Annotated in this window: 48 protein-coding genes, 2 tRNA genes and 4 pseudogenes (2 of these 54 cut by a window edge); 31 read left to right on the top strand and 23 right to left on the bottom strand. The window is 36.9% G+C overall.

All coding sequences use genetic code 11. The annotated features are described in order from the left end of the window. A protein-coding gene (gene rsmI / locus MKL62_RS13090; RefSeq protein WP_001275992.1) for a 16S rRNA (cytidine(1402)-2'-O)-methyltransferase crosses the window boundary here: on the bottom strand, positions 1 to 735 show its 5' portion. Its footprint begins 102 nt before the window's first position; the window shows 735 of its 837 coding nt (coding positions 1-735); it begins with the start codon at positions 733 to 735; its stop codon lies off the left edge, out of view. A gap of 193 nt (positions 736 to 928) precedes the next feature. On the opposite strand from rsmI, the gene MKL62_RS13085 reads away from it, so the two are divergent. The 3 genes from MKL62_RS13085 (at position 929) to MKL62_RS13075 (ending at position 2985) form a co-directional block, all read left to right on the top strand. Further along, positions 929 to 1330, top strand: a complete 402-nt coding sequence (locus MKL62_RS13085; protein WP_000959396.1) for a YraN family protein — start codon at positions 929 to 931, stop codon at positions 1328 to 1330. 80 nt (positions 1331 to 1410) lie between these two features. After that, on the top strand, positions 1411 to 2118 hold the full coding sequence (locus MKL62_RS13080; RefSeq protein ID WP_000919363.1) for a BON domain-containing protein: 708 nt from the start codon (positions 1411 to 1413) through the stop codon (positions 2116 to 2118). A gap of 3 nt (positions 2119 to 2121) precedes the next feature. Continuing rightward, on the top strand, positions 2122 to 2985 hold the full coding sequence (locus tag MKL62_RS13075) for an alpha/beta hydrolase (RefSeq protein WP_001048902.1): 864 nt from the start codon (positions 2122 to 2124) through the stop codon (positions 2983 to 2985). Between the two features lie 22 nt (positions 2986 to 3007). On the opposite strand, the gene nudC is transcribed toward MKL62_RS13075, so the two are convergent. From nudC to dnaQ, 3 genes are all read right to left on the bottom strand, one after another. Next, positions 3008 to 3751, bottom strand: coding sequence for an NAD(+) diphosphatase (gene nudC / locus MKL62_RS13070; protein WP_001292948.1), 744 nt, complete (start codon positions 3749 to 3751; stop codon positions 3008 to 3010). After that, complete coding sequence (locus tag MKL62_RS13065) at positions 3751 to 5394, bottom strand: hypothetical protein (protein WP_005129286.1); 1644 nt, start codon at positions 5392 to 5394, stop codon at positions 3751 to 3753. Before MKL62_RS13065 ends, nudC begins: the two co-directional genes overlap by 1 nt. 134 nt (positions 5395 to 5528) lie before the next feature. Then, positions 5529 to 6908, bottom strand: coding sequence for a DNA polymerase III subunit epsilon (gene dnaQ, locus MKL62_RS13060; RefSeq protein ID WP_005129285.1), 1380 nt, complete (start codon positions 6906 to 6908; stop codon positions 5529 to 5531). 232 nt (positions 6909 to 7140) lie between these two features. Between dnaQ and MKL62_RS13055 the strand changes: the two genes are divergently transcribed. The 6 genes from MKL62_RS13055 (at position 7141) to MKL62_RS13030 (ending at position 17296) form a co-directional block, all read left to right on the top strand. After that, complete coding sequence (locus MKL62_RS13055; RefSeq protein ID WP_005129283.1) at positions 7141 to 10356, top strand: lytic transglycosylase; 3216 nt, start codon at positions 7141 to 7143, stop codon at positions 10354 to 10356. 15 nt (positions 10357 to 10371) lie between these two features. After that, entirely contained in the window at positions 10372 to 12207 is a 1836-nt protein-coding gene (locus tag MKL62_RS13050) for an extracellular solute-binding protein (protein WP_005129281.1), read from the top strand. 29 nt (positions 12208 to 12236) lie between these two features. Continuing rightward, entirely contained in the window at positions 12237 to 13289 is a 1053-nt protein-coding gene (gene yejB / locus MKL62_RS13045; protein ID WP_005129279.1) for a microcin C ABC transporter permease YejB, read from the top strand. Continuing rightward, positions 13289 to 14299 carry an ABC transporter permease gene (locus tag MKL62_RS13040; RefSeq protein ID WP_000008513.1) on the top strand — a complete coding sequence of 337 codons (1011 nt, stop codon included), beginning with the start codon at positions 13289 to 13291 and terminating at the stop codon, positions 14297 to 14299. The genes yejB and MKL62_RS13040 overlap by 1 nt, the downstream gene beginning before the upstream one ends. Next, positions 14277 to 15866 (top strand): ABC transporter ATP-binding protein, encoded by a 1590-nt coding sequence (locus MKL62_RS13035; protein ID WP_030423633.1) that lies wholly within the window; start codon positions 14277 to 14279, stop codon positions 15864 to 15866. Before MKL62_RS13040 ends, MKL62_RS13035 begins: the two co-directional genes overlap by 23 nt. Positions 15867 to 16051: 185 nt before the next feature. Then, positions 16052 to 17296, top strand: coding sequence for an NADH:flavin oxidoreductase/NADH oxidase family protein (locus MKL62_RS13030; protein ID WP_005129274.1), 1245 nt, complete (start codon positions 16052 to 16054; stop codon positions 17294 to 17296). 58 nt (positions 17297 to 17354) lie between these two features. Here MKL62_RS13030 and MKL62_RS13025 read toward each other — a convergent pair whose 3' ends face one another. The 4 genes from MKL62_RS13025 to pyrC form a co-directional block, all read right to left on the bottom strand. Then, the gene (locus tag MKL62_RS13025; RefSeq protein WP_005129272.1) at positions 17355 to 19469 is read right to left on the bottom strand and encodes a TonB-dependent siderophore receptor; all 2115 of its coding nucleotides are present in this window, start codon (positions 19467 to 19469) and stop codon (positions 17355 to 17357) included. Between the two features lie 184 nt (positions 19470 to 19653). Continuing rightward, positions 19654 to 19729, bottom strand: a tRNA-Glu gene (locus MKL62_RS13020). A gap of 18 nt (positions 19730 to 19747) precedes the next feature. Beyond that, entirely contained in the window at positions 19748 to 20410 is a 663-nt protein-coding gene (gene rnt / locus MKL62_RS13015) for a ribonuclease T (protein ID WP_001982681.1), read from the bottom strand. After that, positions 20395 to 21429: a dihydroorotase gene (gene pyrC, locus MKL62_RS13010; protein WP_005129269.1), complete on the bottom strand. Its 1035-nt coding sequence runs from the start codon at positions 21427 to 21429 to the stop codon at positions 20395 to 20397. Before pyrC ends, rnt begins: the two co-directional genes overlap by 16 nt. 149 nt (positions 21430 to 21578) lie before the next feature. On the opposite strand from pyrC, the gene MKL62_RS13005 reads away from it, so the two are divergent. Beyond that, the gene (locus tag MKL62_RS13005; protein ID WP_002132531.1) at positions 21579 to 22841 is read left to right on the top strand and encodes a GGDEF domain-containing protein; all 1263 of its coding nucleotides are present in this window, start codon (positions 21579 to 21581) and stop codon (positions 22839 to 22841) included. Between the two features lie 59 nt (positions 22842 to 22900). Here MKL62_RS13005 and argG read toward each other — a convergent pair whose 3' ends face one another. Then, positions 22901 to 24259 (bottom strand): argininosuccinate synthase, encoded by a 1359-nt coding sequence (argG, locus tag MKL62_RS13000; protein WP_001986427.1) that lies wholly within the window; start codon positions 24257 to 24259, stop codon positions 22901 to 22903. 297 nt (positions 24260 to 24556) lie between these two features. Between argG and MKL62_RS12995 the strand changes: the two genes are divergently transcribed. The 4 genes from MKL62_RS12995 to MKL62_RS12980 all read left to right on the top strand — a co-directional run bounded on the left by MKL62_RS12995 (position 24557) and on the right by MKL62_RS12980 (position 30140). After that, positions 24557 to 26587 carry an NADPH-dependent 2,4-dienoyl-CoA reductase gene (locus MKL62_RS12995; RefSeq protein WP_005129266.1) on the top strand — a complete coding sequence of 677 codons (2031 nt, stop codon included), beginning with the start codon at positions 24557 to 24559 and terminating at the stop codon, positions 26585 to 26587. A gap of 85 nt (positions 26588 to 26672) precedes the next feature. Next, positions 26673 to 26762: transfer RNA gene (locus tag MKL62_RS12990), tRNA-Ser, on the top strand. A gap of 941 nt (positions 26763 to 27703) precedes the next feature. Further along, the gene (locus MKL62_RS12985; RefSeq protein WP_005129265.1) at positions 27704 to 28861 is read left to right on the top strand and encodes a tetratricopeptide repeat protein; all 1158 of its coding nucleotides are present in this window, start codon (positions 27704 to 27706) and stop codon (positions 28859 to 28861) included. A 724-nt stretch (positions 28862 to 29585) separates the two neighbouring features. Then, positions 29586 to 30140, top strand: a complete 555-nt coding sequence (locus tag MKL62_RS12980) for a hypothetical protein (RefSeq protein WP_001220175.1) — start codon at positions 29586 to 29588, stop codon at positions 30138 to 30140. Positions 30141 to 30384: 244 nt separating this feature from the next. Here the strand turns inward: MKL62_RS12980 and MKL62_RS12975 are convergent, their stop codons facing one another. From MKL62_RS12975 to MKL62_RS12965, 3 genes are all read right to left on the bottom strand, one after another. Further along, the gene (locus MKL62_RS12975; RefSeq protein ID WP_000017629.1) at positions 30385 to 30744 is read right to left on the bottom strand and encodes a RidA family protein; all 360 of its coding nucleotides are present in this window, start codon (positions 30742 to 30744) and stop codon (positions 30385 to 30387) included. Between the two features lies 1 nt (position 30745). Further along, positions 30746 to 31987: a D-amino acid dehydrogenase gene (locus MKL62_RS12970; RefSeq protein WP_005129260.1), complete on the bottom strand. Its 1242-nt coding sequence runs from the start codon at positions 31985 to 31987 to the stop codon at positions 30746 to 30748. Between the two features lie 80 nt (positions 31988 to 32067). Further along, entirely contained in the window at positions 32068 to 32946 is an 879-nt protein-coding gene (locus MKL62_RS12965) for a LysR family transcriptional regulator (protein ID WP_005129257.1), read from the bottom strand. 115 nt (positions 32947 to 33061) lie between these two features. On the opposite strand from MKL62_RS12965, the gene MKL62_RS12960 reads away from it, so the two are divergent. From MKL62_RS12960 to MKL62_RS12885, 15 genes and pseudogenes are all read left to right on the top strand, one after another. Beyond that, the gene (locus MKL62_RS12960; protein ID WP_000110177.1) at positions 33062 to 34489 is read left to right on the top strand and encodes a Na+/H+ antiporter NhaC family protein; all 1428 of its coding nucleotides are present in this window, start codon (positions 33062 to 33064) and stop codon (positions 34487 to 34489) included. 680 nt (positions 34490 to 35169) lie between these two features. Next, complete coding sequence (locus MKL62_RS12955) at positions 35170 to 36048, top strand: MetQ/NlpA family ABC transporter substrate-binding protein (protein ID WP_000732871.1); 879 nt, start codon at positions 35170 to 35172, stop codon at positions 36046 to 36048. A gap of 407 nt (positions 36049 to 36455) precedes the next feature. Next, complete coding sequence (locus tag MKL62_RS12950) at positions 36456 to 36908, top strand: hypothetical protein (protein ID WP_005129235.1); 453 nt, start codon at positions 36456 to 36458, stop codon at positions 36906 to 36908. A gap of 48 nt (positions 36909 to 36956) precedes the next feature. Then, positions 36957 to 37922 (top strand): RDD family protein, encoded by a 966-nt coding sequence (locus MKL62_RS12945; RefSeq protein ID WP_005129234.1) that lies wholly within the window; start codon positions 36957 to 36959, stop codon positions 37920 to 37922. Between the two features lie 280 nt (positions 37923 to 38202). Next, a pseudogene (locus MKL62_RS12940) lies at positions 38203 to 38450 on the top strand (MetQ/NlpA family ABC transporter substrate-binding protein); the annotation flags it as partial. A 446-nt stretch (positions 38451 to 38896) separates the two neighbouring features. Then, positions 38897 to 39016 (top strand): annotated as a pseudogene (locus MKL62_RS12935) (RHS repeat-associated core domain-containing protein); the annotation flags it as partial. Positions 39017 to 39053: 37 nt separating this feature from the next. Further along, positions 39054 to 39374 carry a hypothetical protein gene (locus tag MKL62_RS12930; RefSeq protein WP_227503467.1) on the top strand — a complete coding sequence of 107 codons (321 nt, stop codon included), beginning with the start codon at positions 39054 to 39056 and terminating at the stop codon, positions 39372 to 39374. A 145-nt stretch (positions 39375 to 39519) separates the two neighbouring features. Next, positions 39520 to 39663: a hypothetical protein gene (locus MKL62_RS12925; protein ID WP_002041943.1), complete on the top strand. Its 144-nt coding sequence runs from the start codon at positions 39520 to 39522 to the stop codon at positions 39661 to 39663. A 12-nt stretch (positions 39664 to 39675) separates the two neighbouring features. Then, the gene (locus tag MKL62_RS12920) at positions 39676 to 39936 is read left to right on the top strand and encodes a hypothetical protein (RefSeq protein WP_005111690.1); all 261 of its coding nucleotides are present in this window, start codon (positions 39676 to 39678) and stop codon (positions 39934 to 39936) included. A 58-nt stretch (positions 39937 to 39994) separates the two neighbouring features. Next, positions 39995 to 40294 carry a hypothetical protein gene (locus MKL62_RS12915; RefSeq protein ID WP_005129219.1) on the top strand — a complete coding sequence of 100 codons (300 nt, stop codon included), beginning with the start codon at positions 39995 to 39997 and terminating at the stop codon, positions 40292 to 40294. A gap of 117 nt (positions 40295 to 40411) precedes the next feature. Continuing rightward, complete coding sequence (locus MKL62_RS12910) at positions 40412 to 41137, top strand: tetratricopeptide repeat protein (RefSeq protein ID WP_005129218.1); 726 nt, start codon at positions 40412 to 40414, stop codon at positions 41135 to 41137. Positions 41138 to 41307: 170 nt separating this feature from the next. Continuing rightward, positions 41308 to 41787 (top strand): tetratricopeptide repeat protein, encoded by a 480-nt coding sequence (locus MKL62_RS12905; RefSeq protein ID WP_030423677.1) that lies wholly within the window; start codon positions 41308 to 41310, stop codon positions 41785 to 41787. Between the two features lie 472 nt (positions 41788 to 42259). Next, positions 42260 to 42523: a hypothetical protein gene (locus MKL62_RS12900; protein ID WP_005129214.1), complete on the top strand. Its 264-nt coding sequence runs from the start codon at positions 42260 to 42262 to the stop codon at positions 42521 to 42523. A 505-nt stretch (positions 42524 to 43028) separates the two neighbouring features. After that, positions 43029 to 43493 (top strand): annotated as a pseudogene (locus tag MKL62_RS19610) (tetratricopeptide repeat protein); the annotation flags it as partial. Between the two features lie 160 nt (positions 43494 to 43653). Continuing rightward, positions 43654 to 44357, top strand: a pseudogene (locus MKL62_RS12885) (tetratricopeptide repeat protein). A 140-nt stretch (positions 44358 to 44497) separates the two neighbouring features. Here MKL62_RS12885 and MKL62_RS12880 read toward each other — a convergent pair. The 11 genes from MKL62_RS12880 to MKL62_RS12830 form a co-directional block, all read right to left on the bottom strand. Next, a complete protein-coding gene (locus MKL62_RS12880; RefSeq protein ID WP_005129202.1) occupies positions 44498 to 45364 on the bottom strand; it encodes a tetratricopeptide repeat protein in 867 nt (288 codons plus the stop codon). A gap of 57 nt (positions 45365 to 45421) precedes the next feature. Further along, positions 45422 to 45892 carry a hypothetical protein gene (locus tag MKL62_RS12875; RefSeq protein ID WP_005129199.1) on the bottom strand — a complete coding sequence of 157 codons (471 nt, stop codon included), beginning with the start codon at positions 45890 to 45892 and terminating at the stop codon, positions 45422 to 45424. 238 nt (positions 45893 to 46130) lie between these two features. Further along, the gene (locus MKL62_RS12870; protein WP_000416092.1) at positions 46131 to 46490 is read right to left on the bottom strand and encodes a hypothetical protein; all 360 of its coding nucleotides are present in this window, start codon (positions 46488 to 46490) and stop codon (positions 46131 to 46133) included. A gap of 381 nt (positions 46491 to 46871) precedes the next feature. Next, positions 46872 to 48230 carry an amino acid permease gene (locus MKL62_RS12865; protein WP_079270567.1) on the bottom strand — a complete coding sequence of 453 codons (1359 nt, stop codon included), beginning with the start codon at positions 48228 to 48230 and terminating at the stop codon, positions 46872 to 46874. A 146-nt stretch (positions 48231 to 48376) separates the two neighbouring features. Then, entirely contained in the window at positions 48377 to 49822 is a 1446-nt protein-coding gene (locus MKL62_RS12860) for an NAD(P)/FAD-dependent oxidoreductase (RefSeq protein ID WP_005129185.1), read from the bottom strand. A 19-nt stretch (positions 49823 to 49841) separates the two neighbouring features. Continuing rightward, entirely contained in the window at positions 49842 to 51173 is a 1332-nt protein-coding gene (locus MKL62_RS12855) for an APC family permease (protein ID WP_000428073.1), read from the bottom strand. Between the two features lie 194 nt (positions 51174 to 51367). Further along, positions 51368 to 52075, bottom strand: a complete 708-nt coding sequence (locus MKL62_RS12850) for a cache domain-containing protein (RefSeq protein WP_000191921.1) — start codon at positions 52073 to 52075, stop codon at positions 51368 to 51370. Between the two features lie 65 nt (positions 52076 to 52140). Next, on the bottom strand, positions 52141 to 52860 hold the full coding sequence (locus MKL62_RS12845; protein ID WP_001277431.1) for a FadR/GntR family transcriptional regulator: 720 nt from the start codon (positions 52858 to 52860) through the stop codon (positions 52141 to 52143). 59 nt (positions 52861 to 52919) lie between these two features. Next, positions 52920 to 53690 (bottom strand): nuclear transport factor 2 family protein, encoded by a 771-nt coding sequence (locus tag MKL62_RS12840; protein ID WP_001041177.1) that lies wholly within the window; start codon positions 53688 to 53690, stop codon positions 52920 to 52922. A 28-nt stretch (positions 53691 to 53718) separates the two neighbouring features. Then, positions 53719 to 55149 (bottom strand): gamma-aminobutyraldehyde dehydrogenase, encoded by a 1431-nt coding sequence (locus MKL62_RS12835; protein WP_005129183.1) that lies wholly within the window; start codon positions 55147 to 55149, stop codon positions 53719 to 53721. Positions 55150 to 55468: 319 nt separating this feature from the next. After that, positions 55469 to 55891, bottom strand: a complete 423-nt coding sequence (locus MKL62_RS12830; protein WP_002001056.1) for an Lrp/AsnC family transcriptional regulator — start codon at positions 55889 to 55891, stop codon at positions 55469 to 55471. A 135-nt stretch (positions 55892 to 56026) separates the two neighbouring features. On the opposite strand from MKL62_RS12830, the gene MKL62_RS12825 reads away from it, so the two are divergent. Both MKL62_RS12825 and astA read left to right on the top strand, forming a co-directional pair. Further along, on the top strand, positions 56027 to 57262 hold the full coding sequence (locus MKL62_RS12825) for an aspartate aminotransferase family protein (protein WP_005129181.1): 1236 nt from the start codon (positions 56027 to 56029) through the stop codon (positions 57260 to 57262). Continuing rightward, a protein-coding gene (astA, locus tag MKL62_RS12820) for an arginine N-succinyltransferase (RefSeq protein ID WP_005129179.1) crosses the window boundary here: on the top strand, positions 57259 to 57671 show its 5' portion. It continues 682 nt past the right edge of the window; 413 of the gene's 1095 nt are visible here — the first part of the coding sequence; the start codon lies at positions 57259 to 57261; the stop codon falls past the right edge of the window. Before MKL62_RS12825 ends, astA begins: the two co-directional genes overlap by 4 nt.

The raw sequence follows: 57671 nt of genomic DNA, 5'->3' as shown, positions 1-57671 counted from the left end.
AAGTAAGCGCTTTAAAAGTTCATCTAGTTTTTCTTGTTCCAGATCGGTTTTTTCTGGTGCACCGCCAACTACAAGAACAATTTCACCTTTTTCTTGGTTATGGTCATTTTCAATAAAACTAACCAAATCTTTTAAGGTCATTTTTTTGATTGTTTCAAATGTTTTGGTAATTTCACGCGCGAAGCCTACAGGGCGGTTTTCACCAAATACTTCAGCCATATTTTTTACGCATTCTAAAATACGATGTGGCGCTTCATAGAAAATTAAGGTTTGAGTTTCATTTTTAAGCTTTTCGAGTTGCGAAATACGTTGAGAAGCCTTTGATGGTAAAAAGCCTTCAAAACTAAAACGGTCACTTGGTAGACCTACAGCACTTAAAGCAGCAATTGCAGCACATGCACCCGGTACAGGTACAACCCTAATACCATTTTCTTGAGCAGCACGAACCAGTTTAAACCCAGGGTCACTAATAAGTGGTGTGCCTGCATCACTAATCAAAGCAATATTTTCACCAGCAAGTAGCTTTTGAACTAACTGCTCAATTTTGTTGCTTTCATTATGGTCGTGGCATGCGGTAAGTGGGGTAGATATATTATAGTGTTTGAATAATTGAGCTGATTGGCGTGTATCTTCGGCAGCAACAACAGAAACTGATTTTAAGATATCAATTGCACGGAAAGTCATATCATCTAAGTGCCCGATTGGGGTGGCTACAACAAATAACTGAGCACTCATTTGGTTTTTACTCCGTACAGATAAACAATTTTAATGGGTTAGTGTACCCGAAATTATGTTTTTGGCGTGAACAATGTCAGTAGGCTTTTTATTTTTCGAAACATCTGCTTTTGATTTGTTCAATTCAAAAATAAAAAGGTATAGAACCGGCATTAACAGTATTTACATTTTTAATTGGGGAAACAAAAAAATTATGTTAGTTGCACAGCAGTTGGGCCAATGGGCGGAACAAACAGCACTAAAACTTTTAAAAGAACAAAATTATGAATGGGTCGCCAGTAATTATCATTCACGCCGTGGAGAGGTCGATCTGATTGTAAAACGCGGTAACGAATTGATTTTTGTTGAGGTAAAAGCGCGAGGGCAGGGAAATTATGGTCAAGCTTGTGAAATGGTGACCTTGAGTAAACAGAAAAAAATAATTAAGACGGCGATGAGGTTTTTACAGCGCTACCCATCTTATCAGGATTTTTATTGTCGTTTTGATGTGATTTGTTTTGATTTTCCACAGAAAATTGCAAAAACAGTACAGCAAGACTTTTCGAAATTCCATTATGATCTGCAATGGATCGAAAATGCATTTACTTTGGATTAAGAGTTCATTACTCTTTTGAGCAAATTAAAGACCGATGTTTTATGATCAAGCCAAGAAGAGATTGATAGGAGTCTGGTGGAGTGTTGAAACGTATTGCTGTAACAGCGCTTTGTGTCGCAAGTTTGTCAGGTTGCGCAAGTTTTATTTCTGGTGGAACAGGTACAGCTCCAGTTGGAACAGATAGTGGTGTACGTAGCTTAGGCCAAGTATTTATTGATTCTTCAATTAAGCGTACAGCGAATATTAACCTCTATAAGCTTGATCAGCGTTTTAAACAATCTCGTATTAACATCGAAAGCTTCCATAGCACAGTATTGTTAACTGGACAGGTGCCGGACCCATACTTAAAACAGTTGGCAGAAGACAACGTTAAGGCCATGAGTGATGTGAAAGCCGTACATAACTATATTACGGTGGGTAACAAAGTAAGCTATAACACGATTATGCAAGATGCTGGGGTAACTGCAAATACACGTGCTTTATTAATGAAAGCGCCAGTAGTATCGGACAGTAAAGTACTGGTCCATACCGAAGATGGTGTTTTATATGTGATGGGTCGTTTAAACACAGCTGAAATTAATGACTTAAACAATGTGCTTCAAAATGTCGGTAACGTGACTAAGATTGTAACGCTCATTGATAATATTGATTTAGCGCCTGCTCCGGCAGCGAGTACTGCCAGTGCAACAACTACACCAGTAATTAATAACGTTCTTGCTCAACCAACAGTTCAAACTCCTGTTGCAATTGATCCGGACCAAACAGATCCAGCATCTTCTGCACAATAAAATATGAACCTGATTGAACAATTACAAAGCAAAATTGAGCAGGCGAGAACTCTTTATAAAGAGTTCCGTCTGTATGATTTGGGGAGCTTTGCTTTAAACCGTTTTACACCAAAAGATGGTTTTGAGCAGGTTTTAAATGTGCGTTATGGCTTAAAGCCTCGCCATCGTCTAGATATTTATCGTTCTACTAAGCGCTTAGCTCATCGACCACTCATTGTTTTTGTACATGGTGGTGCTTGGCAACATGGTAATAAACGAGACTATTTATTTATAGGTGAAGCGTTTACGAAAGAAGGTTATGACGTTGCTGTCATTAACTATCAGCTCGCACCAAAGAATATTTTTCCAAGTTATGTCGATGACTTAACACAAGCGTTAAACTATTTACACCAGAACCAAGAAAAATTGGAAATCTCGACAGAGAATATTGTGCTTATGGGACATTCGGCAGGTGCATTTAATGTGATGTCTGCTGTTTATCACCCAAAACCAAATACAATTCAGTGTTTAGGTAATATTAAAGCAATTTTTGGTTTGGCAGGTCCTTATCATTTTGATTATAAAGGTGATCCGCTTGCCGAAGATGCTTTTGATCAAAGCATTTCTTATAAAGAAGTGATGCCATATTATTTTGTAAATCAAAATCATATTAAGCATTATCTGCTCATGGCTGAAAATGATCAGCTTGTAAAAAAAGAAAATACCTTTGATCTTGATCAGGCACTTAGACAAAGCGGAAATCACAGTCATATCGCTGTGATTCCTAAAACAGGTCATATTACAATTTTGGCTAGTTTATCGAGTTTTGTAAGTCATTACTTCCGAACTAAACGGACCATTTTGCACTTTCTGGATGAAGTATTTTAAAACATCAGTTCGAGAGCGCAGATTACTTCGCTTGAGTAATCTGCGTAATCATTGCATGTGCAATACTGCCTTTAAATGGAATTTCAGGTAACTGATCAAATTTAAAGAATTGTGCATCGGCAATTTCATCTTCTTGCAAAGAAATTTCACCTGACTCATATTCAGCTCTAAATGCAATCATGAGATTGCTTGGAAAAGGCCAAGGTTGGCTTGACATATATTGGATATTTTTGAGTTTAAGTCCCACTTCTTCTAAAGCTTCGCGCTGAACAGCTTCCTCAAGCGTTTCCCCAACTTCTACAAATCCTGCGATCAAGCCATACATATTGGTTTTATTGTGAATAGATTTTGCCAATAAAATTTCATCATCGCCTTTAGTAATGATGGTGATAATACATGGGTTTACACGCGGATATTGGTGGTAGCGACAAGAAGGGCATACCATAGCATATTCTGTAGGGTGTACTTCGGTAGCATGCCCACAGTGACTACAAAACTTGTGATTACGTCGCCATTCGAGCAACTGTACAGCACGACTTGCCTGTAAAAATTGTTCTTTTGACCAGTTGGAAATAAGTTGACGAATTGGAACGAGTTGCAGTCCTTCCGGAATGGCTTCTTCACTCAACAGGTCACGTGCAATGACCTGTTCATCATGAGTGAAAAGCAGATCACTTGCTAACTTTTCGACTTTAGGTAATTGAAGGTTTTGGTCAACCAATAATTGTTGATGATGAAAAATATAAGCAAGTGATAACTCAGACATTAAGCTGCCTTTTTTTGAAGTTGTTGACTACTTAGCAATGCTACATCAAACATGGATTGTAGAACAGGCTGTTTATTTTTTAAATTGTCAACTAACATATCTAGCCCAGCTAAAACATTAAAAATACAGTGAACCTGATCATGATTGAAAGGCTGATTTTGATCGATTTGCTGTTGTACAAACTTGGCAGTTTCAAGTAAAGCATTTTGTTGAACTGTACTTCCTAAAAATTCAGCCGCGCCAGCCAACTCTTTTAAAGAGCCTGCAATTGCTTCAATATTTTGAGTTTGATCGTTGGCATAGAGAGTCAAACTTTGGCATACAAAATCGATTAAATTTTTGGTCTCATTCAATAATGTCTGATGTGCTTCATCTAAACGATCTAGAGAGATATTGGTATTGTTCACACGAATTTGTAGACGGTTAGATGAATAATGGCGCACCAAAATACCAATGGCATTCATGGCAGATAAAATGCTTTTCATCAACTGCTGAGCATAGTTTTCATTACTCAATATATTGATTTGGCTTAAACTGCTGGCTTGTTGAGAAAGCTCTGAAGCAGCCTCGTTTAAGTTGAGTAATTTAAAAGTATGAGCAAGCTGCATAAGATTGCTTTGTAGTTGATGAGCTTTTTCTGGTGACATGTTTTGGTAGTTATATTCAATATCATTACGAACTTTGTTCATTTCGCTTAAGATTAATTGACTTACCGTTTGCATGGTATCAAAGTCTGGACCATACAAGTGTTGGCTCAGCGCTTTGAGTTGAGTGTCGGTAAGGAACTCATGACCAATGTTTAACTGACTACGGATTTGCTGCGCAAGTTGGTCTTCTTGTCCAATCACGATACTCATGATATCTGCTAGAGTAGTTAAGTTTGCTTCAAAGCCTTCAGGTGAGGCTAAAAATAAACTTATGGCATTTTCAAGGTTAATGAACACACGTAGGCGAGCATCATTTAAAACAAGTTCATCAATATGACTAAAGGCAGAGTTCACCAATTGCCAGTATTGCTGGCTTGGTTGACCTTGAGCCATGCTCACTAAATAACTGCCAATCAGTTTAAATGCTTGAAAGTCTCGAGCACTTTCAGTTTTATTTAAAAATTGATGTAGTGATAATTTATAAAGCTGATGGATAAACTGAGTTCTTTCATTAATAAGCACTTCGGGTAACGGTAACTCAAGTGAAACTGTTGAAAGCTTTGACGCAATCTGTTGTCCAGAAGAGGTTAGTGGCTTATTTAAAGCTTTTTCTAAATTATTTAAGGTGTCTAAAAGAAACTGAGGTACTTCGACTTCACGTAAACAGATGAATTCAATATAACGTTTAACCATGGTTGTGCCTTCACTTAAAGCAACAACGTCATCGGTATTGATGCGCTCTGGATTCGCCATAATCTTTTGCATCAACTCGGTTGAATATTGAGTGATTTTTGCCAAATATGGAATATCAATGAGACGTAAGACTTGAGTACATTGTTTAAATTGTTCTAATGCATCATCAATACCAAAAGGGAGAGCCTGTTCTTCAATTAAGGTACTTACAGCGCCTTCCACCAGTTTTATTGAATTATCAATTTCATTTTTAATGATGAGTAACGCTGTTGGATCAAATTGAATCGAATTATGCTCAGACATAAAAAATTCCCCTTTGCAAAAAAAATCAATTGTTATATTCGTCATGGCTCAATAGTTTGAGCTAAAAATCTATACGACTAATATAACTTAACTTGCAAAAGGGGAAACTAAAAAAACATTAGAGAATCAAAAATTTATTTTGCAAAAAGGCAAGGTTCTCCATGTTTTTTCTCAAATTCTTTGACCCAAGTCTCATGTATGTTTAGCTCTTCATCTGAAGGGTAAATAACAGGTAATTCAATTTGAACTCTAGCTTTAGTCGTTTTTTGCTGGTCACTTTCACTTTGTGATAGGGCATCCATATCAAAGGAAACTTGACCACCTGTCATTGCCAAGTAAACATCAGAAAGAATTTCAGCATCGAGTAATGCGCCGTGGAAAGTACGGTCACGCGCTGGAATTTCATAACGTCTAACTAAGGCATCAAGTGAGTTTTTCTGCCCAGGATGCTTATTTTTCGCTAAAGCTAAAGTATCGGTAACTTCACAAACTTCTGAAAGAGCAGGTAACCCAACACGTTTAAACTCCATATCTAAGAAGTTCATATCGAAGGTTGCGTTATGGGCAATAATTTCTGCGCCTTTTAGGTATTCAAATAAGGTATCTGCAATTTCTGCATATTTTGGTTTGTCGACCAAAAACTCATCAGTAATACCGTGGACTTGAACAGAGTCACCCACTGGTTTTTCAGGATTAATATAAATGTGAATCGAACTGCCCGTAAGCTTACGGTTAATCATTTCGATGGCACCGACTTCAATAATGCGGTCACCATCTTGGAAATAGAAACCGGTTGTTTCCGTATCGAGTATGAGTTGTCTTGGGCCTTGTAATTTAAGCTTGGCTTCAGTCATCACAATTTGTGAATGAATATTGGTATTTTGCTGTTGTTCTTCTTGTTCTACAGCCTCAACTACTTTCATTTCTTCATCCACAACAATCATCTCAACTTCTTGTGTCTGCTCTAAAGTGACCGTTTCATCTTCGGTTGTTTCAACCAGATCGAATCCGAAAGGATCGTCTAGTAACCAGTCTTGTTCAGGCTTTTTTATATCTTGCGATACAGTGGCTGACTGTGGTTGCTTAAGTTCTTGAGCAGTTTTGTCTGCACCTAAATTCGCAAGTTGGTCAGCCATTTCATTACCTGCATGTCCTGCATGGCCTTTAATCCAGTTCCATTCAATATTTCTACCCGCACAAACGGCATCGAGTTTTTGCCATAGGTCAGGATTTTTAACATCTTTCCAGTTTTTCTTTTTCCAACCATGAATCCATTCTGTAATACCTTGCTTCACATAATTTGAGTCTGTCCAGACAATTAATTGAGCATCAGGAGGGCAAAAAGAAATTCCTTCAATAGCCGCAGTAAGTTCCATACGGTTATTTGTTGTGTCGGGTTCACCGCCAAATAATTTATGTTCACCCTGTTCGGTAATGACATATGCACCCCAACCGCCTAAACCCGGATTGCCACGACATGCACCATCAACATACAGTGTGATTGTTTGAGACATAAATCGAAACCTAAACTGAAAGAAAAAGAGCTGAATTTGGTGTATTGTATACGCAAAAAGTTCGGTTCCATCGTTACAAAGCAAGCTTTTTTTAATTTCTTGTAACATTTCCATGCAAATGACATTAAATTATTGCCTTGTCTATCTTGCATGCTTTACTACAATGGCATCGAAGACCTAGGGTTTGTGGGCAGACCCCAAGAAATATTACGCGAGTTGTTTGGAAGTTTTTATGTATAAACCAACCACATTTGTGTGGCAGCCATCTGCAGCATCATTATTCAAAATTACAGTCCTTAGCTCTGCTTTAGCTGCGTTGGGTATTACAACAGGCTGTTCTTCGACTCCGCAATCTGCAAAAACCTCGAAAACAAAACAGGTGAGTGGAGCAGGCTATCTTGATGCAAGCAGTCTGGACTCTTTAGAAGACTTACTTTCAGCAACAGATATGCGTGCTGTAGAGGGCGACCGTTTACTTATTTTAAAACACGGTGATGTCTGGAAGCGTATGGCTGTAGGCTTCAAAATGGACCTCAATCATTGGGATCCACGTATTGAAGCGCAGCGTAGTTGGTTTATCTCACGTCAGCCCTACCTTGACCGCTTAAGTGCTCGCGCAAGTCGTTATTTATATCATACTGTTAAAGAAGCAGAACGCCGTGGTCTTCCAACCGAACTTGCGTTATTACCAGTGATTGAAAGTTCATATGACCCAGCTGCAACAAGTAGTGCGGCGGCGGCGGGTTTATGGCAATTTATTCCTAGTACTGGTCGTATTTATGGTTTACAACAAACGGGTATGTACGACGGACGCCGTGATGTTGTGGAATCTACTCGTGCTGCCTATGAGTTTTTAGGAAGCTTATATAACCAGTTCGGTTCATGGGAATTAGCTTTGGCTGCTTATAACGCTGGTCCGGGTCGTATTCAACAAGCGATTAACCGAAATCAGGCTGCTGGTTTGCCAACAGACTATTGGTCACTAAAATTACCGCAAGAAACCATGAACTATGTTCCGCGTTTCTTGGCTGTCGCTCAAATTATTAAAAACCCACGCGCTTATGGGGTTTCGTTACCGCCGATTGCAAATAGGCCCCATTTCCGTGAAGTTACCTTATCTGCACCATTATCTTTAAATGAAATCGCGTCGGTGACGGGTCTTAGCCGTGCTGAGTTATATGCATTAAACCCAGGCTATCGTGGTGAAACAGTAGACCCTGCAAGTCCAATGCGTATTTTGATTCCAGCTGATATAAGTCCTTCAGTGGATAACAAGTTAAAAGGAATGAAAGCAGGTGGAAGTTCAGGCTGGTGGGCAAGTGTTACTTCGCCGTCTAAACCGACCACAACGACTTCAACTTCAGTCACAGTTAGAACTACTCCATCAACTCCAGCTCAGCCAGTAAGACCATCGACACCTGCTAAAACAAGTAGCAGCTCGGTAACGGTAAAAACTGCAACACCTCGTGGTTCTGATGCGCTAGCTGCTTTTGCAGCGTCAGCTGATGTACCAAGTGCACCACGTATTCCTGTTGCTGTCACTCCGGCTGCAAATATCAAACCTGTGAGAACGGAACCACCAATTTCAGCAACTGAACGCGAGAAAATTTTAGCGGCAGTGCGTGCTGAAGGGGAAAAGGAAACAGTTGATCAAGCTTTAGAGCCTCAAGCTACTCAAGCTGAAAAAGACCAAGTTGTTGCCGAGTTAAAAGCACTTGCTCCTCAGGGTACAGAAATTGTCGATCCGTATGATGGCAAAATTAAGTTAACCGCAATTCAGACCAGCCAATCTGTTGCTGAGCAGCAAGGTAAAGAAGTAAGTAAAGGTTTTGCTTATCCAAAAACTTTAGCTGAAGATGCAACTCTTGCAAACTCTGAAGATGCTCAGCGCAATAAAGATAAGCCTTATATTAAGACTGATACAGATGTTGTGGTTGTACAACCTAAAGGTAAGCGTAGTACTTATACAGTACAGCCTGGCGATACTTTAGCAGTTATTGCCATGAAGAATGGTGTGAACTGGCGTGATGTAGCTAAATGGAACCAGATTGACCCAGAAAAGACTTTATTTGTAGGAACCAGTCTATATCTCTATGATGCTAAGCCTCAAGAGGTGGAAACTACGGCAAAATCGGCAGCTAAACCTGATGTCTATGTTGTTCAAGCAAATGACAGTTTAACAGGAGTGGCAAATCAATTTAATTTGTCAGTGAAACAGCTAGCTGAATATAACGATTTGTCTGTAACAGATGGCTTGTTTGTAGGGCAAAAATTACAGTTAAAAGAACCTAAAGGTAATCGTGCTGCTAAAGTAGAGCCAAAGGCAATTCAAGCAAGTACACGTCGTATTGCAACAAAGAGTTATACGGTTAAACGCGGCGAATATTTGAAATTAATTGCAGACCGTTATGCATTATCTAATCAAGAGTTGGCTGACCTAACACCGGGGTTATCAGCTGGTAGTAATTTAATTGTAGGCCAAAAAATTAATGTACCTGCAAAAGAAATCACTGTTGATGAAGTTGATGTCAGCAAGGCTTCTGGTAAATATGAAAAGCTTGCAGCAGGTCCATCATATAAAACTGAAAGTTATAAAGTGCAGCGTGGCGATACATTATCAAGCATTGCGACCAAATCTAAAATTAGCCTAGCTGAGCTTGCTGAACTGAACAACTTAAAAGCCAACAGTCATGTCCAACTGGGACAAACTCTAAAAGTTCCGGCTGGTGCATCAGTTCCTGACCAATATGTTGTGCAGTCAGGCGATAGCTTAAATGCAATTGCAGCTAAATATAACTTACAAACCAGTTATTTGGCGGATTTGAATGGCTTGTCACGTACTGCAGGCCTTCGTGCTGGTCAGCGTTTAAAATTAACTGGTGAAGTTGAAACAACTAGCAAAGTTTCGGCTAAAAATACCAAAGAAGAAACGCCAGAGACCTACACAGTTAAATCTGGTGATAGCTTAGGAAATATCGCCAATCGCTATCATTTACAGTTAGATTACCTTGCTGCATTGAACGGTTTGTCTCGCAACAGTAATGTTCGTGTTGGTCAACGCTTAAAATTAACAGGTGATTTACCAACAGTAGAAACAGCTAAAACGGATACGGCAAAATCGTCTCCAAAAGCTGTAGTTGCAGGAAAAAATACTGAAAAGTACACGGTTAAAGCTGGTGAGTCGTTAAATGCTATTGCGAGTCGTGCGGGTATTTCAGTTCGTGAACTTGCTGAAATGAATGCATTAAAAGCAAATGCCAATTTACAGCGTGGACAAAATATTGTGATTCCAAAAACTGTAGTGGAATACAAAGTCAAACGTGGTGATACCTTAATTGGTCTTGCGAGTAAATATGGTTTAGAAACCACTTTACTGGCGGAACTCAACAACCTAACACCGTCGACTCAATTGCGTATTGGCGATATCATTAAAGTGCCTAATTTATAGAATAATTAGTACTTTATGCAAAAGTTATATTCTCAACTGAGCCTGCTAGTCGGGCTCAGTGTTTTTTCGCAAGTTATATTCTCTGCTCAGCAAACCACGCCGTATATCGCAATTCATTCTAAGCCTAAATATCTGGCAATGGCTGCTATGCCTTATGCCAACCCGAATGCACCTAAAGGCGGAGTATTGAGTCAGGCTGCGCAAGGGACATTTGATAACTTAAACAGTATGAATGGTAAGGGAAATGCGACAGAAGGGGTAAATTATCTTTTTGATACCTTAATGACCCAGTCACTTGATGAAGTGGGCGTGTTATATCCACTTCTGGCAGAAAAAGTTTCGTATGATCCTATAAAAACCCAGTCAGTTACTTTTTATTTAAACCCAAAAGCTCGATTTAGTAATGGACTGCCCGTAACAGCTGAAGATGTGAAATTTAGCTTTGATACCTATCAAACCAAATCTAATTTTGGTCTACAAATGTATCTTGCAGACTTAGCGAAAACAGAAGTGATAAACCCACATCAAGTTAAATTCACTTTTAAGTCCAGCCATAATACTAAAATGCCATTTGTTGTGGCGAGTTTACCGATTTACTCAAAAGTAGATTGGCAGAAACGCGATTTTACCCGTATTAGCTTGCAACCGATTATAGGTTCAGGGCCTTACGTTGTTGAGAAAATTGATGCAGGTCGGAGTATTAGTTATAAACGTAATCCAAATTATTGGGCAAAAGACTTACCTATTAATAAAGGGCGCTATAACTTCGATCATTTAAAGTATGTTTATTACCGAAATTGGGATATTGCATTCGAAGGTTTTAAATCTGGGCAATATACCTTGCATGAAGAAACTAATCCTAAAAAATGGGTCACTGACTATCATTTTCCGGCTGTAAAAGCAGGTTTGGTAACGCAATATAAATTTAGACATCATAACCCCATTGCAACCGAGAGTTATGTTTTTAACACACGGCGCAAACCTTTCAATGACATCCGTTTTAGACAAGCTTTGACTTATGCCTATGATTTTGAATGGCAAAATAAAGCTTTGTTTTACGGACAATATCAAAGACTACAAAGTTATTTTGAAAATAGTGATTTGGCAGCGACAGGTCGACCTTCAAATAATGAGCTGGCCATATTAAAGCCTCTTTTGCCAAAGCTTTCTCCAATCATGCAAAAAGCTGTTTTGGCTGATTGGAAATATCCAGCCTCAGATGCCAGTGGTTTTAACCGGCAAAATTTATTAATTGCTAGACAGTTGTTGATTCAAGCGGGTTATAAAATTAAAGAAGGGCAGTTATATACGCCCGAAGGCAAACCTGTACAAATTGAGTTTCTCATTCAGCAAGATGGCAAACAAAGAACACTGATGCCATTTGTAAGAAATTTAAAAAAATTAGGAATTAATATTAATTTACGGCAGGTTGATGCGCCGCAATATTTAGAACGTACACGCCGTTATGACTTTGACATGACTACGATGAATTTGCCGCAATCTTTAAACCCGGGCAATGAACAGGCTCAGTTCTGGGGAAGTGCAGCAGCAGTTCAAAATGGCAACTATAACTACGCTGGTATTCGTAATCCCGTAATTGATGAGGTGATTTCAAAACTGGTCACTGCCAAAGACCGTGAACAGCAAATCACTTATACTCATGTTCTTGACCGATTGCTTCGTGCAGGATATTACCAGATCCCGACTTATGGAAAAGGGGATTATTGGTATGCGTACTGGAATATGTATCAGCAGCCTAAAGTGAAACCTGTGCTCTCTGCCGGTATAGAGTATTGGTGGAGTAATGCAAACCAAGCTAAGAAAGTTGCTCAATATTTACATCAACAATAAAAGCACGTACCTAAAGGAAATCCTGTTATATGGGTTCATATATTCTAAAGCGACTTCTTTTAATGATTCCAACGTTGTTCATTATTTTATTGATCAACTTTGTGGTCGTGCAAATTGCACCGGGTGGACCAGTTGAACAGGCAATTCATGAAGTAGAAAGTGGCTTAGGAGCAGGGCGTATATTAGGCACTGAAATGTACTATCAAGGTGCTAAAGGTTTAAGCCCCGAAATGGTCGAGCAAATTAAAGCCCAATACGGGTTTGACCATCCTCCAGTAGAACGTTTTTTACTGATGTTAAAAGGCTATTTGACTTTAGACTTTGGACAAAGCTTTTTTAAAGATAAATCAGTGGTTGAGCTGCTCTGGGAAAAAATGCCTGTGTCAATTTCACTTGGGCTATGGAGCACTTTGCTGATTTATCTTATTTCAATTCCGCTCGGTATTAAAAAAGCCAAACAACAAGGTACATGGTTTGATCGTTCCACTTCTTTATTGCTAGTGGTGGGTTATGCAGTACCCAGCTTTGTCTTTGGTATACTGCTTATTGTCTTTTTTGCTGGCGGTTCATATTTTCAGTGGTTTCCATTACAAAACCTAGTGTCAGATAATTTTTATCAATTGAGTTGGTTCGGAAAAATTACGGACTATTTATGGCACATGACGTTGCCGCTTATTACCATGATCTTAGGTGGTTTTGCGAGCTTAACTTATTTAACCAAATATTCATTTTTAGAAGAACTCAATAAACCTTATGTCTTGGCAGCTTATGCAAAAGGTTTAAATAGCCAGCAAGTCTTATATAAACATGCATTCCGTAATGCCATTCTAGTGGTTCTTGCTGGATTGCCTGAGGCTTTAGCAGGCATTTTCTTTGTGGGAAATCTTTTTATTGAAATTATTTTTCACCTAGACGGTGTAGGATTGTTGGGCTTTGAAGCAATTGTTCAGCGAGACTATCCGGTTATTTTTGGCGTATTGTTTTTCTTCACGCTGTTTAGCCTGCTTTTACGTCTTATTTGCGATGTACTGTATCAATGGATTGATCCGCGTATTCACTTTGACACACAAGGAGGCAAATAATGTCTTTTATTGTGCGGTCACGGCTGCAAAAGTTTAGGCAACATAAATTAGGTTGGGCAAGCTTTGTTTTGTTTAGTCTCATTTTGATGATGTCGTTAGCTGCTGAGCTCATTGCTAACGACAAACCATTGTTGGTGAAATATGAGGACGCTTATTATTTGCCTATCTTTAAAACATATCCCGAAACCACTTTTGGTGGCGTGTTTGAAACAGAAGCAGATTATAAAGATCCCGCTGTACAAGAACTCATTAATCATAAAGGCTGGACTATTTGGCCCCTCATAAGATTTTCTTACCAGACTCCTAATTTAGACTTGGCTGTACCTGTGCCATCGCCACCTTCTAAGCACAACTGGTTAGGGACAGATGACCAAGGGCGAGACGTGCTTGCACGTATTCTCTATGGGCTTAGAGTCTCATTACTTTTTGGGTTGGCTTTAACAGGTTGTGCAGCACTACTTGGCATTTTTGTGGGCGCTATACAAGGCTACTATGGTGGCTGGGTTGATTTGTTGGGGCAGCGACTGGTAGAAGTCTGGAATGGGTTACCCATGCTCTTTATGGTCATGATTTTGGTCAGCATGTTTACCCCAAATGTATATTGGCTATTTTTTATTATGCTGTTCTTTAGCTGGACTGTACTTGTGGGAATTGTCCGTGCCGAATTTTTAAAAGCGCGTCAACTTGACTATGTGCGTGCGGCTCAGGCTTTAGGTGTAACTGATAGAGCAATTATCTTTAAGCACATTTTGCCAAATGCCATAAGTTCTAGCCTATCGCAGTTACCTTTTATTTTGACCACTAATATTATTGCTTTAACCGCACTTGATTTTTTGGGCTATGGCTTACCACCAGATGCAGCTTCTTTAGGTGAATTATTGCTACAAGGTAAAAATAACTTGGATGCACCTTGGTTGGCTTTATCAGGATTTTTTAGCCTTGCTTTTGTGTTGTCATTATTAATTTATATTGGGGAGGCTGCACGCGATGTATTTGACCCAAGAAAATAACTTAAGTGAAGATGCTACCTTGCTAAAAATAGAAAACCTTTCAATCTCTACGCAAGATCAGATTTTATTGGAAGGTCTCAATTTACACTTACAAGCTGGTGATACGCTTGCAATTGTAGGTGAAAGTGGTTCAGGTAAAACAATAAGCTGCTTGGCGATGATGGGATTATTACCAGAAAAATTAAAAACATCTGGTCGTATTATTATTGATTCAAAAAATATTTTAGAAATAGACGAAAAGACTAGAACTTATTTACGTGGCCATCATATTGCCATGATTTTTCAGGAGCCTTCTACAGCTTTAAACCCATTACATCGGGTTGAAAAAATTGTCGGTGAAAATTTTATTTTACAAGGTAGATCAAAATCGAAAGCTCAGCAGCAGGTAATTCAATTATTAAAAGATGTAGGAATCGCTAATCCAGAGTACATTTTAAAACGTTATCCGCATGAGCTTTCAGGTGGACAAAAACAGCGGGTCATGATTGCAGCTGCGCTAGCTCTTCAACCTAAAATTTTAATTGCAGATGAACCAACTACCGCGCTTGATGTGATTTTACAGACGCAAATTTTAGAATTATTAAAATCTTTGCAAAGCAAATATGGTATGGCATTGATTTTAATTAGCCATGATTTAAATTTGGTACGCCGTTATACTGATGAACTGATTGTATTACATAAAGGACAAGTTGTAGAGCAAGGTAAGCTTCAGCAGATCTTTAAAAATCCTGCTTCAATTTATACTCAGCAATTATTAGATCATGATCTTGGTTTCGCTGAGCAACGTTCAACCAGTCATAAAATTTTATCTGTTCAACAACTCAATGTTAAATATCCAATACGACGTGGTTTCTTTAACCGAATTCAGGATTATACCAATGCGGTCGAAAATATAAATTTTGAGCTTGCTCAAGGCGAAGCATTGGGTGTGGTTGGTGAAAGTGGATCCGGAAAATCTTCATTGGCTTTGGCTCTGGTTCGATTAATTAAAAGTGAGGGACAGATTAACTTTCTAGGGCAAGATATAAACCACTTAGAACAAAAAGCTTTACGCAAGATCAGGTCAGACTTACAGATTGTTTTCCAAGATCCATTTGGTAGTCTAAACCCACGTATGACGGTAGGGCAGATTATTGCTGAAGGGTTAAAAGTCAAAGCGATAACTGATAAAGAAATTAAACAGCAAGTTGAATCAGCTTTGATAAAAGTTGAGTTGGCAGAGGGCTTTCAACATCGCTATCCACATGAACTTTCTGGTGGGCAACGACAACGTGTTGCTTTAGCGAGAGCTTTAGTAGTTCGACCTAAACTTTTAATTTTAGATGAACCAACGTCTGCCTTAGACCGATCCACGCAAAAAGCGATGATTCAATTATTACGACGTTTACAACAAACAGAGCACTTGAGCTATATTTTTATTAGCCATGATTTAAATGTGGTCAAAGCACTGTGTCATAAAGTGATGGTATTAAGACATGCAAAAGTTATGGAATATCAGTTGACTGAGCAGTTGTTTAATGCCCCAAAAACTGAATATACCAAGCAATTAATTGCGACAAGTTGTTAAATTTATTTAATAAAATTATGTTTTATAAAGATAAATTTTATTTAAATTTTTAATGCAAAAAGTTGCATTTTTTTATATTTTTTAAATTTGACATGTGCTATTGTCAGTTATCGATTTTCCCTTGACATGACCTATAACTCATCTAAATTAGAGTAATTGCTCTAAAATATTAAAAGAGGTTAACCATGAGCCAGATTGCACAACCAATCACAATTCGAAATACCACATTTAAAAACCGGATTATTAAAGGTGCAATGAGTGAGGCACTTGCAAACTATGAAGGCCAGCCGAATGACTTACATTTAGGCTTGTATAGTGCATGGGCCAAAGGTGGTTTGGGCTGTGCGATTACTGGAAATGTTATGGTCAATGTAGAGGCCAAAAACGAACCTGGGGTAGTGGTGATTGAAACCGAGCGTGACCTAGAGCGTTTAAAAGAATGGGCAGCAGTCGGTAAACAATATGGGATGGTACAACTTATCCAATTGTCTCACCCTGGTCGTCAGTGTCCAAAGGGCCTAAATAAAGAAACAGTTGCACCTTCGGCAGTTCCTTTTAGCCCAGCTTTAGCGACTATGTTTGGTACTCCACGTGCTCTTACGCATGAAGAAATTTTGGATATTATTAAACGTTTTGCGAACGCTGCTCGTATTTGTGAAAAGGCGGGTTTTGAAGGGGTACAGTTACATGGTGCACATGGCTATTTAATTAGCCAGTTTTTATCACCATTAACCAATAAACGTACAGACCAGTGGGGAGGCTCAGTTGAAAACCGTACTCGCTTTTTACTAGAAGTTTATAAAGCGGTACGTGAAGCAACTTCAGAGAATTTTATTATTTCCGTTAAGCTTAACTCTGCTGACTTCCAACGCGGCGGTATTAGCGAAGAAGATGTGATTTCGGTATTTAAAGCAGTTGATGAAGCTGGGATCGATTTAATTGAAATCTCAGGTGGAACTTACGAAGCACCTGCAATGGCTGGTGCCAAAGCTGATAAACGTAAGGCAAGTACTATTGCACGTGAAGCATACTTTCTAGATTTTGCTGAAAAAATCCGTCAGCATGTTAAATGTAAGCTTATGGTGACAGGTGGCTTCCGTACAGTGGAAGGCATGAATGCTGCGCTAGCGAGCGGTGCGTGTGACTTTATTGGTATTGCTCGTCCACTTGCAGTTGAAACAGATTTAACAGACCGTTTAATTGCAGGCCAAGACGTTCGTTATGCAGTAAAACCGATTAAAACAGGTTTACCTTTTGTCGATAAAATGGCGATTATGGAAATCATTTGGTATGCAGCACAATTTAAAGCCATTGGGCAGGGTAAAAAGCCAAATCCTAAACTGTCACCTTTAATTGTGTTTTTAAATTATGCCAAGGGTAATATTAAGGCTGTTGTTCAAGGACGCGTGAATTCACGTAAGTCAGCGTAAAAATTTCTTAAAGTAAAGGTACTATTTCTAAGGATGAAATAGTACCTTTATACTCAATTTAGAACGTATAGCTCATACCTAATTGAACGGTACGTGATTCACCCGGATAAGCATATAAATTGAAAGCACTTTCATCATAAACTTTATCAAAAATGTTCTTCACATCTAAGTTAAGACGAAGTTTTGGTGTCGCCTGATAATAAGAAACCAAATCTGTAACTGCATAACCTTTCATGATATAGGTACTATTGGCTGTCTGACCTGCACGTTTATCAATATATTTTTGATTGATGCCTAGACCTAAGCCTTGTAAAGGACCATCCTGAAATTCATAGATATTTAAAAGATTAAAACTATTCTTTGGAATATTGGCTAGAGCTGTTCCTTTTTGCAAAGTATTGTCTTTAGTTACTTCCGCATCTGTATAAGCATATCCACCAATAATTTTCCAAGCTGGTGTAATTTGACCAGCAATATTTAACTCAATGCCACGGCTACGAACTTCGCCAGCAGCGACTTTATAAGCTGAATCAACAGGGTCTAGTGTTAAGACATTTTCTTTATTAGCGTAAAAAATAGCGGAATCAATTGATAACATATTATCAAGTGCTTGCCATTTAAAACCTAACTCGTAAGCCGTACCTTCTTCAGGATCAAAACCTTCTCCGTTACGGCTGGCGCCAGTATTTGGTTTAAAAGATTTTGCAGCATTGCCATAGAGTGAAAGGTCATCACTTGCTTTATAAACTAAACCTAAACGTGGAATAAATGCATCATGACTAGTGTTCCAATTGGGTTTACCCGGTCGCAAATCCTGATAATCATGTTCATAGTGCTCAAAACGTAAACCTAATAGTGCACTTAAACGTTCATTTAATTCGAGTTGGTCTTGTACAAAAAGGGCCGTTGTTTTTAAGTTTTCGCGGTCATGTGTAGTAACTGTATTAAGTTCAGGTAGTGGTTGCCCTAAAACCGGATTATAAATATTAATAGAATAGCTACCGATATCTTCGCTTGAGCGAATAATGTACGACTTATAATCATAATTTTCATATTCAAGCCCAGTCACTAAAGTATGTGCTAAACCTAAAAGCTGGAAATTGCCTGTAAGGTTAATTTGGGCATCGGTATCTTGCCATTTTAATTCGCGATAATTGTAATTTCGCCCTAATGTTTCTCCGTCATTTTGAATGCCATTTGCTTCTACTGCATAGCCATGCAATTTGCCATTTAAATATTGCACGCCAGCATTTAGCTTCCAGTCATTCCCAAGGTCATGTTCAACTCGTAATTGAGTCATATTGTTATCATTGTAGAGTCGATTGTAGTATTTACCCGTTTCCCATAAATAGGTTTCTGGTGAGCTATTAAAAGATTTCTGTGTTGGATAACGTGTATGGCCACGGTCGAGTGGATGTTGGTTTCTTAAAATATCGGCTTCAAAAGTAACTTTGGTGGCATCAGTAGCTTGCCATTGGATGACGGGAGCAATGCCATAACGTTTAGATTCGACATGGTCACGGTAACTATCACCGCCTTCTGCAATCACATTTAGACGATAACCAATATTTTCTGCATTTGGGATAGTACCTGTTGTATCGACAGTAGTGCGATATAAACCTTCACTACTGAGCTGTGCCCCTAAAGTGGTTTGTTGCTCAGACTTTGGTGTTTTAGAAATTAAGTTAAACGTACCACCTGGGTCACCACGTCCATATAAGCTAGAAGAGGAGCCACGTAAAACGTCTACACGTTCAATTGTGTTGCTATCCGGCGCATTTGGATAGCCACGGTTAATTGGAAACCCGTTTCGATAAAACTCACCACTGGTAAACCCGCGCACGTTAAAACCAGTTAAACCTTGACCACCAAAGTTATTAGCACGAGTCACGCCACCAGCTAAATCAAGTGCTTCAACTAAGCGAGTTGCACCAATATCTTCAATTACTTTTTGGGTTACCACGCTCACAGATTGCGGGGTATCTTGTAATGCAATTTCACTACGCGTAGCACTACTGGAACTATCCACTTTATAAGTCTGGTCAGATGCCTGTTGGGCTTTAATTTTGATAGTTGCAAGAGTAGTTGAAGAGTTGTTCGTGTCTGCAAAAGTAGCTGGAATACAGCATAGTTGTGCAATACTCAGGGAGAGAAGGCGAAGCTTAAGATCCATTTAAAACCTTTTTGATAATAAATATCAGTATAAAAATAAGAATTATTATATTGTAAAACGATGTAAAGGAAATACTGGATCAGTGATATATTTGCACAAGTGTATTTTATTTAGAAATAAAGAAAAAATATAAAAAGAATAAGAAGACAGAACTTAGAGAGAAAAATTTTATATGAAGAGAATATGGCGTCCCTACGGGGATTCGAACCCCGGTTACCGCCGTGAAAGGGCGATGTCCTAGGCCTCTAGACGATAGGGACGTTGAGGATGGCGGTATCTTAAGAAGCCGCCACCAAACTGTCAAGGAGGTAAGGAGACAGTTTGTTCAAAATATAGCAAAACAGTTCAGCAGTCTTTTGAGTATCGTATAAAGCAGAGTGTGCTTCTTTACCATCAAACTCAATTCCAGCTTGAATACATGCTTTTGCAAGCACAGTTTGTCCAAACATTACTGCACTTAAAGTGACCGTATCCATCACTGAAAAACTATGGAACGGATTTTGGTTTTTTGTACCTGAGCGAGCAATGGCCGCTTGCAAAAAACCAAGGTCAAAATGTGCATTGTGGCCTACGAGTACTGCATGAGTACAATGTTGCTGTTTACGAACTTCATTAACCGATTTAAAAATTCGACGTAAAGCAGTTCTTTCATCTTCAGCCATTGCAATACGCATTGGGTTGAATGGGTCAATACCAATGAAGTCTAGCGAACGGCGGTCGAGGTTAGCCCCTTCAAAAGGGTTAATATGTGCATGAAATGCAGGACCAGGGACAAATTGTCCCTGAGCATCATACACAATCGGAATGCATGCGATTTCTAGCAATGCATCTGTCTGGGCATTAAAACCTGCCGTTTCAACATCGACAACAACAGGTAAGAAGCCACGAAAACGTTGGCCAATGACCGGGACAGAGTTTTCTTGTGTCACACTTTTCTCCATTGCAGCGTTTTCCCGGCATGCAGCGGGATGATTTTTTGATTATCTAAATAATCAAAAGATTCTGGAACGAGGTTATCTTCTTTAACCAAAGTAATGGTAGAAGTATTACGTGGTAGACCGTAGAAGTCCGCACCAAAATGGCTAGCAAAACCTTCTAGACGTTCTAATTTACCGACTTGGTCAAATGCTTGTGCATAAAGCTCAATTGCATTTGGTGCACTATAGCAGCCTGCACATCCACAAGCATTCTCTTTTGCATTTTGTGCATGAGGAGCGCTATCTGTACCTAAGAAAAACTTAGGATTACCGCTTGTCGCCACTTCAAGTAAAGTCGTTTGATGCGTTTGACGTTTTAAAATTGGTAAACAGTAGAAGTGCGGTTTAATACCACCGACCAACATATCATTACGGTTAAATAATAAATGTTGTGGAGTGATTGTTGCCGCCACATTACGGTCTTGTTCTAAAACAAAGTGTGCTGCATCACTGGTAGTGATGTGCTCAAGCACAACTTTAAGTTTCGGGAACTGTTTCAATAGAGGTGATAATACCTCATCTAGGAAGCGTTTTTCACGATCAAAAATATCAACGTGGTTATGAGTTACTTCACCATGAAGCAATAACGGAACTTGATGCTCTTCTAATTGCTCAATGACTGCATAAACTTTACGAATATCACTCACACCATTATCGGAGTTTGTGGTCGCACCAGCAGGATAAAGCTTAATCGCATTTACATGTTCTGATTCTTTAATTTTACGAACTTCATCTGGTGAAGTGTGGTCAGTAAAATAAAGCACCATACGAGGGTCAAAATTATTGTCTTCCGGAACATGAGCAAGAATGCGTTCGCGATAAGCTAAAGCTTCTTCTACTGTTTTTACAGGCGGTACAAGGTTAGGCATACAAATCGCACGGGCGAATTGTTTAGCCAAATCTGGAACAGTACGTTTTAATGCTAAACCATCACGTAAATGTGCATGCCAATCATCTGGCTGGAGCAGGGTAATAGAGTTCAAGGCAGTTCAAACTTCGAAATAAAACAAATGATAATCGATAAAGTGTGAAAATGGTAACGAGAATTACGGACAAATGGCAAAATAAAGCGCAGGGAGCTTTAAAAAATAATGTTATATTTTGTTAATGCAGAATATGTAGGAATCGACTAGTGGCGAATAGGGGAAATGTACATCAATTACTCAAATCTAAAGAAGAAATCGAGTATTTGGTCACTCTACATACCCATCGTTATGCCAATATGCCTTTGCCCAAACAACTGGAAAAAAAATTCTGGTGTTTAAATCTTGATCGAACTAGACAGAACATCTCAAAGTTTTTAGCAAGTGGTGTACTCACTTATTTAATTTTTATTTTATTGGCCCTGCCGACCGACTATTTAGTGATTGGGGTACCTTATATTACTTTGGACTTTATTCATTGCTTACTTAGCGCAATGAATATTGCACTTGCCCTGTTATTGTTCTGGATTTTTGCCAAATTTACAAAACTCTCCGAGCACTTTTATTTAGCTGCATGTGGCATTGTATTTTTAACCATTATTATTAATGCGATGTTATTGCTTAGTGTCGGAAATATGGCGCTTAAGAACCAGTCTATGTTGCTTCTTTCATTTTTATATATGCTCGGGTTCATATTAAGCGGTATTAAACCTTTGCATATGCTTTGTGTTGGTTTATTGGCAGCATTTTTAGTTTTTGCTTTTCTTATTTTGTTAGACGTAAATTGTGATTATATTGCGCTGGGCCGTGCTTTGTTCGGTAGTTGTATTTTAGGTTTCTCGATTAGCAGTATGCTCATCTCAAGAGAAAGAAGCCTTTTTTTAAATAACCAGCTTGCTGAAATTAATGAGCAGATCTTACGGATTGAAGCATCGGAGTTATTGCATTTAAGCCAGCAGGATGCCCTGACTCAAATTTCGAATCGACGTACATTTGATGAGATGTTTGATTTTTTCTACTACCGAGCAAATCAAGAGAAGCGTCCTTTAGCTGTTTTATTTATTGATATTGATTTTTTTAAAAACTATAACGATTTTTACGGGCACCAGATGGGAGATAAAGTCATCTCTAGCATTGCTGCAGCAATTAAAAACTCAATTCGTCATGTCGACTTTGTTGCGCGTTATGGGGGCGAGGAGTTCGTTGTACTTTTACCTGAAACACCTGCACAGGGTGCTTATTCAGTGGCTGCAAATATCTATAAAGCCATTGAGCGGCAAGCGATTCCTCATGCAGCATCTTTAGTGTCGAAGTATGTCACTATCAGTTTAGGGTTTACTGTATATACGGGTGGGCTAAAGATGGGACAAGATAGGCTTATTCATGCGGCAGATCAGGCTTTATATCGGGCAAAACAGCTTGGTCGTAATCAAATTTATTATCAGCCATTACAGGTCGCCGAAATTGCCTAACTTAACTTTAAGTATAAAAAAGCCACCTATTGAGGTGGCTTTTTTGACCTTATAAGAAATTATTTTTTCTTATTGTCTAATTGAGGTACAGCAGAACCTTGACCGATTGAAAGCAAGCCAGCATCTGTATAGATACCTAGTTTTGCACGTGTATCGGTAATGTCGAGGTTACGCATAGTCAACTGACCAATACGGTCCATTGGCGTAAACATTGAATCACCTTTTTCCATTGTTAAACGTTCAGCTTCGTACGTTAAGTTTGGAGATTCAGTGTTCATGATGGTGTAGTCATTACCACGACGAAGTTCAAGTGTTACTTCACCAGTAATCGCTTTAGCAACCCAACGCTGTGCAGTTTCACGAAGCATAAGCGCTTGAGAGTCGAACCAACGGCCTTGGTAAAGTAAACGGCCTAAACGTAAACCGTTAATGCGGTATTGTTCGATTGTATCTTCGTTGTGAATACCAGTAACCAAACGCTCGTAAGCAATGTGAAGAAGGGCCATACCCGGTGCTTCATAAATACCACGAGATTTCGCTTCGATAATACGGTTTTCGATTTGGTCAGACATACCTAAACCATGGCGACCACCAATACGGTTTGCTTCAAGAATAAGCTCAACCGGATTGTCAAAACGCTGACCATTTAATGCAACAGGTACACCTTCTTCAAAACGTACAGTCACTTCTTCTGGTTTGATTTCAACTTCTTCTTTCCAGAAAGCAACGCCCATGATTGGGTCAACGATTTTGATACCTGCATTTAGATATTCAAGATCTTTTGCTTCGTGAGTTGCGCCCAACATGTTTGAGTCAGTTGAGTACGCTTTTTCTTTTGACATTTTGTAGTCAAAACCGTTGTCGATGAGGAACTGTGACATTTCTGCACGGCCACCAAGCTCATCAATAAAGTTTTGATCTAACCACGGCTTGTAAATTTTAAGATTTGGGTTGGTCAACAAACCATAACGATAGAAACGTTCAATATCGTTACCTTTATAAGTTGAACCATCACCCCAGATGTTTACGTCATCTTCTTTCATGGCAGTAACGAGCATAGTACCTGTTACTGCACGACCGAGTGGAGTCGTATTGAAATAAGGAACACCACCTGTACTGATATGGAATGCACCACACTGAATTGCAGCAATACCTTCAAGCGCCAATTGTAAGCGGCAGTCAATCAAGCGAGCTTTTACAGCGCCGTATTGTTCTGCTTTCTTTGGAATTGCATCGTAGTCATCTTCATCTGGCTGGCCTAAGTTTGCAGTATATGCATAAGGCTCAGCGCCTTTTTGTTTCATCCACAATAAAGCAGCTGAAGTGTCTAGACCACCGGAGAAGGCAATCCCAACTTTTTTGCCTACTGGTACATGCTGCAAGATAGTTGCATTATCAGTCATTGCTAATCCTAACATTTATGAAAAAGACCCCATATAGGCGGTCTTGAGAATTCTGAATGGCGGCTATTGTAGCACTATTCATGGTGCTTTTTTTCGCAAAAAAAGCATTAATTCACTTGTTCTGATTCGAAGTTTTAATTTGATAAAAAATATAAGGCTATTTATAGAATAAGAAGAAGTGAATGAAGTATTGTTCTTAAATAAATGGATTGACCATAAGCTCCGATAAATTTCTTTGCATGGTCATCCAAAATTATCAAAAAAGTATTAAAGTACTATGCAACAAGTTGCAAAAAATTATTGGGACGCAGCATGACAAGTTACGCCAATTTATTAAAACCATTACATTTAGGCTTTACCACTATTAAAAATCGTGTGGTGATGGGTTCCATGCATACGGGGCTTGAAGACCGTTTTTACAATTACCCAAAGCTGGCAGCTTATTTTGAAGAGCGCGCGAAAGGTGGGGTTGGCCTGATTGTGACAGGTGGTATTTCACCGAACCGTCAAGGATGGTTAGCACCTGCTGGCGGAACCATGAATAGCTTATTTGATATTCCACAGCATCGTCTGGTTACACATGCTGTGCATAAACATGGTTCTAAAATCTTAATGCAAATTTTGCATGCTGGCCGTTATGGTTATCAACCTTTTGCAGTGTCTTCTAGTCCGATCAAATCTCCAATTTCACCATTTAAACCGCGTCAGCTTTCTGAAAAAAATATTTTAAGTACGATTGATGACTATGCACATTGTGCTGACATTGCCAAAAAAGCGGGCTATGACGGCGTTGAAATTATGGGCTCGGAAGGTTATTTAATTAACCAGTTTTTAAGCAGCCATGTGAACCAGCGTACTGACCGTTGGGGCGGTGAAATTGAAAACCGTATGCGCTTTCCGGTCGAAGTCGTAAAGGCGATTCGTGCCAAAGTCGGTGAGAAATTTATTATCTGTTTCCGCTTGTCTTTACTCGATTTAGTCCATGACGGTAACACCATGCAAGAGGTGGTGACTGTAGCCAAAGCTTTAGAAAAAGCAGGGGTGACTTTATTAAATACCGGCATTGGCTGGCATGAAGCTCGTGTGCCGACCATTGTAACATCTGTGCCTCGTGCAGCTTTTGTCGACTACACTGCTCATGTAAAACAACATATTTCTATTCCGATTATTGCGTCAAACCGTATTAACATGCCTGAAACTGCCGAAGAAATTTTGGCAACTGGCAAAGCAGATATGGTTCAAATGGCACGTCCTTTATTGGCCGATGCATTTTGGGTAAATAAAACTGCGACTAACCGCGTTGATGAAATTAATACCTGTATTGCATGTAACCAAGCCTGTTTAGACCATGCTTTTAAAAATAAGCGTGTATCTTGTTTGGTTAACCCTCGTGCAGGCCATGAAACTGAACTGGTCTATTTAAAGACTAAACAGCCTAAGCGAATTGCAGTTGTTGGCGGTGGAGTAGCGGGTATGTCGGCGGCAACTGTTGCGGCAAGCCGTGGCCATGCAGTGACGTTGTTTGAAGCAACTTCAGATGTAGGTGGTCAATTTAACTTTGCCAAGGTGGTGCCGGGCAAAGAAGAATTCCATGAAACGATTCGCTATTTCAAAGTCCAACTGGAAAAAACAGGGGTGGATGTACGTTTAAATACTCGTGTTAATCGTGAACAACTTGAACGTGAAGGTTTTGATGAGGTGATTGTGGCGACTGGAGTCGTGCCGCGTGCATTAAAGATTGAAGGAAGTAATTCACCTCAAGTTCTTTCTTATGCTCAAGTTTTACAGGGCGCTGAAGTTGGACGAAAAGTTGCAGTGATTGGGGCAGGTGGTATTGGTTTCGATGTCTCAGAATTTTTACTTAAACCACCACATCAACCACAGCCTCAACCTTTAGCCGAGTGGCAACGTGAGTGGGGTGTAGATCCAGATCCAAATTATGTTTCTGAAGGTGGTATGCAACCACCAGTAGTTGAGCCAGCAATACGAGAAATTTATTTACTGCAACGTAAAACAACCCCACTTGGTATTGGTCTTGGCAAGACTTCGGGGTGGGTACATCGTGCCCAGCTTAAAAAGCACGGTGTACGCATGCTTCGTGGCGTGCAATATAAAGCAGTTACCGATGAAGGGCTTTGGATTGAGCATAATGGTCAGGACCAGCTTTTACGTGTAGATACCGTTGTGGTGTGTGCGGGGCAAGAGTCGGTAAAAGACTTGATGCCAAAAGAAGGTGAGTCGACTATAGCGAACTACCATATTATTGGTGGTGCAAAGCTCGCAGCAGAGCTAGATGCGAAGCGTGCGATTAAAGAAGGAGCAGAATTGGCTGCCCAACTGTAAAATTGATGAAACAATATGCACTTGAACACAAAGCAATGATTTTTTTCTTGAATAAAATGAATAAGCTTTGTATTCTTACGCACATGGAAGCGTGGCAGAGCGGTTTAATGCACCGGTCTTGAAAACCGACGAGGGTGTGAGTCCTCCGTGAGTTCGAATCTCACCGCTTCCGCCAAATTCTAAAAGCCCCTGTTAAAAGCAGGGGCTTTTTTATATCTATTATTTTACCCCTCATTCTACCCCACATTAAAACTTAGATTGGAATAGTTAAAATAAGAACAGTTCAGATGGCTTTGGATTGACGTTTAGATTCCTTTAAGCATTTTCTAACTTCATTTATTAATTTTCAAAACCTATATAGAAGCACATGAATTGCAGATTTCTTAATCGTTTGGATTCTTTAAAGCTAATATAGCGTCATTTGATGACGTACTTATCTTTTATTTTATTTGTATTCAGGCTGATTAAAATCCTAATTGAAGGAGGTTAACCATATGAATAAAAATATAGTGCATTTAATCCAAAATAAAGGCAAGAAATAGTCTTTTATTTTCAATGTGATGCAAACAATGAAATTACGAGAATTTTTGATCTTGATGTTAACTTTTTGTCTTTAAATTAAAGAACTAGATATGTTATTTGGAATGCTGAAGTTTAGTATTATTGAATCATATATAAAAAGCAGTATGAAAGGCATCCTGCTGCTCTATATAAAAGTTTTTATCTAATCAGCATTTTTTAGTTCTTCTTTTTTCATTTGATAGATTAGAAGTAGATATAAACCTTTGTGTGAGATTTCAATTGAAAAAACTTTGTATAGACGAGAGCTCTTGTTAATAATATATTTTAAAAAATAAATGAAAGTGCATTATGACTGATAATTACTTATCTGACTCTTTTGTATTTAAATATAAGGATAATAAATTTAATTGTTGGCTATTTTCGAAGAGAATAGTAGACGTTATAGTGAATAGAAATGACTTCTCTAGTTATAATAATAGGGCTATCTGGATTTTGGGATGAATAGACTTAATGATATATTATCAAAACTAGTTTAGCTATTTTATTAAAAACTTAATTTAAGTTGCTAGAATCCATAAGGAAATTTTAATTCGTATGAAAAAATCTATATTGTTTATGAGTTTACTGAGTCTAAGTAGAATTGTTTTTGGATCTCCAATCAATATTCAAGTTCTGAGTGCAACAGTAAAAGATCAGTCTATTAATAATGCGGAAGTTATTTTACAAAAAAATGGTGAAACTTCTTCTTCAACGCATACTAATGTTCAAGGAAGAGCCAGTATAGAGAGTATTATTGATAACCAAGATAGTTTATTGATTATAAAAAAAGAAGGTTACTCCACTTTAGTTGCTAAATGTCCTTGTGATGGTCTAACTTATGCATTAAGCCCAGTGCAAACGAAGTTAGGCAGCATGCGTATTGTCTTGACTTGGGGAGAAAAACCACTAGATTTAGACTCCCATTTGAACTATTCCAATCAGCATATTTATTGGTCTAATAAAGAAGGTCATCAAGCTAATCTGGATGTGGATGATAGAGATTCATATGGTCCAGAAACAATTACTATAGATCAGCGTTTAAGTGATCAGTACTATGTTTACTCTGTGCATGATTTCAGTAATAGAGATGAACCAGGCTCAAATGGGCTCAGTCATAGTCAAGCCAAAGTTATGGTATATACTGGTAAATCTCTCATCCGATCTTACGAAGTACCAATAAATAAAACGGGTAATTTGTGGACTGTATTTCGCATTTCTCCAACTGGTGAGATTCAAGATATTAACCAAATTTCAAGTGTTAAGGTTGGTGCTGAAAACATTGGTTCAAGTGTGTCTAATTACCAGCAAGAAGCTACTCGAATTGCAATTGTTCCAGTATCTGCTGGAAATCAAGCACGAGCTAAAGCAATAAATCTTAAAGCAGATATTTTATATAAAAATAATAACTACGAACGTGCGGCTATGTTTTATCAGCAATCGATTGATTTAAATCCAAATGTAGGGCAGACGTATAGTAATTTGGCAGTCACTTATCAAAAATTAGGCCGATCTTCGGAAGCTTTATGGGCAAATCGAAAAGCAATCGCACTTGCAACAAATGATAATGTACGTGCTTATTCTAACTACAACATTGGTCGCATCTATGAAAACAACGGCGAGTATGAACGTGCATTAGAATACTATCGCCTTGCTAATCGTTTTAAATCTTCAGCTACTTATGTCGAAGCAATTCGTCGTATGGAGCAACGTTAATTTCTTTAGGTTGAATGAAAGTGCATCTTTAAAAACCGTCCAAATACCACAAATCATAAGAACCACGAGCTAATTCTCGTGGTTTTTTTATAACCAGTTTTCACTAATTTAGGGATTTCTACTCAATTTATTTCGGTTTCATCAACAAACAATGTTTACACAAACATCGCTTGTTAATGGTAGTGACCCAACAAGCCGCTGTCATGTATGTTTGATGGATGAAATATTCAATACTTATCAGACTGTCATCATAAGTTGGCAAGCCTAACAGTCGATATAGTATCAATCAATATTTAAAGTATTATGGCTATATATTGAATGAGTTGCATGTATATTTAGGACACTAGGAGGATTTAGGGGGTGTGTGAGAAACAGAGTTAGTGTTTTTTTGCTTGGCATAAAATTATTCAACGTTTTTGGGTCCATCCATGTACTTTTGAACATCCAACTGCTTTAGAATTTTATGTTCGGTCAGGGTTTAAATCCTATGCACTAAAGTTAGAGGTTCAAGCTGATCCAGATCTTAGTGTGTATTTATCTTTTTCTGCTGCTGTATATGTTCCAATAATTACCTAGTTGATAAGATTCAATAAGCGAAACAGGAGGGTCACCAATTTATTTTGAAGTACATCAGCCATATGTTCAATTGATCACTTATGGGATTTTTTTATATAGAATCCACATCGCATTTAATTTTGAAAGAGTCATATTGGAAAGGTTTTGAATGAGAATTATAAAAGGGACAAATTATTGGCGGTTATCCTCAATCATTCTGATGTTTATTATTTTTCTAGGATTGTATTATTTTTTTATTGTTTACCCTAAGGATACCGAAAAAGCTCGTTTGGCAATCGGTGAGGAAATTCTAATGGCATCTTATTGGCAAGAATTGGCATATAAACATGCTTTATATAAGGCTTTGCTAAAACAGAATGTACCACTTAATGCTATTAATGATGAAATTTACTTTAATGATCTGAATGGGTTGAGAGTGTTATATCAAAGTGGAGATGGGGAAAAATTGATAGAGACATTGAATAGATATTCAAAGTATTCAATTTATCAAGATAAAAGTGTCCGTGGGCTATGTTTACAATTACAGTTTCTACAGTTATATAAAAATAAAATTGAACGAGAAAATTATCACACCGAAAGATTGACTCGTTGGCAAAATATTAATAAGCAAAATTGGGAAACAGTGTCGCCTTGGTTACAGCAAAAGGATGCATTTAATCATTTTTTTAAATCAAAAAAGATGCAAAGTGATTGTTTCTTGTAAGTATAGTTCAATAAAATTATTTGAAGTTTAATTAAGGAGGGGAAATAAGCATTGTCATACTGGTGTTTGAAAGGTTACTTTACCTTAGTTTAATAGGCAGGTTGGAATCAATTTATAAAGTTTCTACTAAGGATCAAATTATTGATACTACCTTTATATATGTAGTATAGGATTAATAATTAGCTATATTTCAAGATAAAATTAATAAAACCAGTAAATTCACTGGCTTTATTTAAAGCAAATATTATTTAACACTCGCAGTAACCATTACTTCTACTAATACTTGCGGACGTGCCAAATCCGCTTGGATAGCCGCGCGTGCTGGTGCCACTCCATCTGATAACCATGCTTCCCAACACTCATTGAACACTGCGAAATCTTCAGCAATATTTTTAATCCAAATTTGTGCAGTTAAAATACGGCTTTTATCACTACCAGCCTGTTCCAGTAAAGCATCAATTTTTGCTAGAACTTCTAAAGTCTGTTGCTTAGCGTCAGCATCCAAAGTTGTTGGAACTTGACCGGAAACATACACTAAACCGTTATGAAGCACGCAACCTGATAATCGTGGATTTGTATCAATACGTTGAATATCATGACTCATTTTATTTCTCCAGAGATAAACCATCTAATATAATTGGCGAGGTTGCTTGGCTAATTAACTGACTAATGACCATGGCACAACCAGCAGCCAATGTGAAACCTAAACTACCTTGGCCAATATTTGCCCATAAATTCAAATATTTCATGCGACCCAAAATGGGTAAACCTGTAGGGGTGGATGGACGTAAACCACTCCATTCTTGTGCTGTATTTACACCCAATAAATCGGGAAATGTTGTTCGTACCGTATCTTTCAATGCATTTATACGTTCTTTTCGAATGTAGATATCTTGATAGCCAATATCGACCATTGCGGCAATTCGAAGTTGATTCCCCAATTTTGCATATACAATTTTATTTGCATAATCGGTTACACTCATATTGGGTACAACATTGGCTTTTTCTGGGAATGGTAAAGTTAGGCTATATCCCTTTAATGGATAAACTGGGACTGAAATACCTACCATATTAAAAATTGCAGTACTGCCATTGCCCGCAGCAACGACAAATTCATCTGCTTCTATACGTCCTTGATTTGTTTCAATTGCAGTAATTTTATTATTTTCTACAAAAAAATCTTTCGCTTCATGTGCATATAAACATGTGAAGTTGCTACTCTTTTCTAGTGCTTTATACAGAGCTAAACAAAATTTGTAGCAATCTGCTGTTTCATCATCAGGTGTATAAATTGAACCTACTAATGTAGCTTCAATACCTTTCAATGCAGGTTCAAGTTGAACTGTTTCTTCAGATGACAGCACTTTTTGTACAGTTGGATCTATTCCTGTTGCTGCTTTTTTAAAAGCTTTTTCATTGCGATGAATGATCATTTTTCCTGATTTTATCCAGTCAAAATCATCAATTTCATCGCGCCATTTAGACATAATACTTTGACTATATAGGGATAACCGTAAAATATGATTGCCGTTCACAATATTGTCTTTACGATTACATGCCATGAGGAATTGGAATAACCAAGACCATTGAAGAGGTGAAAAATTCAATTTAAAGTTTAAAGGCGAATGGGCTTTTCCTAACCATTGCAGCGCCTGAAATGGAACGCCTGCATCCGCTAAAGGTGCAACATAGCGATAACTGAGTTGACCACCATTTGCAAAACTTGTCTGGCAACCAATCTTGTCATTCGCTTCCACTATTGTAACTTTATGACCTGCTTGAATAAGTGCATAGGCTGTACTTAAACCAATGACTCCACCACCAATGACAACGACATGTTTTTTCATTCTTCCATGCTATATTTGCAACACACATTTGTATTAAAGAAGAAGAAAAAGGGTTAAACAAATGAGTTTTTACATAGTACTCATAACTTTTGGTTAATCGATGGCGTCATCGAAGCAATTTCTCTTTTTATTAATTCAATAAAATCTTCAGTCGCTTTGTTCGTACTTACATTGGCATTTTTTAAAATATAAATTGTGGTAGATAAACTTGGTTTTACTGGATGAATCATATGATTTGGTAAGGAGTGTGCAGCAGTATAAATATCGGTAATGCTACACCCTAAACCTTCGCGTACCAGTTCACTCGCCATATAGTAAGTTTGTACATTCACAATACTTTTATTAAATGTTCTGTACTTTTTTACGACTTGCATGAGAGAGTCTGAGTAGGGTTGAATCCACCTATTTTCATCAATTGAATGAATATCATGATTTAAATCAATAGGCTGAGAATCAATATAAACCAGAGGAATTTCCAGAACAGGCGTAGCAATAATGCCATGCTGAGTATGGGGCTGGAATGTCACCGCAATATCAATTTCACGTCTTAATAATTTTTGCTCTAAGGCTTGAGTATGATCTGTACCAATATTGACAAAAACATCAGGGTATTTTTTTAGAAATTTTGCAGTTAATTTGGGAATGAGGCTCAAGCCTAAACTAGGTAAACATCCGAGTGTGATTTGACCTTGAGTATTTCTTGCTAAATTATCCGTCAACTTATTTAGTTCATTTATTTTTTCATAAATTGGCTTAATTTCATCATACAAAGTATAGGCTTCTTTGGTGGGCTGTAATTTTCCTTTGACCCGTTTAAATAGAGCAAAACCAAGCCGTTGCTCTGCATGTTTGAGCAATTTACTTGCGGCAGGCTGTGAAATGCATAACGATGATGCTGCCTCTGTGAGTGAACCAAAAAGCATGACTAAATAGAATATCTCTAGGTGTCGAAGATTCATAAATGAGCACATAACTAATAGTTATAGGTAATCTATTAGAATTCATTATTTAATGTCAATGAACCCTTGTAAATTGGGATGAAATTCAATGCCCAATGATCAAGGAGTGATACATATGTCAGTTGAGCAATCTTCTATAACAATACCTAATATAAGGACACCTAAAAATATTGCCCTTATCACCATTATTATTCTTAGCTTTGCTTTAGCATTTTACGCAAAAGGCCTGCCAATAGAGGAGGTTGGTTTAATTGGGTTATTGCCCATTTTTGCCTTGGCGCTCTTAACTGTTATCGGTCTCGATATTGTCCTTGCTGTTATTATTGCAATTATTATCAGCGTGATAATGACATCCACCAGTGTGTTTGAATTAGGCGGAATTCTTGCAAAGTCTACGGGCTCATTTATTGCGACTGTAGGTCTTATTATTATGCTAGGTGCTGGGGTTGGTGAAGTCGCCAACCGAACAGGTGCAGCGAAAGAATTGGTCAAATTTATTGTCAATAAAGTTGGGCTTTCAAGTATTCCTCGAGTCAAACTTGGCATCATGATTTCATCAGTTGTTATTTGCGGTTCATTGGGGACTATGGCAGGTGGTAATGCCATTATTGTTGCTGTCATTATTCCCATTGCGGCAGCAGTTGGTTTAACACCGCCTACAGTTGCATTACTTTTGATGACAGCAGGTTCTGTCGGCCTCTTTATAGGACCTTTTACACCAAGTACAGTGACTATTTTAGAGTTGGGAGGTTTGACCTACCTGCAATATTTGAGCACTTGTGCCATCCCTATGAGTGTTGTCACACTTCTGACAGGTTGGTTCATGTCTGGCTATATCCAAAAGTGGACTTTCGGAAAATATACCTATAATGAAAATTTCTTAGAACCTTCTGAAAAAATAGAAAGTGCCTCTGAATTGAAAAGAAGTAAACGTGCAGCGATTGTATTTATTGGCACAATTATCGTGATGGCAATTCTTGGAATTATTTTTAAAGCAGGCTTTAGTTTTGCAATTATTGTGATGCTTACTGTTGCTACATTAACTGGGTTAGTGGCGGGGTTTAGTCCTAAACAAATTTTGGAAGCACTCTATGAGGGATGCGGTAAATTAGTCTGGATGTTTATTCTTTACTGGTTATACAATCCAATTTTAGTTCTTGTTGAAAAACTTAATGCTTACCAAACACTGTTAGATAATGCGACACCGTATTTGGTCGACTTAAGTCCTGCTATGCTGTGCTTTGGTATTTTCTTATTTAATATTGTGGGGCATATCCCAGGGGCAGCTGTTGCACAAATGACCTTTACCAATAAAATTTTTGGACCAATTTTACTGGCAAATGGTGTTCCACCTGTAGCGGTTACAGCAGTTCTATTATCAAGTTCCCAAGTAGACTGGTTTGGTCCTTTTCCATCTTCTGATATGTTTGGTCAAATGGGCTTAGCACGTTCAAGCCAACTGAAATACATGCTATATGGTGGTTGGGCCATAGTGATCGCAAATATTTTACTCTTTGCAGTATTGTTTCAGATTTTGAATTAGCTTCTACAAATTAAAGTTATTTCTTATTTAAATGAATTTTAAAAGCCTCTTAAACTAGAAAGTTTAAGAGAATTTATTTTTGTGACGATAACAACTTCTTCTAAGATAAGTAAGAGTTTAAAATTTAATCTATTCGCTTTTAATAAGAAGAGAACCCTTTACAGTCCAATCTAATCAATATTTTTAAAAATTATAATTTCTGATATTTTTTTAAAAGATAATGATCTTTACTCATCAAATTCTAAAAGCCCCTGTTAAAAGCAGGGGCTTTTTTTATGCCTAAAATAAAAATTACAACTTCATTTAGCTTAAATCTTGCTAATAAATGCCGAAAATTTCATATAAATCAATCGCGTATATATTTTAGCCAAAATTAATATCTTTATATAATATATTTTGTGTTTTCAATATCTTAGCAATAAGAGGCCTATATATCAGAATCGAACAAGTTATTTGTAGAATATTCATTTATTGATATATGATGAGGCCATATTTAGAAACTGATTCAAAACATAATTCTATTGTTCAGCGAGCAAGTTCAAGGGAGGAATGATGCTGAATTCAGTTTTCTAAACCCTATATCTGGAAATTATATCCAGCCAAATATTGCATTTCGACCCAATGGTTGGAAATGTCTCTCTCTGATTTAGAGTAGGCGTTTCCTATTTTAGGATATATTTATGAAAAAATTATTTAGCGTACTGTTCAGTGCCTCTGTACTGACACTGACTGCATGTAATAAGCAACCTGCACAAACTGAAAATACAGCAGCAGCCAAAGATAAAACTGAGTCGGTTCGTACAATTAAATTGGTTTCAACAGGTTCTGATACGGACGTATGGAAATACGTGGCAACACTTCCTGAAACTGCTCAAGCGGGTATTAAACTCGAAGTAACCAATTTGACTGACTATGTTGTGCTCAATACGTCTGTAGCAAGTGGCGAACAAGATGTAAATGCGTTCCAGTCATTCAACTATTTGGCAGCTTATAATGCTTCAAATAAAGCTAAAGTTGCTGCTGTTGCGACAACTTACTTGGAACCAATGGGTATTTATGCAAATAAAGTTAAAACCGTTGATGAGTTCCCGCAAGGCGCTACCATTGCAATTCCAAACGATACTGCTAACGAAGCTCGTGCATTAACATTATTGCAGTCTGCTAAATTAATTAAACTTAAACCAGGTTTTGACCCTGTAAAAGGGACAGTGAATGATATCGCTGAAAACCCTAAAAACTTACAATTAAAACCTATTCAAATGACAACCGCAGTTCGCGTTAAAAACGATGTGGATGCGATTGTACTCGGTAATACATTGGCACTTGAGGGCGGCCTCAATGTAATGAAAGACGCAATCTTCCGTGAGCCAATCGATCAGTCTACTAAGCTTTATGTCAACTTATTGGGTGTTGCTGAAGCGAACAAAAATGACCCGATCTATACGAAGCTTGGTGAACTTTACCACTTACCTAAAGTTCAAAAGTTTGTAAGTGAAAAATTTGGCGGCACAAAAGTTGAAGTGAACAAACCTGTTTCTGAATTTGCAGACATCAAATAAGTAATTTTTTAATTAAAATTATTTTTTAAAGCTAAGTCGCGGTTATCGTGGCTTAGCTTTATTTTATTTGGAAGAATGCCATTTTCTTCCTCCGTATATGGATCATCAATATTTTTTTAAAGTAAATGAATATTCCCTACACAAAAATACCTGTGTAGATCTGAATAAAAACAACTTATAATGATTAGGTTGTTTTTATTTATGACCTCTTTGAAAAAATTTAAAAGGTATAATTGTTTATAAAGAAAAATAATATGAAAACATGCTACATAGGATTTAAATCTTTTTGGATTCTGTTGAAACAGTTACCACTATTAAAGTTAGAGAGAAACATGCCTTGAAAGCAATTTGTTCAAAAATTGGATAAATTTTGACTGGAAAAGAAGTCACGAACTGGTGAGAAGTAAATGTTAGATAAGATCAGCAAAATTTTATTATTAATTGGAATATTATCTCTTATAGGCTGTTCCACAATAGATAGAAAAACTTGTATTAATCATTTTAATAATAGGGTTTTTATTTTAACAAAAGATAGTCAAATTATTAAATCAATTAATTTAATTAATAAGAATATATTTTGTGGGGATCAACCGTATAGTGAGTTTTATAATAATATAAATTTATTTCTATTAGGATTAAATAACAATCAAAAAAATAATTTTTATGTAATCTTATTTTTTACTGAATTCTATAAAAATGATAATGGTGGTGAGTTTATTGAGTTTTTGTTAAGAAATAAGATCGATATTTCTGATCAATATATAAAAATATCAACTAATAATCATTTAATATCTCAAATGAAATATACAAATGAAGAATTATTGAATATCAAGAAACTGGGTAAATTGTTGAAGAAATAGTTAAATTTGATAAAATCTATTTTTATTTACTCTTAATAAGGAATAATTTTGTCTTTACAGCCATCTTATATTGCTGGGTTCTGGCGGAGGACTTTTGCTTTTATTATTGATGTTGTACTAGTGAGTCTATTTTGTGGGCTTATTGTTAGTATTTTTTCGCGTTTATTACATCAGCATCCTGTGATTTCTACTTTAGTGGGCTATTGGTGTGTCATTTTATATTTTGGATTATTGAATAGTCATTTAAATCTAGGAAAAACTTTTGCAAAACAGTTATTAAAAATTAAAGTGCTGGATCTGGAAGGAAAAAATCTATCAGTTCCCTTATCTATTTCACGTGCTGCGATTCTATTTGCGCCTCTATGTTTAATTTCTTTAAGTGATTATATTGAAAACTTTACTCTCTCTTGGGGCATTAAGCTATTATTTATTTGCTTACAAATTTTAATTATATATTTTTATCTTTTTAATAGCCGAAACCGTCGATCGATCCATGATTTTATATCAGATTCGATAGTTATTAACGTTCAACAAAATTATACTAATATAAAAATACCTTCTACATGGCGGAAACATAAAGCTTTTGCCTCTATACTTGCAATTGCTTGCATGGTTTTTGTGATAAATCTAGCTTTATCCCAAGAAAAAAATGAAGAGATTATTCAGACACGATTAAAAGATATGCAGCCAGAAATTATACATATTCAAGAAACTTCAGAATCGATAAACGATAGGAAATTAAATTACTTTGATGTTCGAATTAAAAGCCCAGACAAGCTTAATAATCCTTTTTTTGCACAGCAATTTATTGAAAATTTAAAAAAAGTTACCCCGGCATTGATGGATGGAAATAGTGAGATACTCTTGGTCTTAAGAACAGATCTTCAATTTGGTCTAATTTCAACAGGCCAGTACAGTCTATATTCTGTTGAGCAGAATGATACAGAGTTTAACGTTATAGAGCAGCAAAGTTCTGAGTTCAATCAAATATCCTTTTTATCGATCAACTTCTAACCTACGTTTCAGCTAACTAAAGAATTATTAATGTTAATATTAAGTTGTTTGTTCAGAAAGATTTCTGATATCCGCTTTAGAAGTAAAATTCTGATTTGAGATAGACTTTATCAGTATTCAAACCAAACAACTTATTTGGCTCTTATTTTCAGAAGTTAATTCCTATCTATTCAGACTGAGCTAAGTCACTTTCATGACATGATAATTTATAATAATTAGCTTTTAGTCGTGAAGGGATTTTAAAGCTATAATCCTCACTATTTAACTCTATAGGACTGACAATACATTGGCACTTGTGGATGGCCTCAATGTACTTGAAAATTCTATCTTCGTAAGCCTATTGATTAGTCTACTAAGCTTTATATCAATTTATTGAATGTAGCTTGAGCAAACAAAAATGACCCGATCTATATAAAAATTGGTGAACTTTACTACTTACCTAAAATTCAAAAGTTAGTAAATGAAAAATTTGGTGGCAAAAAAGTTGAAGTCAATAAGCTTGTTTCTGAATTTGCAGACATCAAATAACTAATTTTTTTGTTTAAAATTATTTTCATAGTTAAGTCATGGCAACCGCGGTCTAGCTTTGTTTTATTCAAAAGATTGGATAGAATTTAGTAAACTTTTAATAAGATTATATCCGGAAATAAAAAAAAGAATAAATTTAAACTATTTATTACATCATCAATAGAATAGCTTCATATATTTCAAGCTATAAATATAAAATTATCTAGTACTTGTGAGGTTTCATAATGGGACAATGCTTTTGATCCCTCTAGTTTTACGTTTCCAACATTAGTAAAAAAGCAAATAGAGTAAATTTTACAATATTTGTTTTCATCCATAAGATCAAATAATTATTAGAGAGAATATATAGTATTGTTAGAGATAAAGTATTATTTGAATTATATTTATTTGTAGGAACTTTAGGGATTGATAAATATTTTATTATATATCCTGAAAATATGGGCCAAGAAACAGAACTGCACTATAACCGTTATCGCGATTATGATCCTCATAGCTCAAGATATATGAGCAAAGATCCGATTGGGTTGGAAGGTGGACTAAATACTTCGGCTTATGTAAATAACCCTACTTAATTGGTGGACCCAATGAGATTACAGCCAGTAGGTGGAAAAATCAGGATTAGGTATAGGTTTCTTATTTCTAAATACTATGGCTGGGTTTGCTAAAAATCCTGAAGATGCTCGTGCTTTAAGAGTATTAGAGGCGATACGTAATAATAATTTAGCGGCAGCATCAGTTGCAGGTTATGGATCTTATGTTGTAGTAGGCACAGTGGCCGCTGTATCTGCTGCTGCACCTGTAGTAGGAAGAGTGGCTGCGCCATTTATTGGTACTGGAGCACACTTAGAAGGAGCCGGTTTAACTGCTGGAACTGTGGGTAAAGCTGCTGTCACAAGTGCGGGAATTGGTGGGGGGTGGACATAATTTCTCTAGGAGTTAAGTGTAAATGCTTAAAAGATATTAATCTTGTCGTACTGGGCGAGTTGCTGCTGTTAGTGCTGTGACAAGTGGATGGGGCGCTACAACCTCCACTGCTGTGGGCTTTCGGCAAGTTGGTGGGAAAAGTATAGTGTTAAATGTGCCAAATATGGGACAGTTCCTTAAAAATAATGCTTCAGGAATGGTTATATTCGCAAATGAACAAATGATTGGACAAGCTGGTTCGAGAGCTGTTAAAGCTGCGACTGAGAAAGATAAATCAAGTAAGAAATAGTAAGGTGAAATAATGCTAACGATGTTGGTAGAAGTAATTATGGGTGTTTTCATTGCTAATTTTAAAGCATCAGAACACCCTATTATAAGTATAATAGTACGTGGCCTTTTGGTGGCGGTAATCGGCTTTTTTATAGCATTATTTTCTTCAATCCTAGAAGGTTGGGACTTTTCGATTGGGTTTGCTTTAATATTCAGCCTGATAATTGGCTTGGCCGTAAGTATTTTTCTGTTCGCGGTAGAGGCTTTTTTTAACTATATTGATAAGAAGTGATTTTATATATTAAGAAACGTTAGAGAAGTAGTGATAGGAGTTATAAAGGGAAGTTGAAATGAAAAAAATTGCAACGAATCAATTGAATCTTGAAGATGTACCTGCGGACTATAAGTGGAATAGTTTTGTTCAGTTTGCTTTAAGTTTTGATCCTAGATTAGAGATAGACCAATGGGGCGAAAGTGATTATATTAGTCCAAATCGGTTGCCAACTAAGTCGGATTCTATAATAGGATTGAGAAGCTATTTGTACCATCTTCAAAGAGTAAATAATCAAGAAATTAATGATGAAAATACTTTAAAATTTAGAGTGGAAAAAGTATATATTTTATTAAGAGAAAAGTTAAGAGAATTTTAATTTCCTTATATTTTTAATAGAAGTATATATAAATTAACTTAAGTTAGAAAGTAGGAGAACACTAATTTATAGCATATTATATTATTTATTAAATTATATTGGGTGTTATTCTAAAATATGAAATTTTTCTTATCAATATTTATATTTAGTACATTAACTTTGGTGGGGTGTGACTCATCTAATGTAAAAGTTAAAAGTTCTAATAGTAAGTTAAGTAAATATCAAAAGAATGCAGAAAATGGTGACCCTATTGCCCAATATAATATGGGCGTAGTATATCAACTAGGTTTAAATGGTGAGAAAGTAGATTTGGACAAGGCTGTTTATTGGTTTGAGAAAGCTGCCGAACAGGGTGAAGAGGAAGCTAAAGCTAATTTGGGTATAATTTATTATACAGAGGGAACTAAATATACTAATATTCCTAAGGCTTTAGATACTTTTTCTGAGCTTTCAAAAAAAGATAATAGAGTAGCTCTTAATTTTTTAGGAAGAATGTATAAGGATGGAGTTGGTGTAAAACAGGATAATAATAAGGCTTTTAATCTTTTTAATAGAGCTGCTATTTTGGGGGACTTAAGTGCACAGTTTAATTTAGGTAATATGTATTTTAATGGTGAAGGGATCCCTTTAGACTATGAAAAGGCTACCTATTGGTATAACAAGGCTATTATAAATGGGAAAGATGGAGATGCCGCTAAAATACTTGCTGGAATGTACTATGAAGGGAGAGGTGTAGAAAAAAATATTAATAAATCAATTGAATTACTTCAGATTGCTGCTGATCAAGGAGATCAAGAGGCGGCCAGAAATATAGAAATTATAAAAAGAGAGTGTGGTTGTTAGTAAAGAATATATTAAACTGGTCTGGACTAAGATAAATAATATCTAAGCTCAGACCAGTATATTCTTAATTATATAATATTTTTTGTAATTATTATTGGTTTAAGAAAAACTAAATTTATTTTCGAAAATTAGTTTTTTAGTGAAAACTTTATTAATAATTTGAGTCTACTATGATTAAATATTTAAATATCTTTATATTCAGTTTATTATTAGGGTGTAATAGCCTTGATAGTTCAGAAAATTCTGAATTTGTAAATTTGAAGAGCGCAGCAGAAGAGGGAGATATTCGGGCTCAGTCACAAATGGGCGATGCATATTTATTCGGTGAATATGATCTAAATGTAAATTATAAACAAGCTTTTAATTGGTATAAAAAAGCTGCTGATCAAAATGATGCAAAATCACAATATAATTTAGCAATAATGTACCTTAATGGTTATGGAGCAAAAAAGGACTTATCAAAATCTGTAGAATATTATAGAAAATCTGCTTTACAAGGTGATACTGATAGCCAACTTCAATTAGGAATTAGGTACTTAAATGGAGAGGGAGTTGAAAAAAATATAGAAACTGCAAAAGAATGGTTTCAGAAAGCAAAATTATCTGGTAATCAAGAAGCTGATGTTTATTTAGAAAAAATAAATAATTAATAAAGAATATATTAGATTTTTCTGGGTTACATAAATATTATCTAAGCTTAGGATGATATATGAATAATAAATTTTATAAGTTAATTGGCCCATTTTATACTTTTTAAATTATAATAAAATTAAATTATAAATTAATCATAAAATTTTCTGTAGTAATTGTACTCCAAATCAGTAAGACTTTTGCTTTTTAAGTAACTTAACCCATTAGTTCAACCCTATAGGGCAGCAGCTAGTAGACGGAAAAAAATTAGGATTAGGTATAGGTTTCTTATTTTCAAATACTATGACTGGATTTGGTCAAGTTGGTTGGAAAAGCATAGTGTTAAATGCGCCAAATATGGGACAGTTCCTTAAAAATAATGCTTCAGGAATGGTTATATTCGCAAATGAACAAATGATTGGGTAAACTGGTTCAAGAGCGGTTAAAGTCGCAACTGAAAAAGATAAATCAAATAAGAAATAAGGTGAAGTAATGTTAACGATGTTAGTAGAAGTGATCATGGGTGTTTTTATAGAGAACTTTAAAGCTTCAGAACATCCAATTATTAATATTATTATACGTGGCATTATTATTGCTATACTTATGTTTTTATTGATGATATTTTCAGATCTATCAAATGGTAACAAAAGTTCTATTGGGCTAGGGCTGGCCATAAGTATTGGAGGTGGGCTAATAATTAGCTTAGCTGTTTTTTTAATTGAGATATTTGCAAATTATCTTGATAAGAAATGGTAATGCTGACAGTTATAGCTGAAGTGATTATGAGTAGATTTATTACTGGCTATCAAATAGAGAATTATCCATATTTTTCAAATTTATTAAAGGTACCCTAATTGGATTAATAGATTTTATGATAGGATTTATAACTAATATTTTTAAAGGAGAATTAATGGCAAGAAATGATGTGCTACTTTATTTTATTATCTTCAATTGATTAGACTGTCTGTAACAGTTTTTTAAACTTTTCCATTAAATTGAGTATAGCTACAAGGGGATATAATGAATAGAAAAAGCTTTATTTGTTGGTTTTGGACTATTTAACCTGTTAAAATTTCATAAAATATTTACTTTAGAATATAGGGTGGTAGCAAAGTAATAAAAGTAGATTTAATTGGGAAGCACTAAAGTTATAAATGATAGTTTAATAATAAATTTTTGATTTTGAAAGTTTATAAATTATCAATATTTTATTATTTTATAGATAAAAGGTCGTAGGATTAAGATAATGTTTTTTTTTTAAACTTTAAATTTTTTTAGCTTAAGTTTACTTTTTTGCGCTTATGCTTATAGCGCTACTTATAAGAAAAATAATGAATTTCAATGGGCAGAAGCTGGGAATGTTAATGCCCAATATAACGTTGCAATGAACTTTTTAAACGGAGAGGAAGGTTATCCAAAAGATTATAATCAAGCTAAAAGATGGTTTGAGATAGCTTCTAAGCAAGAAGATGCATCAGCCCAAAATGCTTTAGGGATTATTTATTTAAGGGGGTTGGGGGGAGATAAAGATTTAAGCAAAGGAGAATATTACTATAGACTAGCCGCAAATAAAAATCATGAAAATGCTCAGTTGCAATTAGCTCTTATCTTATTAAATAGTAAAAAAAGTAATAACTTGAAAGAGGCTAAAGAATGGTTAGAAAAAGCTAGCCTTAATGGAAATATAGAAGCTAAGGATAAGCTTAGAGAAATAGAAAATAAATAATATTTTAATAATCAATATTTGGTTATTAAAATATTTTATTTAAGTTGAAAGAATATTTCATTTCTGAATCTTTATAGAGATATTATTTCTTTATAAAGGTTTGAGTTTTCTTTGTCAATCCAGAATAGTATTAGTCTGAAATTATGAAGTTTTTTTATCAATATTTATATTTAGTCCATTAACTTTGGTAGGAAGTGATTCATCTAATATACAAGTTAAAAGTTCTAATAGTGAGTTAAGTAAATATCAAAAAGATGCCGAAAATGGTGACCCTGTAGCCCAATATAATATGGGTGTAGTATATCAACAAGGTTTAAGTGGTGAGAAAGTAGATTTGGATAAGGCTGTTTATTGGTTTGAAAAAGCTGCTAAGCGAGGTGAAGAAGATGCTAAATATAATTTGGGTGTAATTTATATTAGTGATAATTAAAAATATAGAAATGTTAAAAAAGCGATGGAAATTTTTTTAGAAGGTATGGGGGGAAATGACGCAGAATCAATTAATCAATTAGGAATTATATAAAGATGGTATTGATACTTCTGTAGATAATACAAAAGCTTTATCTTTATTTAAACAAGCAGCTAATTTAGGGTCGAATAGTGCACAGTTTAATCTAGGAATAATGTATTTTAAAGGACAATGTGTTAAACAAGATTTTATCGAAGCTAGAAAATGGTTTGAAAGAGCATATAAAACAGGTGGAAATATTAATGCAGCTTATACCCTTGCTGGAATGTATTATGAAGGGAGAGGAGGGAGTAAAGATATTGAAAAAGCACTAAATTTATATCAGTTTGCAGCTGATCATGGAGACCAAGAAGCTGCTAAAAATATAAAATTATAAAAAAGAATATGGGTGTTGATAAAAATTTATTAAATTGAACTGGGTTTAGATGAATAATATCTAAGTTCAGGGTTGAATATGTTTAATAAATTGAATTAAATTAATATTTTTAAATCTAATATAAATAAGATTTTTATATATTAAGTGCTTAGATAAATATTAATTTAACTTGAATAATTCTTGAGCTGCATATGAATTTCCTACTTCAGCAGACTTTTCAAACCAAATACGGGCTAAGGATAAGTTCTTATCCACTCCTAGTCCGTCTTTATATATTTTCCCGAGATGATATTGTGCATTGCTTTCGCCTTGATTTGCAGCTGACAAAAACCATTTTTGTGCTTGAGCATAATCTTGTTTTATACCATCTCCGAGTAAATACATAAGCCCTATATTATATTGGGCATCAATATCTCCTTGGACGGCAGCTTTCAAATACCATTGAGAAGCTTCTAACTTGTTTTGAGTTACTCCTCTGCCATGTAAAAACATGGTTGCTAGATTTGTTTGAGCATCTGAATCACCCGCATTTGCAGCATCTAAGTAGTATTTAATAGCTTTCTGATAGTCCTGCTTAATACCTAAACCTTTACTGTAGAAATTTCCAAGTTCATTTAAGGATGCAATGTCACCTTGTGCTGCGGCTTTCTCATACCAATATTTTGCTTTGACATAATCTGGCTTAATATACTCATTTCCCATGTATAATAAACCTAAATTATATTGAGCATTAACATAACCCTGATTTGCAGATAAAGTGTACCATTCAATAGCTTTTAGAATATCGGGTTGAATGTCTTTATATCCTTCTGCATACATTACACCTAAACTGTACTGTGCTTCAGGATCTCCCTTTTCAGCTTTTGATCTGATATCAGTTAAATCAATATTGTTTTTTATATTAGTATTAGTCTGACTAGATTGCTGTTGTCTAGTATTGTCATTTGTTTGTTTTATAGATTTTGCCCATCCTGAACTCAGGATGCTTAAGAGACAAATAGTTAGAAAAATTCTTTTTGGTAACATCTTTTATCCTCTATAGATATTTTACTTTGCCTCTTTTTTTCAGAATTTAATCCCTATCTATTCAGACTCATCTAAATCACGTTCGCGGCATGATAATTCATAGTAATTACCTTTTGGCAGAGAACTAATTTTAAACCCATAGTAAGTGCTATTGGTTTCTATCGGAGCGATATTACATTGATTCTTTTTTGCAAATTTTTCAATTAATTTTAAATTGGTGGTTTGCTTAAATACAGCTCCCCAACCTTCACTCACACAACAGCCCACATATTCAGACATATATTCATCTGAAATAAGTACAACGTTTTGTCCCATAAATTCATAAGGTTTTTTAAGTTTGTATATATCGTTATAGTCTGCTCTTGAAATATTAGGTTTTTTGGCTAGGAAACCTTTTTGTTTAAGAATTTGAAACTTTAAAAAATCTTCAGGACCAGTACCAAGTCCCCGATAAATCGAGCTATTGTCCTCTGCAAAACTATATGAGCTGAAAATGCTAATTAAGCTTAAAAGTAATAATTTTTTCATTTGTAATTTCAGAAGTTGTATTAGGGCATAATTGTTTCATATCTTATGAATAGCGTAAAGTAAATGACTGATTTTTATAGTCTACTCATAAAATATAGTATCGGTAATAGTTAGTTATTAGATTATTTTTTTCTTTGAATAAGATGAGATAAGAGAGGAAGGAAAGCAACCTAAATAGTGGCTTTCCTATCTTTTAAAGTCACGAACGTGCTTTAAAAATAAGCTTAATGAAATAAGCTTATTTCTTCTGTTTAAAACGGTATTTACATTTCAAGCAGCGATAGTCCTGAAATATATTTTTATCAATCATTACGCCTGCTTTTTTACCAAAAATATTACCTACCACACCGCCAGTAATGCCTGCACTGATTGCACCGACAAATGTTCCTACAGTTCCACCAACAATTACACCTAATGGTCCGGCAACAGTACCAATCGCTGCCCCTACAGTAGCACCAGTTGCGGCGCCGCCTACAGTACCTGCCGTAGTGCCTGCAGCTGTTAATAAAACACCGCCAGTGGTTTTAAGTAATTTGTCATGATCACGTGTTTCAATTTCTGTAGAACCACATTTCGGACATTGCAGTGTTTTTTCCATAAAATTTTCCTGTCTTTCATCATTGAGCGACGCAGTAAATAGCGCGAAATCTATAAGTGGGTAAAGCACTGGGTTAGATGAAGTGTCTTTTTCCTAGAAGGGCATCGCAACAATATACTTTGTCAGCCTCGATTTTAGCTGAACATAAGCACAAATAATTATAGATCATGTAAACACTTGTATTTTAATCATGATCTGTTGAGTATAGGCTAATTGCTTGTTTTAGAATGAATAAAGAATACATAAAATATCTCAGAATTAATTATTGTGAATTAAATTAGAAATAGGCATATGTCATTATTAGTTTGTTCTGAAGGCAAATCTTTTGTAAAGACTAAAATAACAAAGGCTTATTCTGTTTAAATAAGCCTTGTTTGAAGATTAGAGTGATTTTTTCCAACTCAAAATTGTATATAGCCCAAACATAAAGGCGATCCAGATTGGAATGATAATTACTGACTTTTCAAAGCCTTGAGTCCACATGATATATAAAATCATGCCAATAAAAGTCAAAACGATATAGTTACTCAAAGGAGAAAATAGTGCAGGAAATTTGGCAACTTTATTTTCAAGCTTCATCGAACGTTTAAATTTTAAATGGGTAAAACTAATAATTGCCCAGTTTAAAACCAAAGCTGCTACAGCCATGTACATAAGATAGCTTAAAGCTTCTTCTGGTATGAAATAGTTAAGTAATACACACCCAAAAATCAAAATAGAAGAAAAGATAACCGCGGATGTAGGTACACCTTGTTTGCTTACTTTTGCAAAAACTTTAGGTGCGTTGCCTTGAACTGCTAGCCCGTACAACATACGGCTATTGGCATACATCCCACTGTTATAAACAGAAAGGGCAGCAGTTAAAATAATAAAGTTAAGTAAATGTGCCGCCCAACCAATGCCCAGTTGGCTAAAAATCATGACAAATGGACTCTTATCTAAACCGCCGAGGTCCAGTTGATTCCATGGAATAAGCGACATAATAATTGCCAGCGAAGCCACGTAAAAAATTAAGATTCGAAAAATAACTTGGTTAATGGCTTGTGGAATACTTTTTTCAGGGTTTTCAGCTTCAGCTGCCGTCATTCCAATGAGTTCAATACCACCAAAGGCAAACATTAAAAAAGCGAGCATATAAAATAGGCCCGAGAACTCATGAGGGAAAAATCCGCCATGCTGCCATAGGTTTGAAAAGCTAGCTATAGAGTCATTACCTGCGGTAAGCAGTAAATATAAGCCAAACACAATCATTGAAATGACCGCAGCCACCTTAATAATAGCTAACCAAAATTCAGATTCGCCATAAAATTTAACATTGCCTAAGTTCAAGCAGGTGACCAGCACAAAGAAAAATAAAACTGAAACCCAAGCAGGGATATGAGGCCACCAATAATGTACATATTTAGCCACGGCGGTAAGCTCGGTCATGGCAACCAAAATGTACACTACCCAATAATTCCAGCCCGATAAAAAACCGGGAAATCTTCCCCAGTATTTTTGTGCAAAGTAACTAAAAGAACCGACTACAGGTTCTTCGACAATCATTTCACCCATTTGGCGCATGATTAAAAATGCAACCAAACCGACAATGGCATAACCCAAAATGATTGAAGGACCAGCAGACTGAATGACTTGTGCCGAGCCTAAAAATAGTCCTGTGCCCACAGCACCACCCATAGCGATTAACTGGATGTGACGATTTTTAAGTCCACGTTTTAGTTGGGAAGATGAGTTACTCAAAATACTATGCGCTGAATAAAGAAGCCGGCGTTATTGTAATGGATTGGATAGGGATAACCTAGTTTGAAAAGTAATATTGCGCTTATATAAAAAGATTCGCACAAACCTGTACGAATCCTTTTTTAGAAAAATGACGTTTTTATAAATTAGAAAGATACCATTTTGCCTGGGTTAATCATTGCGCCGATGCCATACATACTTTTAGCCAGTGGAATAACGACAGGGGCAAGGGTACGGCCAAAAATAATATTTTGATGGTCAATTCTAGATAACATTTCAAAGTCATTCGATTGACCAACAAAGTCATTTGCGATGGCTTTACCAATACGTACTGTCTGTGCTACGCCATGACCGCTCCAGCCGTGAACAGCATAAATAGGGAGCTTGTTGCCAAACTTACGGCTATCGACTGCACCATTTACCGTTAAATCAGTAGTTCCACTCCAGACGAAATCCATCTCTAGATTTTTAATTTGCGGGAATACGGTATGAATTCGATGCTCTAGATAATTTAGAGTTTTCTCTGGTCCCCAACATGTTCCAGTACCTTGTCCACCAAACAGTAAACGGTTATTAAAGACAGGGCGGTAGTAATCAATCTGGAACTGAGTGTCATAAACAGGATGTCCAAATGGCAGAAGCTCTTTGGTATCAAGCTCTAAAGGAGCGGTGGTCGCAACATAGGTGTAAAACGGAATAGTGGTATTGTTCTGTTCAGATAAAAGTTTAAATGAAGCATGGTGTACTGCTAAAACCACAGACTTTTTAGCTTTTACGACTGCATTTGCTGTGTGAACATAAATACCATCTGCTTTTTCTTCTATTGAAATAACTTCTGTTTGCTCATACACAGAGCCGCCGTTTTGGCAAAAGCCATAAATTAAGCCACGGTTTAAAGCCAACGGATGGATTTGTCCACCTAACTCATCAATTAAACCACCTGTATAGTAGTCAGACTTAATATAGTCCATGAGTTCGTGTTTACCCACAATACGGGTGTGGTCTTCACCTAAGTATTTTCGGGCATCGGCACCTTGTGTTAAGCCAACCAAATGACCTTCATGAACGGCGGCAGTAATATGGCCGTATTTTCGGTCAAAGTTGAGTTGGTATTTTTCCGAGATATCATCAATCAGTTGCATCGCTTCAGTAGAGGTAAAATGCCATAGTTTTTTGGCATCTTCGTAGCTGAGCCGATCGGCCATTTCTTGAGCTTCCCAACGCGCTAAACCTGGGGTGAGTTGTCCACCATTTCGACCTGAAGCTGCACTACCAATACGATTTTTTTCTAATAAAACCGTATCTACACCTTGTTCAGCTAAATGTAAGGCAGTTGATGAACCTAATAAGCCACCACCAATAACCACTACATCACACTCGATGTCAGCATTTAAACTGTCAAATGTATGCCAATTCGAGAGGGAACTTTCATAGTAGTTTGCTGGGTTATCTACCGAAGTGCCATTAACCGTGGATGTATCAAATTGTGCATGTTTTGGATTTAACCAGCTCCATTCTTTACCCACTTGTAAAGACTGACTTGGTTTATATTCCACATCTTTTAAAAGTTGAGGTTTAGAAATAATTTTCATGACGAAGTTCCTTAAAAAATTAATAAGCATTACTAATAGCAATACTTTGTTTTTTAATCGTTTTATAAATGAATAGGAGAATGCCTAAAGCTAACCAGAAGCATCCAAAAGTCAGTGAAGACGAGTCGAGATTGAGCCATAAACAAATAATGCTGATGACCGATAACAGCGGTAAAAATAGGTTTAGAAATTTATTTTTAAAACCTGAGCGTTGTTTATCTTTAATATAAAATTTCATAAAAACTGAGAAGTTTACGGCTGTAAACGCAACAAGCGCACCAAAACTGATCAGACTGACAACTTGAGCTAAATCTAAGAAAATAGCCGACATTGAAATAAGCCCGACAAATAAAACCGAGAAAAAGGGTGTGCCTAAAGAGCTATGGATGGTTCCAAAATACTTTTTAGGGAAAATATTGTCAGTGCCCATTATATACAGTAAACGCGAAGCACTGGCATGTGAGGCAAGGCCAGAGGCGACAGTGTTCATAATTTGTCCGCATAAGAAGATGGACTGAAACAAAGCACCACCGACATAAAGCACAATTTCGGGTAACGCTTCTGAAGGATGGTGAAAACGGACATTGTTTGGAAAATAAAGCTGAATAAACCAAGCGGCTGTGAAGAAAATAGCTCCGCCAGCAAGTGTGGTTAACATGACTGCACGGGGGATATTTTTGGTGGGTTGTTTGGTTTCATTTGAAAGGGTGGTGACCGCATCAAAACCTAAGAATGAAAAGCATAGAACTGAGGCCCCAGCAACAAGTGGTAATAGTGATTGCTGACCATGCCATAGCGGAGCCAAGGTAAGTACATGTTCGTAACCTTGAGTAGAGCCAATACCCCGAACCACTAAATATACAAAAATAACCATGAGGATAATCGGTGCGAACACAAACACGAGACTTAAGTTGGCAAGTAACCGAATACGGAAACAGTTGACTAAAGTCACAAGGCCCGCCGATACCAGCACCCAAAACCAATAAGGCAAACTTGGAATTAGTGCGGTGAGATAAATTGCTGCCAGTAACACATTGATGAGTGGTAATAACAGATAGTCGAGTAGAGAGCACCAACCGACAAAAAAACCACTTTTGGGTCCTAAGCTTTCGGCAGTATAACTATAGGCTGAGCCTGATTTTTCCGAATTTTGACTAAACCTTGCGTAGCTCCAAGCGGTAAGCAACATAGCACCTAAAGCAAGTAAATATGCGAGAGGGACATGCCCGTTGGTAATTCCGGAAACAATACCGAAAGTATCAAAAACCGTCATGGGGGTCATATAGGCAATACCAATAATTGTCACTTGCCATAGCGATAATTTTTTTAAGGAAGACGCTTTATTTTCCATGTCTTTTCAACCTCAAATTTCATTGTTTTTGCTTTTCATCCAGAAAGGCGATGCTATTTTTAGGCCAAAACTTCCCCTAGACCTGAATAAACAAGTCTGTTTGAAGAAAGTTTGAACAACAGCTAGGGCTTAAAGTGCTATATCACCTTGGTGGTACACTAAAGCGGGAATAAAAGGCCAATATTCTTTGCTTTTTAGATGACAACCAACTGGAAAGACTGACAGGGTTGCGAGAAAAACTGTTGATCAGTCTTAGCTTTAAATAATGTCCCGGTTCTGATGCTAATGTCATTTGAAGTAATGACTCGAGATGAATCATTCATAATGACCGCCTTTTGCTTAATGTTTTTGAGTTTTGGCATAAGTAGTTTTTCAAGGGCCGAAACTAAAATATCGGTCGCAATGACACCGATAAAATGGTCATGAATCATGACAGGGTGAGCAATGGTAATGGTATAGGCTCCATTGCAAATATAATCCACATAAGGACCATGTATGCATGGACTTTTATTTTGTGCAGGTTTATGGAACCACTCAAATGAGCGGAAATCTAAAAAGCGCTGCGCATTTTGGTAGTTTTCAAGTTTCGCTTGTTGTAATTGATCTTCTTTTTTATACCACCATTCTAGCGTCCAATAGTCTTGCTCATCTTGAGTTGCCGGACTATAACTTGCAAAACCCGTACCTTGACTATAATGGCTCTGAGAGAGTGCTTTTTTAATTTCTTTCTGCAAAGCAGCGCGTTCTGAAGTTGAAAGCTTAATATCTGCATTTTTTTCAGAAGCGTGTTTCGACAGAATTTTACTTGCTTTACTTGCGAGTGTTTCCGTAATAGAGGTTGTTTCGTCAACTACCGTCTTTAACAAATTTTGAAGCTCTTCTACATCTAAATGTTGGGTCATTCCTATAACTCCTAAAATTCCATATTCCTAACTTGTGTATTTATAAGCCATCTTATTTTTTATTTTTATTCACTCGATAACTTATATCGAAGCATTTGGTCAGTGAGCATTGAAACTATTTTTCTGGCTTGAATAACAGCTTCATTTTCATTGTTGTCAATAAAAGACGACAAAAGATGGTGATATTGCTTTACAACTTCACGGTGAAAATCATCATCTTGATAAAGCACGGCAATGAGCGGAGCCCATTCAGCCTGAATAGTGAGTTCCTGATTTGCCAGTCTTGAAGATTGGGCAAATGAGGTGAGTGTGAGTAAACAACGTAAATCAAGCTGTGCACGTGTATCTGCCTCAACGGCTTGTTCAAATTGATCAATTAACTCTTTGATTTTGTTAAGTTCGTATTCAGTCGTCCTTTGAGCGGCCAGATAGGCACTATGACTTAAAATTGCACTATGAAACTCACCTAAATCGGCAAGATACTCATTTGAAGCTTGGCGCAAAGGATGTTGATTTAAAAGTAAATCCGAAGGTAGCTCACAAACAAAACTTCCACCATTTCTTCCGCGACGTGTATCAATTAAACCCTTTACGCGTAAAGTATTTAAGGCTTCGCGAACGGTAATTGGTGAAACTCCCATTAAGCGTGCTAAGTCTGCTTCATTAGGAAGTTGTTCATTGCTTTTGAGCAAACCAGAGATAATTGCATTTTCCAAGCGTTCTACAACTTGTTCCGAACGAGTTGCTTGAGCAATAGGCGCAAAAATTATCGTATATGCTGACATGGCGAATTCTCTAAAAGCTAAGTCAAAAGACTTAGCTTAATGAAGCGGATAAATAGTTATTAAAACACGCCATAACCATGGACAGCCTGTTCATCTTCAGGCACAGCAGGTATTGCATCCCAAAGTTCAACAATTTTGCCATTATCTACACGCCATAGTTCAAAATAGGCATGTCGATTTCCGGCAATACTGCCTTCGGAATGTGTCAATACAAATTGACCATCAGCAATGGAGCGATGCGTTTTTGAGTATACCAAACCTTGTCCTTCATTACGGATATTGTTCAAAAAATCAATCACGGCTTTAACGCCATCACCAATATCTGGACTATGTTGAATGAACTGATCGCCGTCGGTATATTCTTTAAAGGCTTCATAGTTTCCATCGATTAATGACTTCTTGAAGAAAGACGTCACAATCTCGCGGTTTTTCTCTGGGTCATGGTGAGTTACGATTTCAGTCGGACCATCTAGTTGAGTTCTACCGCTTACATTCGGTGCAGCTTCTGCCACAAGGCCGTCCCAATGCTCGACAATTTTGCCGTCTTTTACTCGGTAAATATCAAAACCAACCAATGGGTTTTCATCTAAGCCTTGAAAGCGGCCATGAATTGCAACCAAGTCACCATCTGCTAGTACACGTACAGCTTCGTGTTGCATATCGGGACAATCTTCTACCAATTGACGAAGACCTGAAATACCATTTGCAACGAGTGGTGAGTGCTCTATAAAGTCTTCAGAAAAATAACGGTCTAGAGCAGTGGTGTCATGCAAATTAAAGAGTTCGTGATGGGCTTTAGTCACCAAGTCTTTCATTTCTTGCTTATTCATTTTGATCTCCTTTCAAAACGCATTGTTATTATTCGTTTGAACTCATCACATGTTTAACACGTGTATATTCTTCAAAACCGTAACCAGATAAATCTTTACCATATCCTGACTTTTTGAAGCCGCCGTGTGGCATTTCTGCGGTTAAAGGAATATGGGTATTAATCCAAACTGTACCGAAATCAAGTTCACGTGATAGGCGTGTTGCACGAGCATGGTCTTTGGTCCAAACACTTGAAGCTAGGCCATATTCAACATCGTTGGCTTTTTCAATCGCATCATTTTCATCGGTAAATTTCTGAACGGTAATCACTGGTCCAAAAATTTCATTTTGAATAGCTTCATCATGTTGTTTTAGGCCACTAATAACAGTCGGTTCAAAATAGAAACCTGGGCGGTCTGCCTGTTTTCCGCCTGTTTCAACTTTGGCGTGAGCAGGTAAGTTGTCGATAAACGCTTTAACATTCTTTAATTGATTGGCATTGTTAAGTGGGCCATAAAGCGCGTCTTGATCATCTGGATCGCCAAAACGTGTATTTTTTGCAGCTTCAACGAGTTTAGCTAAAAACTCGTCATGAACAGATTCAGCCACAATCACACGTGTTGCAGCAGTACAGTCTTGGCCTGCGTTGAAATAGCCGGTTAAAGCAATCATTTCAACGGCTTTATCAAGATCGGCATCTTCAAAAACCAGTACAGGTGCTTTACCGCCAAGTTCAAGATGAGCTTTTGCTAAATTTGCCGCAGCAGAAGCAGCAACTTGTAATCCGGCACGAACTGAACCGGTAATTGAAACAAGAGCAGGGGTTTTGTGTGATACAACTTTTGAACCGACTTGCGCTTGGCCTAACACCACGTTAAATGCACCTTTCGGAAAAAATGGTGCAGCAATTTCTGCAAGTAAAAGGGTACTTTCAGGGGTTGTGTCACTTGGTTTTAATACGACAGTATTACCCGCTGCCAAAGCAGGCGCGATTTTCCAAACCGCCATCATGAGTGGATAGTTCCAAGGCGTAACCTGACCAACCACACCGACTGGTTCACGACGAATAGAAGAAGTTAAACCTTCTAAATATTCACCAGTTGCTGTGCCATCGAGTAAGCGGGCAGCGCCTGCAAAGAAACGAACTTGATCTGCCGATACACCTACTTCTTCAGATGCTATTAAATGTTTTAACTGACCTGTATTGCGGCTTTGCGCTTCAATCAAACGGTCGGCATTGGCTTCAATAGCATCTGCCAAGTTAAGTAATGCTTTTTGACGAGTCGAAGGTGTACTACGTCCCCAAATTTTAAATGCTTCTTTTGCAGCAGCATAAGCTGCATCAACTTCTGCCTCGGTCGCATTCGGCGATTGTGCATAGACTTCACCAGTGACTGGGCTTACCAAATCGAAGAAATCATTTCCTTTGCTAGCAACATATTCGCCGTTAATGAAGTGTTGTAGTTGAGTTTTAGCCATTTTTTATACCTTGTCCTTAGGTTTTAACATATAACATATAATACTATATGTATTATGTTTTAAATTTTCTGTCAAATGCTTTGATGAGGAGAGGGAGTGAAAAAGGGGGAATTTAAATCAAATTAGATTTTAAGTTTTTGATTTTGATTATTTAAAAAAATTAAAAATTTATTGAGGATTGTTAGAATAGGTTCATCATGAGGATGGCGCTTTTAGATTTAACGAGCGGCGATAGAGAAATTTTTAAATGAAAGGGAATGGATGAGCTCAGCCGTATAGTTGGCTCACCCCATGTTTAATTTAAATTTGAACGCAGTAATTAGGTCTTATGGCTAGCAAGTAAAATACTGGTCTCACTGTTATAAATACCTGAAATATTTCTAATTCTTTCTAATACTTTATCGAAGTTTTCTAAAGTGTCGGAACGTAGCTCAACCAGAATATCCCATTTACCGTTGGTTTTATGCAGACATTCAACCGCACTTTCTAGGCGTAGTTCTTTAATCACAGACTGTGCTTTGGTGCCTTCGACCATAATGCTCATCCATGCACGGATGACATTCCGTTCCGCATTTGGTTTAAAACGAACCGTATATCCGGTAATAATGCCCGAAGATTCAAGATACTCCATTCTCTTTTTAATCGTTGCTCTTGAGACGTGAACTTTTTCGGCTAACTCGGTTACAGACATCCGTGCGTTATCTTTAAGTAAACCTAAAATAATTTGATCAATATTGTCCATAATGTAATTGTCAATTATCAGATTGGTAAAAAATAATTCATTTTTTACTGAATTACAAATTTTGTGAATCAATTTGATTTTGAATAATAAGGTCATCAGTTAACCCGAATAATTCAATTTAATGGACTAGATAAGATGAATAATTTTGCAGTTTCTCGTGGTGACTTTAACGAGTGGATGGTTCCAGTATTTGCACCGGCAAATTTCATTCCGGTACGTGGTGAAGGTTCACGTATCTGGGATCAAGAAAATAAAGAATATATCGATTTTGCAGGCGGGATTGCAGTAAATGCATTAGGTCATGCGCATCCAGTGGCAGTCAATGCGTTAACAGAACAAGCAAAAAAACTTTGGCACGTCGGTAATGGTTATACCAATGAACCAGTACTACGCCTTGCTAAACAACTCACTGAAAATACATTTGCCGATAAGGTATTCTTCTGTAACTCAGGTGCTGAAGCGAATGAAGCAGCATTAAAACTTGCACGTAAAGTTGGACTCGACAGCGGTGTTGCAGGTAAAAGTGGCATTGTGGCATTTAACAATGCTTTCCACGGCCGTACTTTATTTACCGTTTCGGCAGGTGGCCAACCAAAATATTCACAAGACTTTGCACCACTTCCAAACGGTATTAGCCATGTTGCTTATAATGATTTAGAAGCGGCTAAAGCAGTCATTAATGAGCAAACATGTGCTGTTATTGTTGAGCCAATCCAAGGTGAAGGCGGCGTTATTCCTGCTGAGATCGAATTTTTAAAAGGTTTGCGTGCGCTATGTGATGAGTTCGGTGCCTTACTTATTTTTGATGAAGTACAAACTGGTGTTGGTCGTACGGGTGCACTTTATGCCTACATGAACTACGGTGTGATTCCGGATGTACTTACGACTGCAAAAGCATTGGGCGGTGGTTTCCCGGTCGGTGCAATGTTAACAACTGATAAATTTGCGCCGCATTTTTCTGTAGGCACACATGGTACGACTTATGGTGGTAATCCGTTAGCAAGTGCGGTTGCTGGCGCTGTATTCGAGTTTATTAATACGCCTGAAGTGCTTAATGGCGTTAAAGAGCGTCACGACTACTATAAAAACGCTTTAAATCAATTAAATGAAAAATATAAAGTCTTTAAAGCAATTCGTGGCAGTGGTTTATTGCTCGGATGTGTTTTAAAAGACGAGTTTGCTGGTAAAGCAAAAGATATTAATAACCTTGCGGGTGAAGAAGGTTTACTGAGTCTTATAGCTGGTCCAAATGTAGTCCGTTTTACACCTTCTTTAATCGTTCCATTTGCTGATATTGATGAGGGCTTAAAACGCTTTGAACGTGCGCTTGCTCGCTTTGTGGAAATTCAAAAGGATGAACAAGCAGCATGATGATTATTCGCTACATTGAACCTAGGGATGTTAATGACCTTTACCTGTTGGCGCAAAAAGCAGGTTTTGGTTTGACATCTTTGCAGCCAAATATGGAAAATTTGGCTGCACGTATTGAACGGGCGTGTAAGACAGTCGCAGGCGAACTCCCAAAGGCAGATCAGGTTTACTTATTTGTTTTAGAAGATACTGAACTCAACAAAGTTATCGGGGTTTGCGGAATTGAAGTCGCACTTGGTTTAAAAGAGCCTTGGTACAATTTCCATGTAGGAACCCAAGTTCATGCTTCAGAACCGTTAAGTGTTTATAACGCTTTACCTACTTTGTATTTGAGTAATGACCATACTAACTGTAGCGAGCTTTGTACTTTATTTTTAGATCCTGACTATCGCTTAAATAAAAATGGCAA

It is taken from the genome of Acinetobacter sp. AOR01_HL (assembly GCF_027855455.1).
GTDB classification, from domain to species: Bacteria; Pseudomonadota; Gammaproteobacteria; order Pseudomonadales; family Moraxellaceae; genus Acinetobacter; species Acinetobacter baumannii.
This window is presented reverse-complemented; position numbering and strand designations above follow the sequence as displayed.

Coding starts and splice junctions, on each gene's coding strand:
- MKL62_RS13085 (WP_000959396.1), top strand. CDS start 929: ATGTTAGTTGCACAGCAGTTGGGCCAATGGGCGGAACAAACAGCACTA.
- MKL62_RS13075 (WP_001048902.1), top strand. CDS start 2,122: ATGAACCTGATTGAACAATTACAAAGCAAAATTGAGCAGGCGAGAACT.
- nudC (WP_001292948.1), bottom strand. CDS start 3,751: ATGTCTGAGTTATCACTTGCTTATATTTTTCATCATCAACAATTATTG.
- MKL62_RS13065 (WP_005129286.1), bottom strand. CDS start 5,394: ATGTCTGAGCATAATTCGATTCAATTTGATCCAACAGCGTTACTCATC.
- dnaQ (WP_005129285.1), bottom strand. CDS start 6,908: ATGTCTCAAACAATCACACTGTATGTTGATGGTGCATGTCGTGGCAAT.
- MKL62_RS13055 (WP_005129283.1), top strand. CDS start 7,141: ATGTATAAACCAACCACATTTGTGTGGCAGCCATCTGCAGCATCATTA.
- MKL62_RS13050 (WP_005129281.1), top strand. CDS start 10,372: ATGCAAAAGTTATATTCTCAACTGAGCCTGCTAGTCGGGCTCAGTGTT.
- yejB (WP_005129279.1), top strand. CDS start 12,237: ATGGGTTCATATATTCTAAAGCGACTTCTTTTAATGATTCCAACGTTG.
- MKL62_RS13040 (WP_000008513.1), top strand. CDS start 13,289: ATGTCTTTTATTGTGCGGTCACGGCTGCAAAAGTTTAGGCAACATAAA.
- MKL62_RS13035 (WP_030423633.1), top strand. CDS start 14,277: ATGTATTTGACCCAAGAAAATAACTTAAGTGAAGATGCTACCTTGCTA.
- MKL62_RS13030 (WP_005129274.1), top strand. CDS start 16,052: ATGAGCCAGATTGCACAACCAATCACAATTCGAAATACCACATTTAAA.
- MKL62_RS13025 (WP_005129272.1), bottom strand. CDS start 19,469: ATGGATCTTAAGCTTCGCCTTCTCTCCCTGAGTATTGCACAACTATGC.
- rnt (WP_001982681.1), bottom strand. CDS start 20,410: ATGGAGAAAAGTGTGACACAAGAAAACTCTGTCCCGGTCATTGGCCAA.
- argG (WP_001986427.1), bottom strand. CDS start 24,259: ATGTTAGGATTAGCAATGACTGATAATGCAACTATCTTGCAGCATGTA.
- MKL62_RS12995 (WP_005129266.1), top strand. CDS start 24,557: ATGACAAGTTACGCCAATTTATTAAAACCATTACATTTAGGCTTTACC.
- MKL62_RS12985 (WP_005129265.1), top strand. CDS start 27,704: ATGAAAAAATCTATATTGTTTATGAGTTTACTGAGTCTAAGTAGAATT.
- MKL62_RS12980 (WP_001220175.1), top strand. CDS start 29,586: ATGAGAATTATAAAAGGGACAAATTATTGGCGGTTATCCTCAATCATT.
- MKL62_RS12975 (WP_000017629.1), bottom strand. CDS start 30,744: ATGAGTCATGATATTCAACGTATTGATACAAATCCACGATTATCAGGT.
- MKL62_RS12970 (WP_005129260.1), bottom strand. CDS start 31,987: ATGAAAAAACATGTCGTTGTCATTGGTGGTGGAGTCATTGGTTTAAGT.
- MKL62_RS12965 (WP_005129257.1), bottom strand. CDS start 32,946: ATGAATCTTCGACACCTAGAGATATTCTATTTAGTCATGCTTTTTGGT.
- MKL62_RS12960 (WP_000110177.1), top strand. CDS start 33,062: ATGTCAGTTGAGCAATCTTCTATAACAATACCTAATATAAGGACACCT.
- MKL62_RS12955 (WP_000732871.1), top strand. CDS start 35,170: ATGAAAAAATTATTTAGCGTACTGTTCAGTGCCTCTGTACTGACACTG.
- MKL62_RS12950 (WP_005129235.1), top strand. CDS start 36,456: ATGTTAGATAAGATCAGCAAAATTTTATTATTAATTGGAATATTATCT.
- MKL62_RS12920 (WP_005111690.1), top strand. CDS start 39,676: ATGCTAACGATGTTGGTAGAAGTAATTATGGGTGTTTTCATTGCTAAT.
- MKL62_RS12915 (WP_005129219.1), top strand. CDS start 39,995: ATGAAAAAAATTGCAACGAATCAATTGAATCTTGAAGATGTACCTGCG.
- MKL62_RS12910 (WP_005129218.1), top strand. CDS start 40,412: ATGAAATTTTTCTTATCAATATTTATATTTAGTACATTAACTTTGGTG.
- MKL62_RS12905 (WP_030423677.1), top strand. CDS start 41,308: ATGATTAAATATTTAAATATCTTTATATTCAGTTTATTATTAGGGTGT.
- MKL62_RS12900 (WP_005129214.1), top strand. CDS start 42,260: ATGTTAACGATGTTAGTAGAAGTGATCATGGGTGTTTTTATAGAGAAC.
- MKL62_RS12880 (WP_005129202.1), bottom strand. CDS start 45,364: ATGTTACCAAAAAGAATTTTTCTAACTATTTGTCTCTTAAGCATCCTG.
- MKL62_RS12875 (WP_005129199.1), bottom strand. CDS start 45,892: ATGAAAAAATTATTACTTTTAAGCTTAATTAGCATTTTCAGCTCATAT.
- MKL62_RS12870 (WP_000416092.1), bottom strand. CDS start 46,490: ATGGAAAAAACACTGCAATGTCCGAAATGTGGTTCTACAGAAATTGAA.
- MKL62_RS12860 (WP_005129185.1), bottom strand. CDS start 49,822: ATGAAAATTATTTCTAAACCTCAACTTTTAAAAGATGTGGAATATAAA.
- MKL62_RS12855 (WP_000428073.1), bottom strand. CDS start 51,173: ATGGAAAATAAAGCGTCTTCCTTAAAAAAATTATCGCTATGGCAAGTG.
- MKL62_RS12850 (WP_000191921.1), bottom strand. CDS start 52,075: ATGACCCAACATTTAGATGTAGAAGAGCTTCAAAATTTGTTAAAGACG.
- MKL62_RS12845 (WP_001277431.1), bottom strand. CDS start 52,860: ATGTCAGCATATACGATAATTTTTGCGCCTATTGCTCAAGCAACTCGT.
- MKL62_RS12840 (WP_001041177.1), bottom strand. CDS start 53,690: ATGAATAAGCAAGAAATGAAAGACTTGGTGACTAAAGCCCATCACGAA.
- MKL62_RS12835 (WP_005129183.1), bottom strand. CDS start 55,149: ATGGCTAAAACTCAACTACAACACTTCATTAACGGCGAATATGTTGCT.
- MKL62_RS12830 (WP_002001056.1), bottom strand. CDS start 55,891: ATGGACAATATTGATCAAATTATTTTAGGTTTACTTAAAGATAACGCA.
- MKL62_RS12825 (WP_005129181.1), top strand. CDS start 56,027: ATGAATAATTTTGCAGTTTCTCGTGGTGACTTTAACGAGTGGATGGTT.